The sequence below is a fragment of the Actinoplanes aureus genome (assembly GCF_015704865.1).
Classification (GTDB): domain Bacteria; phylum Actinomycetota; class Actinomycetes; order Mycobacteriales; family Micromonosporaceae; genus Actinoplanes; species Actinoplanes aureus.
The window spans coordinates 114,180-169,417 of the sequence record NZ_JADQTO010000012.1 but is presented as its reverse complement, the minus strand read 5'-3'; the positions used below and the strand labels follow the sequence as shown (position 1 = coordinate 169,417).

57 protein-coding genes (1 of these 57 only partly in view) are annotated in these 55,238 nt (G+C 70.9%); 32 read left to right on the top strand and 25 right to left on the bottom strand.

What is annotated here, in order from left to right; genetic code table 11:
* A protein-coding gene (locus tag I4J89_RS25345) for an ABC transporter permease (protein WP_196416557.1) crosses the window boundary here: on the bottom strand, nt 1-420 show its start. The gene continues 540 nt to the left of window position 1, outside the view; the window shows 420 of its 960 coding nt (coding positions 1-420); its start codon is at nt 418-420; the stop codon falls past the left edge of the window.
* Between the two features lie 72 nt (nt 421-492).
* On the bottom strand, nt 493-2,073 hold the full coding sequence (locus I4J89_RS25340) for an ABC transporter substrate-binding protein (RefSeq protein ID WP_196416556.1): 1,581 nt from the start codon (nt 2,071-2,073) through the stop codon (nt 493-495).
* Between the two features lie 227 nt (nt 2,074-2,300).
* Here I4J89_RS25340 and I4J89_RS25335 point away from each other — a divergent pair, with 227 nt between their 5' ends.
* The 4 genes from I4J89_RS25335 to I4J89_RS25320 all read left to right on the top strand — a co-directional run bounded on the left by I4J89_RS25335 (nt 2,301) and on the right by I4J89_RS25320 (nt 7,452).
* The gene (locus tag I4J89_RS25335; protein ID WP_309238477.1) at nt 2,301-3,032 is read left to right on the top strand and encodes a FadR/GntR family transcriptional regulator; all 732 of its coding nucleotides are present in this window, start codon (nt 2,301-2,303) and stop codon (nt 3,030-3,032) included.
* Between the two features lie 129 nt (nt 3,033-3,161).
* Nucleotides 3,162-3,887, top strand: a complete 726-nt coding sequence (locus I4J89_RS25330; RefSeq protein ID WP_196416554.1) for a rod shape-determining protein — start codon at nt 3,162-3,164, stop codon at nt 3,885-3,887.
* Nucleotides 3,888-3,908: 21 nt separating this feature from the next.
* Nucleotides 3,909-4,247 carry a TraR/DksA family transcriptional regulator gene (locus I4J89_RS25325; RefSeq protein ID WP_196416553.1) on the top strand — a complete coding sequence of 113 codons (339 nt, stop codon included), beginning with the start codon at nt 3,909-3,911 and terminating at the stop codon, nt 4,245-4,247.
* A 40-nt stretch (nt 4,248-4,287) separates the two neighbouring features.
* The gene (locus tag I4J89_RS25320; RefSeq protein WP_196416552.1) at nt 4,288-7,452 is read left to right on the top strand and encodes an ATP-binding protein; all 3,165 of its coding nucleotides are present in this window, start codon (nt 4,288-4,290) and stop codon (nt 7,450-7,452) included.
* A gap of 16 nt (nt 7,453-7,468) precedes the next feature.
* Here I4J89_RS25320 and I4J89_RS25315 read toward each other — a convergent pair whose 3' ends face one another.
* Nucleotides 7,469-7,909 carry a hypothetical protein gene (locus tag I4J89_RS25315; RefSeq protein ID WP_196416551.1) on the bottom strand — a complete coding sequence of 147 codons (441 nt, stop codon included), beginning with the start codon at nt 7,907-7,909 and terminating at the stop codon, nt 7,469-7,471.
* A 116-nt stretch (nt 7,910-8,025) separates the two neighbouring features.
* Here I4J89_RS25315 and I4J89_RS25310 point away from each other — a divergent pair, with 116 nt between their 5' ends.
* From I4J89_RS25310 to I4J89_RS25295, 4 genes are all read left to right on the top strand, one after another.
* Nucleotides 8,026-8,556 (top strand): DUF6653 family protein, encoded by a 531-nt coding sequence (locus I4J89_RS25310; RefSeq protein WP_196416550.1) that lies wholly within the window; start codon nt 8,026-8,028, stop codon nt 8,554-8,556.
* Nucleotide 8,557: 1 nt separating this feature from the next.
* The gene (locus I4J89_RS25305; protein WP_196416549.1) at nt 8,558-9,226 is read left to right on the top strand and encodes a hypothetical protein; all 669 of its coding nucleotides are present in this window, start codon (nt 8,558-8,560) and stop codon (nt 9,224-9,226) included.
* Entirely contained in the window at nt 9,168-10,295 is a 1,128-nt protein-coding gene (locus I4J89_RS25300; RefSeq protein WP_196416548.1) for an alpha/beta hydrolase family protein, read from the top strand. The genes I4J89_RS25305 and I4J89_RS25300 overlap by 59 nt, the downstream gene beginning before the upstream one ends.
* Before the next feature lie 392 nt (nt 10,296-10,687).
* Nucleotides 10,688-11,593, top strand: coding sequence for a thermonuclease family protein (locus tag I4J89_RS25295; protein ID WP_196416547.1), 906 nt, complete (start codon nt 10,688-10,690; stop codon nt 11,591-11,593).
* Between the two features lie 149 nt (nt 11,594-11,742).
* Here I4J89_RS25295 and I4J89_RS25290 read toward each other — a convergent pair whose 3' ends face one another.
* Nucleotides 11,743-13,290 carry a serine hydrolase domain-containing protein gene (locus I4J89_RS25290; RefSeq protein ID WP_309238476.1) on the bottom strand — a complete coding sequence of 516 codons (1,548 nt, stop codon included), beginning with the start codon at nt 13,288-13,290 and terminating at the stop codon, nt 11,743-11,745.
* 25 nt (nt 13,291-13,315) lie between these two features.
* Here I4J89_RS25290 and I4J89_RS25285 point away from each other — a divergent pair, with 25 nt between their 5' ends.
* Complete coding sequence (locus I4J89_RS25285; RefSeq protein ID WP_196416546.1) at nt 13,316-14,467, top strand: sensor histidine kinase; 1,152 nt, start codon at nt 13,316-13,318, stop codon at nt 14,465-14,467.
* Nucleotides 14,464-15,120, top strand: coding sequence for a response regulator (locus tag I4J89_RS25280; protein WP_196416545.1), 657 nt, complete (start codon nt 14,464-14,466; stop codon nt 15,118-15,120). The genes I4J89_RS25285 and I4J89_RS25280 overlap by 4 nt, the downstream gene beginning before the upstream one ends.
* A 670-nt stretch (nt 15,121-15,790) precedes the next feature.
* Here I4J89_RS25280 and I4J89_RS25275 read toward each other — a convergent pair.
* The 3 genes from I4J89_RS25275 to I4J89_RS25265 all read right to left on the bottom strand — a co-directional run bounded on the left by I4J89_RS25275 (nt 15,791) and on the right by I4J89_RS25265 (nt 17,961).
* On the bottom strand, nt 15,791-17,047 hold the full coding sequence (locus I4J89_RS25275) for an MFS transporter (protein WP_309238475.1): 1,257 nt from the start codon (nt 17,045-17,047) through the stop codon (nt 15,791-15,793).
* A gap of 72 nt (nt 17,048-17,119) precedes the next feature.
* Entirely contained in the window at nt 17,120-17,527 is a 408-nt protein-coding gene (locus I4J89_RS25270; protein WP_196416544.1) for a DUF3618 domain-containing protein, read from the bottom strand.
* Complete coding sequence (locus I4J89_RS25265; protein WP_196416543.1) at nt 17,524-17,961, bottom strand: phage holin family protein; 438 nt, start codon at nt 17,959-17,961, stop codon at nt 17,524-17,526. Before I4J89_RS25265 ends, I4J89_RS25270 begins: the two co-directional genes overlap by 4 nt.
* A 251-nt stretch (nt 17,962-18,212) precedes the next feature.
* Between I4J89_RS25265 and I4J89_RS25260 the strand changes: the two genes are divergently transcribed.
* Nucleotides 18,213-18,704 carry a CAP domain-containing protein gene (locus I4J89_RS25260; protein ID WP_230859550.1) on the top strand — a complete coding sequence of 164 codons (492 nt, stop codon included), beginning with the start codon at nt 18,213-18,215 and terminating at the stop codon, nt 18,702-18,704.
* Between the two features lie 69 nt (nt 18,705-18,773).
* Here I4J89_RS25260 and I4J89_RS25255 read toward each other — a convergent pair whose 3' ends face one another.
* On the bottom strand, nt 18,774-19,151 hold the full coding sequence (locus I4J89_RS25255; RefSeq protein WP_196416542.1) for a VOC family protein: 378 nt from the start codon (nt 19,149-19,151) through the stop codon (nt 18,774-18,776).
* Nucleotides 19,152-19,216: 65 nt separating this feature from the next.
* Between I4J89_RS25255 and I4J89_RS25250 the strand changes: the two genes are divergently transcribed.
* The 4 genes from I4J89_RS25250 to I4J89_RS25235 are packed head-to-tail and all read left to right on the top strand — an operon-like array spanning nt 19,217 to nt 21,499.
* Nucleotides 19,217-20,248, top strand: a complete 1,032-nt coding sequence (locus tag I4J89_RS25250) for an enoyl-CoA hydratase/isomerase family protein (protein ID WP_196416541.1) — start codon at nt 19,217-19,219, stop codon at nt 20,246-20,248.
* A 27-nt stretch (nt 20,249-20,275) separates the two neighbouring features.
* Nucleotides 20,276-20,620: an ArsR/SmtB family transcription factor gene (locus tag I4J89_RS25245; protein WP_196416540.1), complete on the top strand. Its 345-nt coding sequence runs from the start codon at nt 20,276-20,278 to the stop codon at nt 20,618-20,620.
* Nucleotides 20,617-21,084, top strand: a complete 468-nt coding sequence (locus tag I4J89_RS25240) for an SRPBCC family protein (protein WP_196416539.1) — start codon at nt 20,617-20,619, stop codon at nt 21,082-21,084. Before I4J89_RS25245 ends, I4J89_RS25240 begins: the two co-directional genes overlap by 4 nt.
* The gene (locus tag I4J89_RS25235; protein WP_196416538.1) at nt 21,077-21,499 is read left to right on the top strand and encodes a DUF6069 family protein; all 423 of its coding nucleotides are present in this window, start codon (nt 21,077-21,079) and stop codon (nt 21,497-21,499) included. Before I4J89_RS25240 ends, I4J89_RS25235 begins: the two co-directional genes overlap by 8 nt.
* Before the next feature lie 3 nt (nt 21,500-21,502).
* Here the strand turns inward: I4J89_RS25235 and I4J89_RS25230 are convergent, their stop codons facing one another.
* Entirely contained in the window at nt 21,503-21,910 is a 408-nt protein-coding gene (locus I4J89_RS25230) for a DUF6855 family protein (RefSeq protein WP_196416537.1), read from the bottom strand.
* A 73-nt stretch (nt 21,911-21,983) separates the two neighbouring features.
* Here I4J89_RS25230 and I4J89_RS25225 point away from each other — a divergent pair, with 73 nt between their 5' ends.
* Nucleotides 21,984-22,355 (top strand): VOC family protein, encoded by a 372-nt coding sequence (locus tag I4J89_RS25225; protein ID WP_196416536.1) that lies wholly within the window; start codon nt 21,984-21,986, stop codon nt 22,353-22,355.
* On the opposite strand, the gene I4J89_RS25220 is transcribed toward I4J89_RS25225, so the two are convergent.
* From I4J89_RS25220 to I4J89_RS25210, 3 genes are read right to left on the bottom strand one after another with little or no spacing between them, the layout of a single operon-like run.
* Entirely contained in the window at nt 22,347-23,108 is a 762-nt protein-coding gene (locus tag I4J89_RS25220; RefSeq protein WP_196416535.1) for an isocitrate lyase/PEP mutase family protein, read from the bottom strand. The two genes, I4J89_RS25225 and I4J89_RS25220, sit on opposite strands and share 9 nt — an antisense overlap.
* Nucleotides 23,098-24,510 carry a DHA2 family efflux MFS transporter permease subunit gene (locus tag I4J89_RS25215; RefSeq protein ID WP_196416534.1) on the bottom strand — a complete coding sequence of 471 codons (1,413 nt, stop codon included), beginning with the start codon at nt 24,508-24,510 and terminating at the stop codon, nt 23,098-23,100. Before I4J89_RS25215 ends, I4J89_RS25220 begins: the two co-directional genes overlap by 11 nt.
* Nucleotides 24,507-25,526 (bottom strand): sigma-70 family RNA polymerase sigma factor, encoded by a 1,020-nt coding sequence (locus I4J89_RS25210; protein ID WP_196416533.1) that lies wholly within the window; start codon nt 25,524-25,526, stop codon nt 24,507-24,509. Before I4J89_RS25210 ends, I4J89_RS25215 begins: the two co-directional genes overlap by 4 nt.
* A gap of 161 nt (nt 25,527-25,687) precedes the next feature.
* Between I4J89_RS25210 and I4J89_RS25205 the strand changes: the two genes are divergently transcribed.
* Nucleotides 25,688-27,088: an MFS transporter gene (locus I4J89_RS25205; protein ID WP_230859548.1), complete on the top strand. Its 1,401-nt coding sequence runs from the start codon at nt 25,688-25,690 to the stop codon at nt 27,086-27,088.
* 2 nt (nt 27,089-27,090) lie between these two features.
* Here I4J89_RS25205 and I4J89_RS25200 read toward each other — a convergent pair whose 3' ends face one another.
* The 3 genes from I4J89_RS25200 to I4J89_RS25190 form a co-directional block, all read right to left on the bottom strand.
* Nucleotides 27,091-27,411, bottom strand: coding sequence for an ArsR/SmtB family transcription factor (locus I4J89_RS25200; protein WP_196416531.1), 321 nt, complete (start codon nt 27,409-27,411; stop codon nt 27,091-27,093).
* Nucleotides 27,408-27,854 (bottom strand): SRPBCC family protein, encoded by a 447-nt coding sequence (locus I4J89_RS25195; protein ID WP_196416530.1) that lies wholly within the window; start codon nt 27,852-27,854, stop codon nt 27,408-27,410. Before I4J89_RS25195 ends, I4J89_RS25200 begins: the two co-directional genes overlap by 4 nt.
* 114 nt (nt 27,855-27,968) lie before the next feature.
* Nucleotides 27,969-29,072: a glycoside hydrolase family 19 protein gene (locus I4J89_RS25190; protein WP_196416529.1), complete on the bottom strand. Its 1,104-nt coding sequence runs from the start codon at nt 29,070-29,072 to the stop codon at nt 27,969-27,971.
* 266 nt (nt 29,073-29,338) lie between these two features.
* Between I4J89_RS25190 and I4J89_RS25185 the strand changes: the two genes are divergently transcribed.
* Nucleotides 29,339-31,777, top strand: coding sequence for a glycoside hydrolase family 3 N-terminal domain-containing protein (locus I4J89_RS25185; protein WP_196416528.1), 2,439 nt, complete (start codon nt 29,339-29,341; stop codon nt 31,775-31,777).
* A gap of 83 nt (nt 31,778-31,860) precedes the next feature.
* Nucleotides 31,861-32,454 carry a VOC family protein gene (locus tag I4J89_RS25180; protein ID WP_196416527.1) on the top strand — a complete coding sequence of 198 codons (594 nt, stop codon included), beginning with the start codon at nt 31,861-31,863 and terminating at the stop codon, nt 32,452-32,454.
* Nucleotides 32,455-32,463: 9 nt separating this feature from the next.
* On the opposite strand, the gene I4J89_RS25175 is transcribed toward I4J89_RS25180, so the two are convergent.
* Nucleotides 32,464-32,898, bottom strand: a complete 435-nt coding sequence (locus I4J89_RS25175) for a MarR family winged helix-turn-helix transcriptional regulator (protein WP_196416526.1) — start codon at nt 32,896-32,898, stop codon at nt 32,464-32,466.
* 102 nt (nt 32,899-33,000) lie between these two features.
* Here I4J89_RS25175 and I4J89_RS25170 point away from each other — a divergent pair, with 102 nt between their 5' ends.
* A complete protein-coding gene (locus I4J89_RS25170) occupies nt 33,001-33,429 on the top strand; it encodes a DUF6069 family protein (RefSeq protein WP_309238474.1) in 429 nt (142 codons plus the stop codon).
* A gap of 67 nt (nt 33,430-33,496) precedes the next feature.
* Here the strand turns inward: I4J89_RS25170 and I4J89_RS51595 are convergent, their stop codons facing one another.
* Both I4J89_RS51595 and uxaC read right to left on the bottom strand, forming a co-directional pair.
* Nucleotides 33,497-34,801: a mannitol dehydrogenase family protein gene (locus I4J89_RS51595; RefSeq protein WP_196416525.1), complete on the bottom strand. Its 1,305-nt coding sequence runs from the start codon at nt 34,799-34,801 to the stop codon at nt 33,497-33,499.
* The gene (uxaC, locus tag I4J89_RS25160; RefSeq protein WP_196416524.1) at nt 34,798-36,192 is read right to left on the bottom strand and encodes a glucuronate isomerase; all 1,395 of its coding nucleotides are present in this window, start codon (nt 36,190-36,192) and stop codon (nt 34,798-34,800) included. The genes I4J89_RS51595 and uxaC overlap by 4 nt, the downstream gene beginning before the upstream one ends.
* 184 nt (nt 36,193-36,376) lie before the next feature.
* Here uxaC and I4J89_RS25155 point away from each other — a divergent pair, with 184 nt between their 5' ends.
* Genes I4J89_RS25155 through I4J89_RS25125 form a run of 7 tightly spaced genes read left to right on the top strand, consistent with a single transcriptional unit; the run spans nt 36,377 to nt 43,282 of the window.
* Nucleotides 36,377-37,717, top strand: coding sequence for an ABC transporter substrate-binding protein (locus tag I4J89_RS25155; RefSeq protein WP_230859547.1), 1,341 nt, complete (start codon nt 36,377-36,379; stop codon nt 37,715-37,717).
* A gap of 12 nt (nt 37,718-37,729) precedes the next feature.
* Nucleotides 37,730-38,701 carry a carbohydrate ABC transporter permease gene (locus tag I4J89_RS25150; RefSeq protein WP_196416523.1) on the top strand — a complete coding sequence of 324 codons (972 nt, stop codon included), beginning with the start codon at nt 37,730-37,732 and terminating at the stop codon, nt 38,699-38,701.
* Nucleotides 38,698-39,582, top strand: coding sequence for a carbohydrate ABC transporter permease (locus tag I4J89_RS25145; RefSeq protein WP_196416522.1), 885 nt, complete (start codon nt 38,698-38,700; stop codon nt 39,580-39,582). The genes I4J89_RS25150 and I4J89_RS25145 overlap by 4 nt, the downstream gene beginning before the upstream one ends.
* On the top strand, nt 39,579-40,544 hold the full coding sequence (locus tag I4J89_RS25140) for a Gfo/Idh/MocA family protein (RefSeq protein ID WP_196416521.1): 966 nt from the start codon (nt 39,579-39,581) through the stop codon (nt 40,542-40,544). Before I4J89_RS25145 ends, I4J89_RS25140 begins: the two co-directional genes overlap by 4 nt.
* Nucleotides 40,545-40,557: 13 nt before the next feature.
* Entirely contained in the window at nt 40,558-41,385 is an 828-nt protein-coding gene (locus tag I4J89_RS25135) for a sugar phosphate isomerase/epimerase family protein (RefSeq protein WP_196416520.1), read from the top strand.
* Nucleotides 41,382-42,428, top strand: coding sequence for a Gfo/Idh/MocA family protein (locus tag I4J89_RS25130; RefSeq protein WP_196416519.1), 1,047 nt, complete (start codon nt 41,382-41,384; stop codon nt 42,426-42,428). Before I4J89_RS25135 ends, I4J89_RS25130 begins: the two co-directional genes overlap by 4 nt.
* Nucleotides 42,428-43,282, top strand: coding sequence for a sugar phosphate isomerase/epimerase family protein (locus tag I4J89_RS25125; RefSeq protein ID WP_196416518.1), 855 nt, complete (start codon nt 42,428-42,430; stop codon nt 43,280-43,282). The genes I4J89_RS25130 and I4J89_RS25125 overlap by 1 nt, the downstream gene beginning before the upstream one ends.
* Here the strand turns inward: I4J89_RS25125 and I4J89_RS25120 are convergent.
* Complete coding sequence (locus I4J89_RS25120) at nt 43,277-44,281, bottom strand: LacI family DNA-binding transcriptional regulator (protein ID WP_196416517.1); 1,005 nt, start codon at nt 44,279-44,281, stop codon at nt 43,277-43,279. The two genes, I4J89_RS25125 and I4J89_RS25120, sit on opposite strands and share 6 nt — an antisense overlap.
* Before the next feature lie 39 nt (nt 44,282-44,320).
* Here I4J89_RS25120 and larE point away from each other — a divergent pair, with 39 nt between their 5' ends.
* From larE to larC, 3 genes are read left to right on the top strand one after another with little or no spacing between them, the layout of a single operon-like run.
* Nucleotides 44,321-45,169 (top strand): ATP-dependent sacrificial sulfur transferase LarE, encoded by an 849-nt coding sequence (larE, locus tag I4J89_RS25115; protein ID WP_196416516.1) that lies wholly within the window; start codon nt 44,321-44,323, stop codon nt 45,167-45,169.
* Entirely contained in the window at nt 45,162-45,833 is a 672-nt protein-coding gene (gene larB, locus I4J89_RS25110; RefSeq protein ID WP_196416515.1) for a nickel pincer cofactor biosynthesis protein LarB, read from the top strand. The genes larE and larB overlap by 8 nt, the downstream gene beginning before the upstream one ends.
* Complete coding sequence (gene larC / locus I4J89_RS25105; protein ID WP_196416514.1) at nt 45,830-47,023, top strand: nickel pincer cofactor biosynthesis protein LarC; 1,194 nt, start codon at nt 45,830-45,832, stop codon at nt 47,021-47,023. The genes larB and larC overlap by 4 nt, the downstream gene beginning before the upstream one ends.
* On the opposite strand, the gene I4J89_RS25100 is transcribed toward larC, so the two are convergent.
* The 4 genes from I4J89_RS25100 to I4J89_RS25085 all read right to left on the bottom strand — a co-directional run bounded on the left by I4J89_RS25100 (nt 47,010) and on the right by I4J89_RS25085 (nt 51,666).
* On the bottom strand, nt 47,010-48,374 hold the full coding sequence (locus I4J89_RS25100; protein WP_196416513.1) for a lactate racemase domain-containing protein: 1,365 nt from the start codon (nt 48,372-48,374) through the stop codon (nt 47,010-47,012). The two genes, larC and I4J89_RS25100, sit on opposite strands and share 14 nt — an antisense overlap.
* Before the next feature lie 74 nt (nt 48,375-48,448).
* A complete protein-coding gene (locus I4J89_RS25095) occupies nt 48,449-50,329 on the bottom strand; it encodes an ATP-binding protein (RefSeq protein WP_196416512.1) in 1,881 nt (626 codons plus the stop codon).
* 186 nt (nt 50,330-50,515) lie between these two features.
* Entirely contained in the window at nt 50,516-51,016 is a 501-nt protein-coding gene (locus tag I4J89_RS25090; RefSeq protein ID WP_196416511.1) for a hypothetical protein, read from the bottom strand.
* Between the two features lie 86 nt (nt 51,017-51,102).
* Nucleotides 51,103-51,666, bottom strand: a complete 564-nt coding sequence (locus I4J89_RS25085; RefSeq protein WP_196416510.1) for an RNA polymerase sigma factor — start codon at nt 51,664-51,666, stop codon at nt 51,103-51,105.
* A 138-nt stretch (nt 51,667-51,804) separates the two neighbouring features.
* Between I4J89_RS25085 and I4J89_RS25080 the strand changes: the two genes are divergently transcribed.
* Nucleotides 51,805-52,407: a hypothetical protein gene (locus I4J89_RS25080; protein ID WP_230859546.1), complete on the top strand. Its 603-nt coding sequence runs from the start codon at nt 51,805-51,807 to the stop codon at nt 52,405-52,407.
* A 245-nt stretch (nt 52,408-52,652) separates the two neighbouring features.
* Entirely contained in the window at nt 52,653-54,284 is a 1,632-nt protein-coding gene (locus tag I4J89_RS25075; RefSeq protein WP_196416508.1) for a sensor histidine kinase, read from the top strand.
* Here the strand turns inward: I4J89_RS25075 and I4J89_RS25070 are convergent.
* Together I4J89_RS25070 and I4J89_RS25065 are read right to left on the bottom strand one after the other, a co-directional pair.
* Complete coding sequence (locus I4J89_RS25070; RefSeq protein WP_196416507.1) at nt 54,281-54,568, bottom strand: YciI family protein; 288 nt, start codon at nt 54,566-54,568, stop codon at nt 54,281-54,283. The genes I4J89_RS25075 and I4J89_RS25070 overlap by 4 nt on opposite strands.
* A 254-nt stretch (nt 54,569-54,822) precedes the next feature.
* A complete protein-coding gene (locus I4J89_RS25065; RefSeq protein WP_196416506.1) occupies nt 54,823-55,188 on the bottom strand; it encodes a cyclic-phosphate processing receiver domain-containing protein in 366 nt (121 codons plus the stop codon).
* Nucleotides 55,189-55,238 lie beyond the last annotated feature (50 nt).

Genomic DNA, 55,238 nt, shown 5'->3' with positions numbered 1-55,238 from the left:
CATCGACACCAGACGGGTGACCTGGTCCGGCCACCGATCGCGGTAGAGCGCACCGGTGATGCCGAGCGCGAGCGCGAGCACCACGGCCAGGCTCACACCGAGAGCGGTGAGCTGGAGGGTGACCGGCAGGGCGTCGCCGATGATGCCGCTGATCGGCGCGCTCAACGAGTAGGTCTGGCCCAGGTCGCCGTGCAGCAGCGCCCACAGGTAGTCGGCGTACCGGGCCAGCAGTGGCTGGTCCAGGCCGTTGGCCTGGTTGAACGCGGCGACCTGCTCGGCGGTCGCCTGGTCACCCAGCACCGAGAGGGCGGCGTCGTTCGGGGACAACGCCATGATCAGGAAGATGAACAGGATGATGCCGAGCATCAGCGGGATCAGCGCCGCCAGCCGGCGCAGGATGATGCCGAGGAACGCGTCCACCCGATGCTCCTTTCCGTGTCGGTGCACGGCCGCCCGGAGGCGGCCGCGGCACTGAGTCGCGAGGTCAACGGATCAGCCGCGCGAGGCGCCGAGGAAGTAGAGGCCGGTGGTGGCCGCGCCCTGGAAGTCCTTGAGCTTGGCCGGGTCGAAGGCGGTGATCATCTTGGCGTGCAGGACCGGGTAGAGCGGGACCTCCTCGGCGATCAGGTCGAGGGCCTGCTTCCACAGCCCGGTCTGTGCGGTGCCGGAGGTCTTCGCGGCGTCCTCGATGATCTGCGCGCACCGCTTCGCCTCGGGGGTGGTGGCCCAGCGGTGCCGGTTCTTCGTCCAGGTGTCGTTGAGGTAGAACCAGCGCAGCAGCAGGTCCACGTCCGGGCCGAAGACCGTGGGGTCGCCGCTGGCGGCGAGGACCCGGAAGCCGGCACCCGGCACGATGGTGCCGTAGACCGCCGATGACGGGTTGGTGTTGAGGGTGGCGGTCACGCCGATCGCCTTCCAGGCGTCGATCAGCACCGGGGCGCTGTCCTTGACGAACGCGGTGTCGGTGGTGACCAGCTCGAAGGAGAGGTTGGTGACGCCGGCGGCGGCGAGCAGGGACTTGGCCTTGTCCGGGTCGTAGCCGTATACGGTCGCGGCCTTCTGGTAGCCGGCGTTGCCCTCGTCGAGGTAGCTCGTCGCGGCGGTGGCGTGACCCTGCAACGCCGTGGTGATCAGCTTGTCGGTGTCGATGGCGTAGTGCAGCGCCTGCCGTACCCGCTTGTCGCTGAACGGCGCGGCGGTGCAGTTGAACATCAGGAACAGCTGGTTGAACGCCTGCTTCTCGTCCACCTTCTTGCCGCCGGACACGGCGCTGACGTCCAGGTACGGCACCGCCTCGATCGCCTGCGACGACCCGCCCTGCAGGTCGTTGAGCCGGGCCGTGTTGTCCGGTGTGGTCCGCAGCGTGACCTTCTCCACCTTGGCCGGCCGTGGCCCGTTGTAGTGCGGGTTGACGCCCATCACCACGCCGGCGGTGGCGTTGGCGCTCACCACGGTGAACGGGCCCGAGCCGATCGGCGCGGTGTCGAAGGCCTTGGCGGCCGCGGCATCCCCGGTCTTCGCCTTGGGCACGATCTTGATGACGGCGACGCGCTGCGGGAAGAGGCTGAACGGGCTGTTGAGCTTGAACTCCACCGTCCGCGGGTCCTTCGCGGTCACCGTGTCGAGGAAGGTGATGAAGCTGGCCATCAGCGACTTGCTGGCCGGATCCAGGGCCCGCTGGAACGACCACACCACGTCGTCGGCGGTGACCGGTGTGCCGTCGGAGAACTTCGCCCCGTCGCGGAGGGTGACGGTCCAGGTCAGACCGTCGCCGCCGGCGGACGGCAGCGCGCTCGCCAGCGCCGGGTACGGCTTACGGGTGATCGGGTCGAGGTCGACGAGAGCCTCGAAGACGTGCTGGTTCACCGTGGTGGCCACCGCGCTGGAGGCGTTCATCGGGTCGAAGCCGCTGGAGAGCGTGAAGGCCAGAGTCGCCTCGATGGTCTTGCCGCTCGCGCCGGAGGAGTCGCCACCCTCTCCGCACGCCCCCAGGCCGGCGGTGATCGTGGTGGCCGCGCCGAGGATGCCCGCGAAGCGCAGCAGGTTCCGGCGCGACAGACCGTTGTTATCCATCTTCTCCCCCAAGCCATCTGAAGTTCATAGGACGTCCTACGTCCGACGTAGTTCGTATGCGGTACCTTAGGAGCGTGCCTGCACACGGTCAAGAGCGCCCGGAGAGAAGCCGTCATGACAGAGCCGCAGCCCGTCCCCACCGGCCAGGATCAGCAACCTGGCCGCCGCCCGGTGGCACAACCCGCACATCGGGCACCCCGGAGGGACGAAACGATGCGGGGACCCCGGTGAGGCGGCGTACCGCGGCGGCCGCCGCCAACCCGCGGCGGCCGAGCCGGACCGACGAGGTGCAGCAGCAGATCAAGCACCTGATCCTGGAGCGCGGCCTCACCGCCGGCGATCCGATGCCCACCGAGCTGGAGCTGCTCGAGGAGATCAACGTCAGCCGCAACTCGCTGCGTGAGGCACTCAAGGCGCTGCAGGCGGTCGGCATCGTGGAGATCCGCCACGGTTTCGGCATGTACGTCGGCACCATGTCGCTGGTCTCGCTCGTCGACGAACTGACCTTCCACGGGCGGATGTCGCTCCAGGCCGGCCGCAACGACCTGCGCCACCTGGTGCAGATTCGCGAGGTCCTGGAGTCCGGGCTGATCCAGCAGGTCATCCGCGAGCGCGGCACCGGCGCGGCCGGCGACGAGCTGACCGGGGTGATGGAGCAGATGGAGGCGGAGGCCCGCGCCGGCGCCGTCAGCGCGGAGACCGACAAGCGCTTCCACGAGCTGCTGTACCAGCCTCTCGGCAACCCGCTGGTGATCCAGCTGCTGGCGGCCTTCTGGGACGTCTACCACGCACTGCACGCCGAGCTCGACGAGGCCGACGAGACGCCCGCCGAGATCGCCGCACGGCACCGGCGGGTCTACGACGCGGTGCGCGCCGGCGACGTCGAGGAGTCGATCGCCGCCCTGAACGAGCACTTCAGCGGCATCCGCCGGCGACTCAGCCGGCCGGAGGACGGCTGAGCCGGGGCTGCCGATCCAGGTTGCCGTCCACCGGCAAGAAGCCGGCCCTGTGTTCGCCGGTCATGGCCGGTGCGACCCCTCGATCAGGCGGCAATGATGGTTGACAGACCCGCACGGAAGGAGCCCACCATGCCCGCTCTCGCGGTTGACCTCGGCAGCGCCACGGTCGGCATGTGGGCGGCGCATCACGGTACGGTCAGCGGACCGTCCCACGACGCGCTCGCCTCCACCGGCCGCCCGGTACGCCGGGGCCGCGTCATCGACGTCGAGGCATGCGTCACGCTCCTGACACAGATGGCCCGCCGGTACGCGCAGCCGGTCCCCGCCTCGGACGTGGTCGTGGCCTGCCGGCCGGTGCTGACCTCCGAGTCGGAGCAGTCCCTGCTGCGTACCGTCCTCGAGGCCGCCTTCTCGCCCACCCGGCTGCTGTTCATCGACACCGTCCGTGCCGCCGCCATCGGCTCGGGCGCGACTGCCGGCGCCCTGCTGATCGCTGACATCGGCGCCGAACTCACCGAGACCGCACTACTGAGCCACGGCCGGGTCGTCGCCGCCCGGCGCGCCGAGCTCGGCACCCGCGACCTCGACCGGGGCGCCCCGGTGGAACTGCTCAGCGACGTCATCGTCCGTCACATCGAGGACCTGCACACCGAGCGCGCCGCCGCTGACCTGGCCGCGGCCAAGGCGCGAGGCCTGCTGCTGGTCGGTGACGGAGCCCTGCACCCCGCACTTTCATCGGCGTTGTCCCTGGCGTCGCGGCTACGGGTACACCGAGCCGCGGCACCGCGGACCGCCGCCCTGAACGGCGCCGGCCTGGCGGCCATGTCAGCACTGCGTCACCCGGCCCGTTCGTGAACCCTTGTCAGGAGGATGGCGATGAGCACGATCCTGCACGAACCCACTGATACCGCCGGTGCACATCTCGAACTGCTCCGCAGCATGCTCGAGGAGACCTTCGCCGTGCACACCGCCCGGCTGACCGAACTGACCGAGTACGGACGGCTGCCCGACCACGGCGGCTACGAACCCCACACCCTCGAACTGCTCACGATGTCCCACCGGCAACACGTCGCCGACGCCGCCCAGGCACTGCGCCGCATGGCCGAAGGCACCTACGGCATCTGCGAGGGGTGCCAGCACCGGATTCCGGTCGGCCGGCTGCACACCGCTCCGCACGCGACACTATGCGCACCGTGCCAGCCGCAACCCTTCTGAGGTCATCTGTGCGTTGTCCCGGTCTTCGTCGCTTTGTAGGGTGACGGTGCGGCTCCTGCCCGGCGGCGACGGGACGAGACAGGTGGAGTTCAGGATCCTCGGACCGCTCGAGGTCGCGGCCGGTGAGCGGCTGCTGGAGCTGGGCCGCCCGAAACAGCGCGCGGTCCTGGCGATCCTGCTGGTGCACGCGAACCGTACGGTGTCGCTGGAGCACCTGGTCGACGAACTGTGGGGCGAGGAACCGCCGGCGCAGGCGATGGCGTCGCTACAGGCGTACGTGTCGCACCTGCGCCGGCTGCTCGAACCGGAACGCGGGGCACGAACCCCGGCCCGGGTGCTGGTGAGCCAGGCGCCCGGCTACCGGATGCGGATCGGCGCCGACGACCTGGACGCCGCGCGGTTCGAGGCGCTCACGGCCGAGGGCCGGCGGCTGCTCGACGCCGGGCAGCCGGATCGGGGCGACGACACGCTCGGGCAGGCGCTCGCGCTGTGGCGGGGGCCGGTTCTCGCCGACTTCCCGGACGCCCCGTTCGCTCGGGCGGAACGAGCCCGGCTGGACGATCTGCGGCTGGGCGCCGCCGAGGACCGCATCGCCGCCGGCCTGGCGCTGGGCCGGCACGCCGGCATCGTCAGCGAGCTCGACCAGCTGATCGGCGCCAATCCGTACCGTGAGAGCCTGCACGGCCTGCGGATGCTCGCGCTCTACCGCGCCGGGCGCCAGGCCGAGGCGCTGGAGGCGTACCAGCGGATTCACCGCGTGCTGCGCGAGGACCTCGGGGTCGAGCCGAATCCGCGACTGGACCGGTTGCACCGGCAAATCCTCGAGCACGCGCCGGAGCTCGACCTGGCGCCGGCCATCCGCAGCGGGCCGGCGGACGCCGGCCCCCGGGACGCACCCGAGCCGGCGGACGCGCTGATCGGCCGCGCGGAGCCTCTGAAGGCACTGCGCGGCGCGCTTGCCGCCGCCGTGGACGGGCACGGCCGGCTGGTGCTCCTCACCGGCGAGCCGGGCGTCGGCAAGACCAGGCTCGCCGAGGAGCTCGGCCGGCACGCGTCTGTCACGGTCGCCTGGGGTGGTTGCGGAGAGGAGCCCGGCGCACCGCCGTTCTGGCCGTGGACGCAGGTGTTACAGCGGTTGCTCGCCGAGCTTCCCGCCGAGCTCCGGCCGGCGATGCTGGCCCCCTACCTGCCGGAACTCGGTTCGCTGCTGCCGGAACTGGCCGGGCCGCCGCCAGCGGCGCCACCGGTCGTGGACGTCGAGGTGGTGCGGTTCCGGGTCTGCCGGGCCGTGGCGACGCTGCTGTGCCGGCTCGCCGCCGAGCGGCCGCTGCTCGTGGTGATCGACGACCTGCAGTGGGCGGACGCCGGCTCCCTGCGGCTGTTGCCGGTGCTGGCCCGGGAGCTCGGCAGCGCCCGGATCCTCGTCGTCGGCACCTACCGCGAACCGGACGAGACGACGCTCGCCGCCACCCTGGCCGCCCTGGCACGCCTGCCGGCGGTGGACCGCGTCCCGCTGCGCGGTCTGACCGAGGACGACGTGCGGCAACTGATGGCCGCCCGGCTCGGCACGAAGCCCACCGAGCGGCTGGTGAACGTGGTGCACGACCGCAGCGCCGGTAACCCGTTCTTCGTCCTGGAGCTGCTGCGCCTGCTCGGCAGCGAACGGCGGCTGGCCGCGGCCGAGCAGGCCGCTGCCAGCGAGGTGCCGGCGGGCGTACGCGATGTGCTGCGCCGCCGCCTGGCCGGCCTGCCGGAACAGACCCAGGCGATCCTGCTGGTCGCCGCGGTCGCCGGCCGCGAGTTCGACCTCGACGTGCTGCGCGAGGTCTCCGGCCTGGCCGACGAGACCGTGCTCGACGCGGTCGAGGCCGCGCTGCTGTCCGGGCTGGTGAACGAGGAGGCGGCGGTGGGCCGGTTCCGGTTCGCGCACGCTCTGGTGCGCGAGACCATCTACCAGGAGCTGAGCCGGGTACGCCGGGCGCGGCTGCACGCCCGGGTGGCCGAGGCACTCGACGATCGTGGCGGTGTGCACTGGTGGCTGGCCGCGCCGGTCGTCGGCACCCGTACCGCCCTGCCGCACCTGCTGACCGCCGCCGACCAGGCGCTGGCGACGCTGGCGCACGAGGAGGCCGAACAGCACCTGACGCACGCGCTGGACCTGCTCGCCGCCGAACCGCAGTCGCCCGAACGCACCCGCTCGGAACTCGACGTACAGATGCGGCTCGGCACGTTGTCCGCCCAGCTGCACGGCGCCCAGTCGGCGTCCGGTCGCGCCGCCGTCACCCGCGCCCGCGAACTGGCCGAACAGCTGGGTGACGGCCCGGCCACCATCGCGGCCTACCGCAGCCTCTACGAAGTGGCGGTCGCCCGCGCCGAGCACACACACGCGCGGGAGCTGGCGGAGCGGATGCTCGAAGTCAGCCGGGGTACGGACAACGCGCAGGCGCACCTCGCGATGGGACGCACCCTGTGGTGCCTGGGTGAGCCGGGTGCGGCGCGCGAGCACCTGGAGCACAGCCTCGACCTGGCCCGGGACACGCCGGACGGGCCGCACGAGCTCCTGCCCGTGGAGATCACGGCGCGGCTGCAACTGGCGCCGGTTCTGGACCTGCTCGGGCATGAGGACGAGGCTGCCGCCCTGGTGGATGTCGCGATCGCGGGTACCCGTACCCATGCTCCTCTTGTCCGTGCGGGTGTGCTGACCAGTGCCGCGCTGATCAGTGCGCTACGCCGCGACGTGGCCGCGGCCGGCGCGCACGCGCGCCAGGCCCTCGACCTGGCCGGGCCGCTGCCGGCCTGGTTCAGCTACGCCGCAGCGGTACGGTCGTGGACGCTGGCCATGGAGGGTGATCCGGTCGCCGGCGCCACGACCCTGCGGGAGAACCTCGACGAGATCCGGTCACGCGGCGCCCGGCACCTGGTGGCCTGGGTGCTCGGCATGCTGGCCGAGGCCGAGTCGATGTCCGGGCACGCCGAGGAGGCGTTGCGGCTGCTGGCCGAGGCGCAGATTCTGGTGGCGCGGAGCGGGGAGCGCATGCACGAGGCGGAACTGCACCGGCTGCACGGCCGGGCGCTTCTGGCGACGGCGCCTCCGCGTACCGCCGACGCCCGTACCGCCCTGCGGCTCTCGCTGGATGTCGCCCGGCGGCAGGGCGCCGAGCTGATCGCCCGCCGGGCCGCCGCGGATCTGGAAGCGCTCGTCTGAATCGGCCTCGCGCATCTCAGACCTCGCGCGCTACCCACTTGATCGAGTCGAGGCCGGGCAACCCCGGATCCGAGGCCGTGTCGAAGCCCGCCCGGCGCAGCAGGCCCTCCGCGGCGGCGTCGCCGCCGGCGAACCCGGCCACCATCGACTCCGCGCCGCGGGCGCGGCACGTGTCGGCCAGCTCGCGCACCAGGCGGGCCCACATCGCCGGGCAGTGCTCCCCCGGTCGCGCCGCCAGCGCGCGGACCTCGAGGATCCGCGCCGACATCCGCATCGTGGCGGCGGCGGCCGTCAGGGCGGCTCCGTCGGCCGCGGTGAGGTTCCACAGCCCGGACCACCGCTCGTCGCCGGCCAGCCGTGGGGAGCGGTAGACACAGCCGCCCGCGACGAGCAGCTCGCCTGCCTGTGACCGCTCGGCCGGCTCGCCGAGCCGGCGAAACACGATCTCCGACAGCACGGCGTCATCCTCGCGGCCGCCGCTTGGCGGCCACTTGACGCGTACGCCAAGCCGCCGTCAAGACGGGTCCCGCACGCTCGTGGCATACCCGTCGAATCGCTGCCAGGAGGTCCGCGATGAGTACTCCAGCCGTCAAGGTCACCAGCGAACAGCGTGTCGCCAAAGTCTTCGGTCTCACCGGCGACAACTGGACCCGCCACGCCAATCCGGTAAGCGTCGCCACCCGCTTCGCCGTCCTGCCGCTGCTCGCGCTGTCCATCTGGAGCCGCGACTGGATCGGCTGGTGGTCCCTCGTACCGATCGTGTTGTCGCTGGTCTTCATGATGATCAACCCGCTGCTGTTCGCCAAGCCGCGATCCACCCGCAACTGGGCGTCGAGAGGCGTCTTCGGCGAACGCGTCTGGTCCGAGCGGCTCCGGGTTCCGGTGCCGGAGCAGTTCAACGCCCGCGTCCTCAACGTGACCTACGCGATCCAGCTCATCGGCGCGGCGGCACTCACCTACGGGCTGGTCCGCTACGACCTCATCGTCACCCTCACCGGCCTGGTGATCCTGCAGACCGCCAAAGCCTGGTACATCGATCGCCAGGTGCTGCTATTCGAGGACATGAAGGCCCGCCACCCCGAGTACGCGAAGTGGGAGTACTGACATGCGGCTGGCGTTCCTGCTGGGAACTCCCCTGGCGTGGGCGGTGCTGCTGCTGTTCCATCCGGCTCACGACGCCGGCGACATCTACGGCAGCCTTCGCGACCAGGCGGATCGCTGGCTGATCGTCCACCTCGGCACGCTGCTGTTCATCGGCTTGCTCGGAGCCGCCGTCTACCTGCTCCTCGACGGCCTGCGCGGGACGGCGGCGACGGTCAGCCGGGTGGCGGCCGGCGTGTTCGTCCTGTTCTACGGCGCCGGCGAAGCGATCCAGGGCATCGCCGTCGGAGTGCTCGTCCGGCACACCAACGACGCTCCGCCCGGCGAGCGGGTTGCGGCCGCTCGCGCGATCCAGGCACTGTGGGATGACCCGATATCCGACGACCTCGCCGTGACCATCGGAGCGATCGGCTGGGCGGTGGCCGTCCTGGCCGCCGCGGACGCCGTCCGCCGAGCCGGCGCCCCACTGTCGGCGACGGTGCTGCTCGCGCTCTCCTCGATCGTGCTGATGCACGCGCCACCGATCGGCCCGGCCGGCCTGCTCTGCTTCATGGCGGCGGTCGTGGTGCTGGCCCGGCACCGTCGTGACTCGTTCGAGGAAGGAGGGGTGGACCATGACATCAGCCCTGCCACCGCCGACGGGCCCGTTCGCCGTGGGCCGGACCGTTCGTGAGTGGACCGACCGATCCCGCACCGACCCGTACGCGCCGGATCCGGCCGAACCCCGGTCGCTGGTGATCTGGATCTGGTATCCGGCCCAGCCGTCGTCCGGCCCGCCCGCCGGCTACCTGCCCGGCGCCTGGCAGGCCGCCGCCGAGATGCTCGGTATCCTGGCGGCCGGGCTGACGGCGCACAGCGTCGACGGCGCGCCGCTGGCCGCCGGCCAGGCCGGCTACCCGGTCGTGCTGCTGTCGCCGAGCGGGTTCCCGCCGCTGCTGCTGTCCGGCATCGCCGAGGAACTGGCCAGCCAGGGTTTCGTCGTGGCGGGCATCAACCACACCTACGAGACGGCGGTGACGGTCTTCCCGGACGGCCGGACCGTGCCGGTGAACCCGGCCGCGATCGCCGGCGCGCTCGGACCGCAGACCGGCACGCACCCCGCGGTGTTCCAGCAGCGCGCCGACGTGTGCCGGTTCAAGGCCGCGGACCTGGCGTTCGTCGCCGATCGGCTCGCCGAACTCGATGCTGATGACATGTTCGCGGGCCGTCTCGACTTGAGCAGGTTGACGGCGGTCGGTCACTCGTTCGGTGGTGCGGCAGCGTTGCACTGGTGCCGTGAGGATCCGCGCTGCATCGCCGCGGTCAACCTGGATGGCGCGGTGTGGACCGAGGTCGGCCGGGAAGGCGTGCCCCGGCCGGTGCTGCAGGTGCTGGCGCAGCATGCCGAGTTCGAACTGGAACCCGATGACGCCGTTGCGGCCGGCATGGCACCCGACGCGGAGTGGTATGCCGCTGAGAAGGCCATCACCCTGGACGGCTGGACGACCGTCGACCGGGCCGGGAAGCCGGCGCACACCGTTGCGATCAGCGGTGCCAGTCATTTGAGCTTTATGGATGTGCCGTTCCTGCCAGTGGGGTCGGATTCGCTGGTGGTGCCCATGCTCGCCCGGACCACGATCGAGCCGGGGCGCATGCTGTCGGTCACTACGGCGCTGGTGGTCGCGTTCCTCTCTGGGGCGGACATGGCGGCCGTCCTGGGGTCGGAGGAGATCGGGAGGGTGACGACGGCGTTCCCGCCCTGATGCGGTGAGGGTGGCTCGTCTTGCCGGCAGGGTCACGCTGCGACGGGCACCGGCTCTACGCAGCCTTCGTGGTCGAGGTCCAGGGTGATCTTGTTCGGCCCACACTCAATGCTGTCTCAACGGCTTCAAGACAACACTCACGTTGGGCCGAGAAAATCCGGCCGGCGGACCCCGACCGCGAAGGCTCACTGGTCGTGGCCGGTGTGCCGTCGCCAGAAGTCGTCCGGCTCGTGGGTGGGACACCCTGGTTTGAAACGCCCCGAATGTTGGGGCCTGCCCACCGTGGACGCGATGCGGGAGCGTGCCCTCGTCGGATTTCTGGCAGCTCAGAGCACGGGGACATGGTGGACTGGGTGCCGACACTCGATTCGGCCGCACGCTGTGGGGGCGACATGTCCGAGCCTGTGCAGATCTTCTGGGCGCCAGCGGGCGCGAGCATGCCGCCGTTGGGTGATCAGCCGCTGGTCGACGTGACCGACGGCGACACACCGAACCTTCGCATGCCGGTCCGGATGCTGTCGGTGGACACCCCGGAGGTGACCGCCCACAACACCCAACGCGCCGCCGAGATCGATGACGAGTTCACGCAGCTCGCGGAGTGGATCCGCAAAGGCCAGGCGCCCATCGACACCGGGCTGGCCGAGTTCCTGCTGCCGAAACTGGACACCGGCCGGGCGGGCACCCTGCAGTTTCAGCAGGGCCAGGCGGCGTCCGCCTTCGCCAAGCAGAACATCACCAAACGCCTTGCCCGGCCCAACGGGCCGCCACGCACCATCTTCATCCGCGTGGCGGACAGCCCGTTCGACGGCAACAACCGGCTGCTCGCCTACGTCGCCCCGAACTACACCGAGAAGGAACGCCGAGAGATTCCCAAACACCTGCGGCCAACCTTCAACCTCGACCTGATCGCCTCCGGCTGGGCGGCGCCGTTCGTCATCTACCCGTCCGTCCCCAGCGCCGACGACCTGGCCCTGATGATTCAGGCCGCGGCCACCGCCCGCACCACCGGGCTCGGCATCTGGGCCGAGCCGGACGCCCTGCTCGCCTACGAGTACCGCGCCATGGAGGATCTCTTCCGGATCACCCGCACGAAGGTGCGCGACGAACCGCTGAAGGTCCACGAACGGTCCTGGCGCGAGCGGTACTGCGCGGACATGCGCAACCGGGTCCTGCACGGCCCGGAGGACTATTTCGGCATCGACCCGGAGTATCGGTTGTGGCTGTGGCCGCAGGATCTGCGCGATGCCGTCGGGCGGCTCAATCTGACTCCGTCACCCCGTTTGGTCGCCGCCGGATAGGTAGGGCGGCGGCTTGCCCCGCAGGCGTTTCATCCACCTCGGTTGGTCGCCGCTGGATAGGTGGGGCGGCGGCTTGCCCCGCAGGCGTTTCGCCCACCCCGGTTGGTCGCCGCCGGAAAGCCGCGGCGGCGGTTCGCTCCGCCGGCGGTTCACCCACCCCCGGTTGGTCGCCGCCGTTTAGCCGCGGCGGCGGCTTGCCCCACCGGCGGTTCGCCCACCCCGGTTGGTCGCCGCTGTTTAGCGGCGGCGGCTTGCTCCGCCGGTGGTTCGGCAGGTTGCCCGCGCCGCGGCGTGCACGTCCCGTACAGGCGCGCTGCAAGAACCGCAATGCATCCGACGGTGGCGATGGCGAGCAACAGCGTGAAGGCCGGGAACAGGTAGAGAGTCTGCCTCCAGGCGATGTCCTGGCCGCGGTACAGAAAACTGACCACTCGGTCCAGCGTCACCAGCAGGGTCAGCGGTAGTAGGTACGGCAGCAGGCGGGCCACGGTGGCCGGCCGGCCGAGCCGGTGGTAAGAGGCCCAGCAACGCGCGCGCCGGATCCCGCGGACGACCACCCCGGCGACGCCGACGGTCAGCAGCAGGAGCACGACGTCGATCCCGATGAGCGCCGCGGTGCCCTCCGGCGCGGGTCCGGGGCGACCCTCGATCAGGTCGATCAGGCGCGCGCCGAGGGCGGAGGCGTCGCCGTACTGGCTGCCGGCGTTGGCCATGACGGCGATGCCGTAGCCCTGCGCCGGTAGCACAGCCTGGTACGCGGTGGCGGTGATCAACCCGCCGGTGTGCTCGACGAGCGGTGCCCCGGCTGGCGTCTCACCGATGTCCCAGCCCAAACCGTAGGTCCCGTGTGCCCCGGGCCGGTGCGTCGCGGCGATGCCGGCCGGCGAGAGGATCGGTGTGTCACCGGTGGTCTGAGCGATCAGCCAAGCGGCCATGTCGCGTGCGGTGCTCAGCACGCCACCCGACCCGTTGCCGAAGTCCGGCGGCTCGGGCACGGCGACCGGCATCCCGGCGATCATCCGGTGACCGCGAACGGCGGCCGGCGCCTCGGCGGGCGTGCCGATGGTGCGGCTGTCGGTCATCCCGAGCGGTCCAAAGACGTGATGCCGCAGGTAGTCGTCGAAGCTCCGACCGTCGACCACCTCGACGAGCCGGGCGGCCACCTGATAGTTCGGGTTGTGGTACTCGTACCGGGTGCCTGGGTCGGCGGCCAGCCTGGCCGAACGCATCGCCGCGACCGTTTCGCGCAACGTGCCCGGAACGGGCCGGCTGCGCGCGCGGTTGGTGGTGTCGGACAGGCCGGAGGTCTGCTCGAGCAGCTGACGCACGGTGATCGCGCTGGCCCGCTCGTCGGCCAGTGTGAACTCCGGCAGATGGTCGCGGACCGGCGCGTCCAACCGGACCTGGCCGGCCTCGACCAGCTGCATCACGGCGAGCGCGGTGATCGACTTGCTCAGCGAGGCGATCGGCGTGACGGTGCGGTCGGTGAGGGCCATCCCGTCCGCGGTGCGCCCGAACCCGGCCGTGCGCACCACGTCGCGGCCCCGGGTGACGGCCACCGCCACCCCCGGTATCCGGGTCGCCTGCCGGTAGTCACGCACGACGGCGTCGATCGCGGCGGCGTCCACCGCGGCCACGGCGCGGGCCGGGATGACCGGAACAGCGGACAGAACAGCGAGGATCACGTTGGTCAGCACGGTCTGAGCATCGGGCGCGGGCTCGGTGTACCGCATCGGACCGTGGGCCGAGGCGGTGCGGCTGCGGCATGACTACGGTGAGGTCGTGGTGTTCGGGCGGTGGGCTCTGATCGCGGCAGACGTACCGGTCGCCGCGGCGATCATGGCCGCGGTGGTGTTGATGCGACCGGTGTCGGGCTGGTGGGTGTGGCTGCTGGCCGCACTGCTCGGGCTGCCTCTGGCGGCCCGCAGGCGCTGGCCGGTGCCCGTGCTCGCGGTGGCGCTGGCGGCCACTGCGGCGACCGTGTTGGTGGGCGTCGGCGCCGACGTGTCGGTTTATGCGGTGGCGGTCGCGCTGTACCCGGTCGTGCTGACGTCGGCACGCAACTGGCCCCTGGGCGTGGCCCTCGCCGCCGTCCTGGTTCCCGGGCTCGCCGACGCGCTAACCACAGGCCTCCCCCTGGTCCCGGCCCGCGATCATGTCGAATCGTTCAGCACCTCCCCGGTGACCGTGGCCGCCTACAGCACCGCCGTGATCGCCGGGACGTGGGCGCTGGCCTGGACAGTCCGGACCCGCCGCGGGCACGCCGCCCAGGTCGCCGAGCTGCGCACCGCCCGGGCGGTGGCCGAGGAACGGCTACGCATCGCGCGCGACGTCCACGACGTCGTCGGGCACAACCTGAGCCTGATCGCGATGAAGGCGGCGGTCGCCAACCACCTGGAGGCCGATCGGGAGGCGGCATTGCAGACGATCGAGCAGGTCAGCCGGTCCGCGCTGGACGACGTCCGTGCTGTGCTCGGCGGCCTGCGAGAAAGCGGCGACCCGGCCGGCACCGTCGACGTGGACCGGTTGGTGGAGCAGACCAGGGCGGCCGGGATCGCCGTCACTGTCGACAACGCGGACCTGTCGGGCGTGCCCGCCGGTATGCGGGTGGTGGTGCACCGGATCCTCCAGGAGGCGCTGACGAACGTTCGGCGCCACGCGCGCGCCACCCACTGCCGGATCACCGTGGCCGTAACGTCAGGAGCCCTCACCCTCACCGTGGCGGACGACGGCCCGGCCTCGGCCGGCCACCCACCCGGGCACGGCCTGCTGGGCATGCGGGAACGGGTGGCTCTGCACGGCGGCGATCTGACCGCCGGGCCCGAACCGGACGGCGGCTTCGCGGTACGCGTGGCGCTGCCGCTGCCGGCATGACCGGCCGGCCCGTCCGGGTCCTGCTCGCGGACGATGAGCCCCTGTTCCGGGGCACGGTCCGCGACCTCATCAGCGCCACTGCCGGTTTCGCCGTGGTCGCTGAGGCCGGCACCGGCCGTGAGGCGGTCACCCTCGCCGCGGCGCATCGACCGGACGTGGTGCTGATGGACGTGCGCATGCCCGATCTGGACGGCATCGCCGCCACCGAGCGGATCACCGCGGCCGACCCCGCGCCGCACGTGCTCGTGCTGACCACCTTCGACCTGGACGATCACGTCTACCGTGCGCTGCGCGCCGGGGCCGGCGGCTTCGTCCTCAAGGACATCACACCGCCCCGGTTGCTCGACGCGATCCGCACGATTGCCGCCGGCGAGGCGCTGCTCGCCCCGAGCGTGACCCGCCGGCTGATCACCGCGTCGCTGCGCCGGACCGCGCCGGGCCGCACGCTGGACGGCGTCACCCCACGCGAGCGGGAGGTGCTCACCCTGATCACTCGCGGCCGGTCCAATGCCGAGATCGAGACGACCCTGCACATCAGTCGCGGCACCCTGAAGACCCACATCGGGAGCCTGCTGACCAAACTGGCGGCTCGTGACCGGGCGCAACTGGTGATCGCCGGGTACGAGGCGGGCTTGGACGGTCAGGACCGCTGAGCCGCGTCAGCTCAACGCGGCCGGGTGAGGGCGCAGCATGCGTCGCGTCAGCTCACTGAAGCGGGTGGGGGCCGGATGGGCCGCGTCAGCTCACTGAAGCGGGTGAGGGGCGGAAGGGCCGCGTCAGCTCACTGAAGCGGGTGAGGGCCGGATGGGCCGCGTCAGCTCACTGAAGCGGGTGAGGGCCGGATGGGCCGCCTCAGCTCACTGAAGCGGGTGAGGGCCGGAAGGGCCGCGTCAGGCGGGTGGTAACGGTCCTGGTCACGCGGAGCACGAGGCCCCGGCCCGTCGGGCACCGGGAGTGGACGCACCGCGTCAGCGCCGGGCGACGACGCCGAGCCGGAGTCGCAGAGGAAGACAAGCTCCTGCCCGGGCGGCGTGAGCCGGTCACGCTGAAATCGGCATCCGCAGCCCTAGACACCAAACCCGACGCACCGCCCCAGCAGCGGGCAACGATGCCGACGCCAGTCACGCTAGAGGGCTTCCGTAGTCAGGGTCCCCAAGCGGTGATCTTGCTTGGCCCACGCTCACTGCTGTCTCAACGGCCGCCGGACAGCACCCACGTTGGGCCGGACAAGACCCTGACCGCGAAGGCTCTCTAGGGTCGGGATCCCCCAGCCACCGGGACCCCACGCGCCGCGTCAGCGGCGGGCGACGACGCCGACATCGGTCACGCTGAGGTCGAGGTCCTCAGCCCGTCGGGCGCCGGGGCCAATCCGGTCGCGCGGGAGCGGCTGCGCAACGCCCAACCGATGATGACCGGCATGATCAGGCCGGCGGTGGTGAAGATCGCGGCGAGAACCAGCCACCCGGGTGCGCCCCACGCCACCACCATCGCGGTGAGCAATGGCGGTGCGGCCATGTTGCCGAGTTGGCGGCCGGTCTGGTGGACGGCCTGATACTGCCCGTGTGCCCAGTCCTGCGCCAGGTCGAAGACCACGACGAACGTGGCACCGGCCAGCCGCAGCTCTCCCAGCACGTGCACGACGGCAGCGGCCAGCACCAGGACGACGACCAGCCACGTCGGTGCGCCGGTGGCTACGGCGAGCAGCACGCAGGAAGCGGCGAGAAGCAGGGCGCCGCGGCGGGTCGCCGGTGGGGCGTCGGCGGCGTGGTGCATGTCGCGGGCGGTCCACACCTGCAGCGTCACGCAGCCGATCGTGTTCACCAGCAGCGCCGCGGAGACCAGAGCGGCGGAGGCGTCGGTGTGCGCTATCAGCCACAGCGGCAGCGCCAAGGCGAGCATGCCGTTGAGCAGCGCGGCGAGCATGCCGTCGAGCAGGGCGAACGCGAGGAAGGGTCGATCTCGCAGCGCCACGAGGCGTGACCCGCCGGCCGGTACCGGTACTGGTACGACCGGATGCGCCCGGCTGATGATCAGCGCCGCCATCAGACAGGTGAGGGCGTTGCCGAAGACGGTGGCCAGATAGGCGGCACGGCTGTCCAGCAGCAGTGGCAAACCGGCCGCGAGCATGCCGATGGCGATGCCGGCGTTGTTGGTCGAGCGCACGAACGCCCGGGTGCGTACGCGATCGGCCGCGGGCACCGCTCCGGCGATCATCGCGCCGTTGGCGGCTCGGACCATGGCCTCGCTGACGGCTATCAGGCACGCGAGCGGGATGAACGTCCGCAGGTCGCGGACCAGCGCCAGGGCGGCCAGCGCGGCCGCCGACGTGAGCAAGGCGGTGATCTGCGCGGCGCGCGGCCCGACCCGGTCGACCAGGTATCCCATCGGGGTGGTGAGCACCATGCCGACACCGGCGGCGACGCTCAGTGCGAGAGCGAGCTGGGCCGGGGTCAAACCGACCGAGCGGGTCAGGAAGAGCGCGCTCGAGGCGAGGTATGCGCCGTTGCCGATCGTGTTGACGAGGGTGGCGAGCACGAGGACGCGCGGTGTGCCCGGTGCGGGAAGGGCTGAGCGGATCACATGCCGATCAAACAGTACGTACGTACGGTTTGCAAGGCGGCGACGGGCACACCGGCGAGGAGCGAGCCTCGATCAGGCTCGCCTGCGGCGGAACACGACGATGCCGACGACGACGGCCACGACCGCGGCGACGATCAGAGCCGGCGGCAGCGCACGGCGCGGGTTCTGCCGGACCTCGGCAACCGTCTGCTGAGTGCGGACCTTGACGTCGGCCGCGGTCACCTTCGCCTGCTCCTGCACATCGGCCGCGGTGTCTTTCGCGCGGTCCTTCGCGTCGGATACGGCGCCCATGGCGCGGTCCTTCGCGTCGGACGCGGCGCCCACGGCACGGTCCTTCGCGTCGGACGCGGCCTGCTTCGCGCGCGCCTTGACGTCGGTCTTGGCTGCCAGCGCCTCCACCGTGCTGCCCAGCTCGGCCCGGGTCTGCTCGATCTCGGTGCGCAACTGCTCCGGGTCGGCCGGGGTGTCCGAGGTACTCATGATTGGCGTCCCTCCCGGGCTGCGGTCTTGATGGTGTTCACATCGGCCTCCACGCCGGCGATGGCGTCGCTCGGCAGCGGCGGCGCGGCCGCCTTCAGCTTGCTCCGGCCGAGCAGCGCGGCGATCCCGGCCGCGACGAAGACCATGACCATCACGACCAGCACCGCCAGCCACAACGGCCAGACCAGGTCGAGTGCCACCACGGCGAGGGTCAGCAGCAGGCCCAGGCCGTAGAGGGCGAGGGCAGCGGCCGCGCCGAACAGGCCGCCGCCGACTCCGGCGCGCTTACCTTTCTCCGCCAGTTCGAGTTTCGCCAGGGTCAGTTCGTCACGTACCAGCGTCGATATCTGGGCGGCCGCCTGGCTGACCAGCTCCGCTGTCGACGCGCCGGTGGAGTCGCCACCGGTCGATGCGTTCGCCGTCACCGCGTTCACCTCCTTGGTTACGCGCTGGTGTGCCCCGGCCGGCCACGACGAAACGCCCCGGCCGGAGGAACGGCACTGTTCCCGCGGGGAAACGTTCCACCGTGGAGCCGGATGACGAATCTGCTCTACGACGTCACCCGCCCGCCGGCGGGGAGCCGGCAACCATTTCGCGACGATCACGCACCGATTCGATAATCCGGGCGGCCCGGGGCGGGCCGAACTGAACGGTGTAACCACGGAGATCTACGAAAGGGACTTTCTTGCGCAACGTTCTTCGCCGCTTCGCCCTGGCCGTCGTCCTCGCTCCGGCCGCCGTCGGCGCCGCCACGATGATCGCCAGCCCGGCGCAGGCCGCTCCGGCGAAGGTCAGCGAGACGGTCCTGCAGACCGAGATCAACCGCCTGATCAACGAGCAGCGTACGTCGCACGGCTGCGCGGCCCTGACGGTCGACGCCAAGCTGACCGCGGCGGCCCGCAGTCACAGCGCCTGGATGGCCGAGACCGGCACGTTCGCGCACACCGGCCGCTCCGGCTCAAACTTCGTGGCTCGCGCCAAGGCGGCCGGTTACGCCACGCCGTCGGCGGAGAACATCGCGTGGGGCTACCGCAGCGCCGCGCAGGTGGTGGGCGGGTGGATGAAGAGCCCGGGTCACCGCACCAACATCCTGAACTGCGCGTCCAAGACCGTCGGCGTCGGCGCGGTGTTCGCCGCCAGCGGCACCCCGTACTACACCCAGAACTTCGGTTACTGACCGACACAGCGACGCCCCAGCCGATCCCTCTGCGGCTGGGGCATCGCTGTGTCTGCTCCCCGGGTCATGTCAGCCGTTCGGCCGCGACTCGATCGCCTGCAACGCCCAGCTGTTGCCGTCCGGGTCGCGGAAGTGGACGAAGTTGCCCCACGGCTGCACATCGACCTCGCTGGCCGATACGCCGGCGTCGAGCAGCTGCTTGCGGGCGTCGTGGGCGTTGGGGACCACGACCTGGATCTCCTGTGTTCCCGGAGCCTTCTCGGTGAGGCCCTCGCCCAGCGCGATCGAGCACGCCGAACCGGGCGGCGTGAGCTGCACGAACCGCAGGCCCTCGTGTACTTGATGGTCGATGTCGGCGTTGAAGCCGATCCGCTCGTAGAACGCCTTGGCCCGGTCGACGTCGGTGACCGGTACCGGGATGAGCTCGATCTTCCACGTTGATGTCATGACCTCATCGTCCCGCCTATTGCGGCCAGATTCCGACCGCAGGTCCCGCCGAGTAGGGTCGCTGCATGATCATCCCCAGCCGCGCGGTCGTACTCACACAGGTCACCGGGCACCTCGGCACGATCACTCTGAACCGGCCAAGTGCGATAAACGCGCTCACCCCGGAGATGGTCACGATCATGCGGGAGGCGCTCGCGGAGTGGGCGGGCTCCGATCGGGTCCGGACCGTGCTGATCAGCGGAGCGGGTGAGCGCGGGCTCTGCGCGGGCGGCGACATCCGGGCCATTCACGCGGACGCGGTCTCCGGCGGGAACGGGTCGCTGGAGTTCTGGGCGGATGAGTATCGGCTGAACGCGACCATCGCGGCGTACCCGAAACCGATCGTCGCTTTCATGGACGGCCTGGTGATGGGCGGCGGCATCGGGATCTCCGCGCATGCCTCGGTGCGGGTGGTGACCGAGCGGTCGCGGCTGGCCATGCCCGAGGTGGGCATCGGCATGCACCCGGACGTGGGTGGATCGTGGCTGCTCTCGCACGCCCCGGGTGAGCTGGGCACCCACCTGGCCCTCACCGGGTCGCCGGTGGGCGCGGCCGACGGCATCGCCGCCGGGCTCGCCGACCACTACGTGCCGGCCTCGTCGCTGCCGGAGCTGGCGGAGGCGCTGACATCGCTCTCCGCCGAGGAGGCGGTCGCGGCCTTCGCCGGTACCGCGGCGCCGGGCGAGTTCGCCACGGCGCGCGGGTGGATCGACGAGTGCTACGCCGGTGACTCGGTACGCGAGATCATCGAGCGTCTCGCCGCACACCATGAGCCCGGCGCTCAGGCAGCCGCCAAGGAGATCGCCACCCGGTCGCCCACCGCGCTGACGATCACGCTGCGGTCGGTACGCAGCGCGGCCGGCCTGCCCGGCCTGGTAGCCGCGCTGGAGCAGGAGTACCGGCTGTCGGCGGCGATGCTGCGGCTGCCCGACCTGGCCGAGGGCATCCGCGCCCAGATCATCGACAAGGACCGCCGGCCGCGCTGGAACCCGGCGACCATCGACGAGGTACGCCCGGAAGTGATCGACGCCTGCTTCACTCCCCCAACATTGAACTAATAGGTTCAGTGTCGTAAGGTGAACCGCATGGTTCAGCAAGCCGCTCTGGATCGGGTCTTCGCCGCCCTGGCCGATCCCACCCGCCGCGGCATCCTGGTCCGCCTCGGCGAGAGTCCGGCCACCATCGGAGAGCTCGCCGAGCCCACCGGGATGACGCTCACCGGCATGAAGAAGCACGTCCAGGTGCTCGAAGACGCCGGCCTCGTCGTCACCGAGAAGGTCGGCCGGTCACGGCAGTGCCGCCTCGGCACCGCCCCGCTGGACGAGGCGATGGCATGGATCAGCTTCTACCAGCGGCTCTGGGCCCGTCGCCTGGACGGTCTGGACGCCTACTTCACCATGCGACCCGACGCGAAGGGACCACAGACATGACCCTCGAAATGCGGATGACCCGGCAGCTGCCCGCAACGCCGGAGGAGGTCTTCGACGCCTACACCGACGCCGAGAAGCAGAAGATCTGGTTCAGCATCCTCGACGAGACACCCGGCATCGTCGAGATCGACGTCGATCTGCGCGTCGGCGGGCAGCAGACAGCCGTGTGGGGGCCGAGCCCCGACATGCTCTTCCGGGAGACGCAGACGTTCGTCGAGATCGAGCGCCCGAACCGCCTGGTCACCGAGTCCACCGGCGTCAGCCCGGACGGCATGACCATGACGACCCGCATCGAGGTGTCCTTCGAGGCGACCGGCGACGGGACCCTGATGACCGTCGTCCAGAGCGGGTTCCCCGTACCAGAGATCCGCGACTTCTTCGTCAACGAGGTGTGGGCCGGCGCCCTCGCCCGCATCGAGGCCTTCCTCACCCGCCGGCCGGGCGTCGAGACCGCCGATGTCTAGGCTCTCCCGCCCCGCGCTGGTCGCCGCGGCCGTCGGCATCGCGGTGCTCGTCAACCTGGCCCTCTACCTGGCCGGGCGGGCGGCCGGTGGCACCTTCGTCTTCACCTCGCCGGACGGCCCGGCCGAGGTCGACGCCGTGACGGTCGCCGGGTTCAGCGCGGTGCCGCTGCTCGTCGGCCTCGCGGCGGTCGCCCTCCTGGCGCCGCGTGCGGCGTGGGCGTCCCGGGCCGCCGCCGTCATCGGTCCGGTGCTGGCGGTCGGCACCATCGCCGTGATGACGCTGCCCGCGGACTTCGACGCCATCAGCAAGACCACCCTGGCGCTGTGTCACCTGACCCTCGTCCCGATCATCCTGGTGGCCGTCGCGGCCATCGGCCGGCGCGTCGCCGCGCCGCGGCAGCGACAGCCGAGGTAGGGGTCAGGACCGGGCGCGGACGGTGTTGTTCCGCTTCTCATGGGTGAGCTCGGCCAGCCCGAGCGCTTCCAGCAGAGGCGGCAGGTACATCCCGAAGCGGCCGCGGTATCCCTTGCGCAGCCCGTACCAGCCGCCGACCGGGTTGCCCGGGTCACGGCCCCACGCCTCGACGCTTCCGGGGGCGGCGTCCTTGCCTTCGTCGGCGGCGCCCAGCGGCACCCAGTCGCCCTGTTCGCGCAGCCAGGCGTGCAGGTCGTCGACGGCACGCAGATGGTATTTCAGTGTGGTGGCGCCGACCTGGCAGACCAGGGCCGGCGGGTCGGCCGACTCGTCGCGGTACATCGTGTAGCGCGACGAGCCGGGGGCGGTGGTCAGCTGCCACGGGTCGTCCCTGGTTCCGGAACCGTGCATCAGTCCTCCTCGCGGCGCTCAGCGTAGCCCGAAATTGCTTGCACCGATCGGGGTTCCGGCATGGGGCGTGAGGGTGGGCATCACTCATCTCGGGCTGTCGGTGCTCGACCCCCAGCGCAGCATCTCCTTCTACGCGAAGTACTTCGGCTTCGATCCGGCGACCGCCCAGCGGTACCCGGACGGCACGGTCATCGTCCGTGACGGTGACGGCTTCGACCTGGCCCTGCACGCGGTCGACGTGGTGGGCGAGCCGCCGGCGTTCCTGCACTTCGGTTTCCGGCTGCCGCGCCCCGATGACGTGCGGGCGCTGCAGCGGCGGCTGGAGGCCGACCGCGTCACGATCGTCGAGCGTGACGACGAGCCGGAGTACACGGCGTTCAAATGCCTCGATCCGGACGGCCACCGGGTGGAGGTGTACTGGGAGCCGCCCGGCGGCTCACCGTGACAACCGCTCGACGGCGGTTCTCAGGTCTGCCATGGCCGTGCGATAGAAGCGGGGGCCGTAGGACACCCGGGCCACGCCCAGCTCCCGCAACGCGGCGAGATCCAGTTCGTCGCCGGTGTTGCCGTTGACCGGGCCGGGCAGTTCGGCGACCAGGGCGGCGATGTCCGCCCTGCGCCGCACGCCGATCGGGTAGACGCAGTCGGCGCCGGCCTCCCGATAGAGGCGGCCGCGCCGGATCGCCTCGGCCAGCCGGTCCGGCTCGGCTATTCCGCCGCCGGGCAGGAACGTGTCGACCCGGGCGTTGATGACGATCGGTACGCCGGCGTCGTCCGCCGCCGAGCGGATGTCGGCGAGCCGTTGCGCGTGCGCGCCGGCCTCGACCAGGCCACCCGCCCGGTGATCGGTGTCCTCCAGGTTGCAGCCGACCGCGCCGATGTCCAGCAACCGGTCCACCAGTTCCCGCGGCCGCAGCCCGTACCCCGCCTCGGCATCGACCGTGACCGGGACCGGCACCACCCGGGCGATCCGCCCGGCGGCCGCGAACATCTCCTGCCACGGTGCGCCCTCGCCGTCGGGGTAGCCGAGCATCGCCGAGACGGCGGCGCTGGCCGTGGCGACCACCGGGAAGCCGGCTTCGACCACGACCGTCGCGCTCGCCGCGTCCCAGACGTTCGGCAGTATCAGCATCTCGCCGTGGTGCAGCTCGCGAAGTCGTTGCGCACGAGCTTTCAGATCCGTCTTGTCAGCGGCCATTGCCAGCCTCCATCTCAAGAGAAACAGCTTCCGCCTCAACCGCCGGCCGCTTGCCGGGCATCCCGAGTGCGATGAGTACGCCGATGAACGCGAAGACGGCGACCGCTGCCATCGCGGCCGCGAAACCGTCACTGAACTGCCCGGGCGACGCGTAACCACCGGCCGCCGCGAAGACGGCGACCGACACGCCGACGCCGAACACCCCGCCGAGGATTCGCAGCATCATGAACGCCCCGGACGCCTGACCGATCTCGTTCGGTCGTACCGCTCCCACCACCGCCTTCTGCGCCGCCGGCATGGCCATGGTCAGTCCGGCACCGCCGAGGAGCAGCGCGGGCAGCAGTTCGAGATAGGTCGTGCCGGTGCCGGCCACCAGGGCGATCCAGCTCGCGCCGACGGCCTGCAGCAGCAAGCCGCCGACCACGAAGGTCCGCTCGCCGACCCGGTCGGCCAGCCGGCCGGCGATCGGCGCGAACACCATGAGCGTCGCGGTCCACGGCATCAGCCGCAGCCCGGCGCCGAGCGGTCCGTGGCCGCCCACGACCTGGAAGTACTGGGCGAGGAAGAACAGGGTGCCGTACAGCGAGGCGAACACCAGGAAGTTCGCCGGGTTGGCGGTGGCGAACGCCCGCAGCCGGAAGAACCGCATCGGGAGCATGGGCGCGCTCGTACGCCGCTCCCAGAGCACGAAGGCGGCCACCGAGGCGGCACCGAACCCGAGCGTGCCGAGAACCTCGCCGCTCGCCCAGCCGGCCGCGTTGCCGCGTACCAGAGCCCAGACGACGCCGAACGCGCCAAGGGTCACGAGCAGGACGCCGACGAGGTCGAACCGGTTGTTCGGGCCGAAGCTCTCGTCCACCCGCCGCGTCGTGAGCCCGATCGCGATCAGCCCGACCGGCAGGTTGAGCCAGAAGATCCACTGCCAGGCCAGTCCCTGTGCGATGACGCCGCCGATGAACGGGCCGCCGAACGTCGCCAGGCCGGTGATGCCCAGGTACAGACCCATCGCCCGGCCCCGCTGCTGCGGCGGGAAGGCCGCGCTGATCAGGGTGAGCGTCAGCGGCAGCACCATCGCGGCGCCCACCCCCTGCACCGCCCGGGACGCGATCAGGGTGCCGATGTCCGGCGACAGCGCGCAGGCCACCGACGCGACGGTGAACACCGTCAGCCCCGCGACGAGGACGCGGCGCCGGCCGAACCGGTCGCCCAGCGCCGCCCCGGTCAGCAGCAGCACCGCGAACGTGAGGTTGTAGGCGTTGACCGTCCACTCCAGGGACTCGACCGACGCCGTCAGGTCCTGCCGGATCGTGCTCAGGGCCGTCGTCACGACCAGGCTGTCCAGCGCCATCATGAAGGACGCCAGGGAGGCGAGTCCCAGCACCCAGGCCTGCCGCCGGGTCACCGGTCCTCCCCCGCGCGCAGCGACAGCGGAAGGCCGAACCTGGCGAGCAGGGAGTTGTCGGTGAACCGGGTCAGCGCGGCGATCCGCTCCCCGGCGAGGGTGAGCACGAACACGCCGTGCGCGTGCAGGATCGGCGTCCGCGGATCACGCAGGTAGCAGCCGAACGCCGGCTGGCCGTTCGCCCGGGTCGGGATCAGGTGGTACTGGCGTCCGCCGGTCAGCGCCACGGTGGCCAGGAAGTTCCGGATGTCCGCCACACCCTGGTAGGCCAGCGGCAGCGGCGGCATGGTCAGCCACGCGTCGCTGGTCAGCAGGGCCACGACCGCGTCGACGTCGCCGGATTCGAAGGCGCGGGTGAACTCGTCCACCATCCGGCGCTCCTGCGGCGAGTCCGGCAGCGGAACGCTGTCCCGGTCCGGGCCGGGCAGCACGGCGGCCAGCGCGCCGCGCGCCCGGTTCAGGGCGCTGGTCACCGCGTTCTCGGTCACGTCGAGGATGGCCGCGACCTCGGCCGCCCGGAATCCGAGCACGTCGCGCAGCACCAGAACGGCTCGTTGCCTCGGTGGCAGCTGCTGCAACGCGATCAGGAAGGCGAGCGACACCGACTCGCGCAGTTCGTAGCGGGCTTCCGGTCCGGGACGGTGGTCGGCGATCTGGTCGAGCAGCACATCGGGGTACGGCTCCAGCCAGCTGGGTTCCGCCGGGCGGCGCGACGGTTCGGGCATCGGGACCTCCGCTGGATAGGCCACCTGTTCGCGCGGGCGGCGGGCGCCGTCCCGCAACGCGTTGAGACAACGGTTCGTCGCGATCCGGTAGAGCCAGGTCCGCAGCGATGCGCGCCCCTCGTAGCCGTCGAATCCGCGCCAGGCCGCCAGCAGCGTCTCCTGCAGTACGTCCTCGGCGTCCTGGACCGAGCCGAGGATGCGGTAGCAGTGCACCTGTAGCTCGTGTCGATACGGCTCGACGAGGTCGCTGAACGCCGTACCGTCTCCGCCGGCCGGCAAGGTCTCCCGCATGGCGACTCCTTCTGTGCTGTCGTCGTCCCCTTCACAGGAACAGACACCGCTGGCGCCGCAAAGTTGTCGGTCCCCGTAGTGCAACCTCAGGGTTGCAGTAGCAGCCGCCAATGTGCAACTCTCGGGTTGCACCTTACGGGAACGACGAAGGGAATCACCTCATGGCCATCGATCCGGACTCGCCGGTGCGGCTCAGCGGCCGACAGCGGCTGACGCTTGTCGTGCTCCTCGGCGCCGGATTCATGCTGTCCGTCGACTTCTCCATCCTCAACGTGGCGCTGCCACAGATGGGCGAGGGCGTCGGCCTCGACATCGGCGACCTGCCCTGGATCGCCAGCGCCTACGCGCTGCCGGCGGCCGGCTTCACCCTGCTGTTCGGCCGGGTGGCCGACCTGTACGGCCGCCGCCGGCTGTTCCTCATCGCGATGGTCCTGCTCATCGTGGCTTCGCTGCTGGGCGGTTTCGCCACCGGTCCGGCGACCCTGCTGACCGCCCGCGTCCTGCAGGGCTTCGCCAACGCGATCGCCATCCCCGCCGCGATGGCCCTGCTCATCACCGCCGTCGCGGACGACCGGGCCCGGGCCCGGGTCCTCGGCCTCAACGGCGCGCTGCTCTCCGGCGGCTTCACCGTGGGCGCGCTGGTCGGTGGCAGCCTGGTCAGCGCGCTCGACTGGCGGTGGGCGTTCTGGATCAACGTGCCGGTGGCGGTGGCCATCGTGGCACTGACGCCGTTCGTGGTCCGCGAAAGCGCCCGCCCCACCGGCGTGCGGCTCGACGTACCCGGCGCCGTCTCGGTCACCACCGGCTTGCTCGCGCTGGTCTACGGGGTTTCCCTGCGCGACTGGAGGGCCTTCGCCGCCGGCGTGGTCCTGCTGGGCGTCTTCTGGGTCGTCGAGACCCGCGCCAAGGCACCCCTGGTGTCGCTGCGGCTGCTCAACCGCCCGACCGTCAAGTGGGGCAACTTCGGCGGCGTGGTCGCGTTCGTCATGTCCACCGGCCTGAACTTCGTCCTGACCGTCTACCTGCAGGACGTGCTCGGCCTCGCGCCGTTCACCACCGGTCTGGTGTTCGGCCTGCCCGGCCTCGCCGCGGTGTTCGCCGGGATCCTCGCCGGCCGGCTGATCGGCCGCTACGGCTACCGGCCGATCCTCGCCGCCGGTCTGCTCGTCCAGGGGCTCATGGCGGCTCCGATGCTGCTGGTCGACGACTCGACGACGAGCCTGTACGTCATCGTGCCGTCGCTGTTCCTGCTGTACTTCGGGCACGTCACCGCGATCGTCGCCTACACCGTCACGGCCACCTCCGGCCTGGCGGAATCGCAGGCCGGGCTGGCGACCGGCCTCACGTCCCTGGCCCAGCAGATCGCGGTCACGATCGGTATCCCGATCTTCGGAGCCGTCGCCGCCTCCCAGGCGGACCTGATCGCCGGGGTGCACCTGACGATGCGCGTACAGGTCATCGCCATCGTGCTGGCCGTCGCCGTGATCTGGTTCGGGCTGCGCTCGCCGTCCACGGTCGACGCGGCGCCGGCATCGGACGCCGTCGAGGCGCCCTCCCGCTGAGGTCAGGCGTCCGCCTGCTCGGCCAGGTCCTTGATCGCGGCGAGCCGCGTGTCCCACCGGCTCGCCGCGTCGGCGATCCACCGGGCGGTCTGGTCCAGGCGCTCGGTCCGAACGGTGTAGCGCATCTCCCGTCCGGCGCGCCGGCCGGTCACCAGGCCGGCGCGCTCCAGGACGCCGAGGTGTTTCACCACGGCCTGCCGGCTCACCGGCCGGTCGACGGCGAGGACGGTCGCGGTGGCGCCACCCCGGTCGGCGAGCTCGTTGAGCAACTGCCACCGGGTCGGGTCGGACAGCGCGGAGAGCACCTCCAGTTCGGCGTTCATCTCTCCGCGTACTCCTTGAGGTTGTCCACGACCTCGCGCCAGCCGCGTTCGTGGCTGTCGAAACCGGCGCTCTTCTCGCGGGCGGCCGGAATGGTCAGGGTGGCGAAGCCGGACTCGGCCACCCGCAGCCGGGTGCCGCCCTCCTCGGCCAGCAGAAAGAACTCGACAAGCGTGGAATTGCTCTCGTCGGCGATCTCGCCCGGATAGCCGGCGGCCCAGCGGTAGGCGAGGTAGCGCGGCGGATCGACCGCCACGATCCGGGTCGGGTACGTGCCGTGGTCACCGTGGTCGAGGCGCATGACGCCGCCCGGCCGCAGGTCGATCTCGGCCGGCCCACCCTGACCGAACCAGACGCCGACGTGCTCGGGCTCGGTGATCACCGCCCACACCCGCTCCACCGTGGCCTTCACGAAGACCTCTCGCTCGATCCGGTCCCTGCCCATGCGCCCATCCCATCCGGGGTTTATGCGCAACCTTACGGTTGCTCTTCGCGGCCGGTCAAGCAAAAGCCGACGGGGTACGACCTCGCGGCCGCACCCCGTCCACTCAGCGAGAGGTCAGCAGGAAAGATTGCCGCCGGGGCTCACGCCCAGAATGCCGGTGAACCGGTTGTACGCGTTCACCCGGCTCTGCACCTGGGCCGGGTTGCCACCGTTGCACTCGAGCGAGCCGTTGATGCTGCGGATGGTCTCGCCGAAGCCGCGGCTGTTGACCATGGCGTCGTGCGGGGTCATCGTGCCCGGGCCGCGCTGGGTCATCCAGTACCAGATCGCGGTCTGGTACGCGACCGACGACTCGTTCTTCACCCGGTCCGGGTTGTTCAGCAGGTCGATGCCGAGCGCGTCACCGGCCGCCTTGTAGTTGAAGTTCCAGCTCAGCTGGATCGGCCCGCGACCGTGGTACGCGCTCTGGCCGGCCGGGCACCCGTACGGCTGGCTGCGGTCACAGTAGAGCGGCCAGTTCGCCTGGTTGATCTCCTCGACGTAGACCAGCCCGCCGGACTCGTGGTTGACGTTCGCCAGGAAGGCCGCGGCCTCCTGCTTCTTGATCGTGTCGCTACCGGTGGTGGTGAACGCCGGGAACTTCTTGATCGCGTCGATCAGGCCGGCGTACGAGTAGAACGCGATCCGGTTCGGGAACATCTGGTTGAACTGCGCCTCGCTGACCGGGAACGCACCCGATCCACCACCGGGCGGCGGGGTGGTGGTGCCGCCACCGCCGGTGCAGGTGTACGGCGACCAGTACCAGGTGCTGATCACCGGGTCGTAACCCGGATTCTCGTGCGACGCCCGGTAATACTGCCCGTTGGTGTACCGGACGATCGAACCGGCCGGGTAGAACTGCCCCGCGACCCAGTTCGGGTGGTTACAGGTCGTACCGCCACCCGGGGGCGGCGTGGTGCCGCCACCGCAGGCGCCGTTGTCGGCCCACACCCCGGAGCCGCCGGTGCTGGGCGCTTCACCCTGGGTCCACCACTTGGCGGTCCAGTTGCGACCGTTGTACGAGGCACGCATGTTGCCGGTGTAGACCGCCGAGCTGCTGTAGGCGGCGACGCAGGCCTCGGCGGCGCTCGACGACGTCATGGGAAGAATCGCCGCGGCGGCACCGGCCACGGCGACGCTCACGGTGGCCAAGATTGACAAGAGCCGTTTTTTGGGCATGGCTCACCTTCCGTGCGTCTACGGACGCACTGGCACGAGGGGGACGACGAGTACATCGAGCCAACTAGATGCCATGCGGTGAAGTCAAGGTATCTGTTAATAAACTTCACGGATAAATGAAGTCAATGGCCGGTGCGCGGCGGCTCGGCGGAATCGGCGGAATCGCCCCCGGATCCGCGGGCAATCCGGTGAACAGCTCGTTTGCCGTGGGAGCGCTCCCGTGTGACGATGGCCGTCAATCCCCGTTCCGGCTCCGGAGTCCGCTCATGCGAAAGACACGTCTTCTCGCCGCGCTGATCGGCGTGGCCGTCGCGGCCGGCACCGTCGCGGCCCCCGCCCCGTCAGCCGCCGCCGCACTCCCCTACCAGGACCCGGCGCTGCCGGTCGCCGACCGGGTCACCGACCTGCTGAGCCGGATGAGCGTGGACGACAAGGTCGGCCAGATGGTCCAGGCGGAACGGGCCAAGGTCTCCCCCGCTCAGCTCACGCAGTACCGGCTGGGTTCGGTGCTGTCCGGCGGCGGCTCGGCGCCCAGCCCGAACACCCCGGCCGGCTGGGCCGACATGTACGACGCCTATCAGCGCGGCGCCCTGGCCACGCCGTTGCAGATTCCGATGATCTACGGCATCGACGCGGTGCACGGCAACAACAACGTGTACGGGTCGACGATCTTCCCGCACAACATCGGCCTCGGCGCGACCCGCGACCCCGGCCTGGTCGAGCGGATCGGCCGGGCCACCGCCGACGAGGTCACCGGCGCCGGCCTGGACTGGACCTTCGCGCCCTGTGTGTGCGTCGCGCGCGACGACCGCTGGGGACGCACCTACGAGTCGTTCGGCGAGGACCCGGCGCTGGTGAGCGCGATGACCAGCGTGATCGCCGGGTTGCAGGACGGTCCCGCCCCGGTGCTCGCCACCGCCAAGCACTACCTCGGCGACGGCGGCACCACCGGCGGCGTGGACCAGGGCAACACCGCGCTCAGCGAGGCCGAGCTTCGGGCCATCCACCTGCCGCCGTTCCGGGCCGCGATCGAGCGCGGCGCCGGATCGGTCATGATCTCGTTCAGCAGCTGGAACGGGCTCAAGCTGCACGCCCACAAGTACCTGATCACCGACGTGCTCAAGGGCGAGCTGGGCTTCACCGGCTTCACCGTGTCGGACTGGGCGGCGGTCGACCAGCTGGACGGGCGGCTCGGCTTCACCCAGGCCGAGGTGGTCACCGCCGTCAACGCCGGCCTGGACATGCTGATGGTGCCCGAGGACTGGCAGACCTTCCTCGGCTACCTGCGGGCCGCCGTCAGCGCCGGGCAGATCCCGATGTCGCGGATCGACGACGCGAACCGGCGCATCCTGACGAAGAAGTTCGAGCTGGGGCTCTTCGAGAAGCCGTACGCCGACCGCTCCTACGCCGCCACCGTCGGCAGCGCCGCACACCGGGCCCTGGCCCGTGAGGCGGTGCGCGAGTCGCAGGTGCTGCTGAAGAACCGCGGCAACGTGCTGCCGCTCGCCAAGACCGGCGGCAAGATCTTCGTGGCCGGCAAGAGCGCCGACGACATCGGCAACCAGAGCGGCGGCTGGACGCTCAGCTGGCAGGGCGCCAGCGGCAACACCGTCCCGGGTACGACGATCCTGCAGGGCATCCGCGCCGCGGCCGGCAGCGGCACCACCGTCACCTACAGCCGGGACGGCAGCGGCGTGGACGGCACCTACCGGGCGGCCGTCGCGGTGATCGGCGAGACCCCGTACGCCGAGGGCGAGGGCGACCGCCCCGGTGGGTTCGGGCTCGACAGTGCCGACCAGGCCGTGCTCACCCGGCTGCGCGCGGCCGGCGTACCGGTGATCGTGGTGCTGGTCTCCGGCCGCCCGCTCGACATCGCCGGCCAGATCGACGGATGGGACGCGCTGCTCGCCGCGTGGCTGCCCGGCAGCGAAGGCGCGGGCGTCGCGGACGTCCTCTTCGGCGACTACACGCCGACCGGCCGGCTTCCGGTGACCTGGCCCGCTTCGGCCAGCCAGGAACCCGTCAACACCGGCGACGGCAAGACCGGGCTTTTCGCGTACGGCTATGGGTTGTCCTATGCCGACCAGCCGGCCGACACCGCCGCGCCCAGCGTGCCCGGCACTCCGGTCGCGTCCGCGGTGACCGCGACCGGCGCGTCGCTGAGCTGGACCGCCTCGACCGACACCGGCGGCAGCGGGCTGGACGGCTACGACGTCTACCGCGACGGCACGCTGATCGCCTCCACCACCGGCACCGGGTACGCGGTGTCCGGTCTCACCGCGGCGACCAGGTACGTCTTCACCGTGGTCGCCCGGGACAAGGCCGGTAACCGGTCCGCGCCGTCCGCCGCCCTGACGGTGACCACCCCGGCCGGCCCGGGCGACGGCGCCGGCTGCCGGGTCGGCTGGAGCACGAACGACTGGAGCACCGGGTTCACCGGCACTGTCACGGTGACCAACACGGGATCGGCGGCGCTGAACCCGTGGACGCTGCGGTGGACCTTCACCGCCGGGCAGACCGTGACCCAGGCCTGGTCGGCGCGGGTCACCCAGTCCGGCACCACGGTCACCGCGGCCGGCGAGCCGTGGAACACCACCCTGGCGCCGGGCGCGTCGCTGAGCTTCGGCTTCAACGCCACGTCGTCCGGCGGCAACCCGCGCCCGGCCTCGTTCACCCTCAACGGCACGGCGTGCGCCGTGGCGTGACATGCACGATGCGCGGATTCCCCTCTGGCTCGTCGGGTGTGGACAGTGCCACCGTGGTCGTTGGAGCCGACAGGGAGGCAGCGATGACCGACATGAAGCTTGAGGTGGCCACCATCCCGGTCGCCGATCTCGACCGGGCGAAGGCCTTTTACGCCGGCCTCGGGTGGCGGCTGGACGCCGACTTCCGGCTCGGCGGTGGCCGCGCGATCCAGTTCACCCCACCGGGCTCGGACTGCTCGATCCACTTCAGCCCGGGCACCGCGGCGGCGCCGCCCGGCTCGGCACAGGGGCTGTATCTGATCGTGTCCGACATCGACGCCGCGCGCGAGGAGCTGACCGCCAAGGGCGTGCGGGTCAGCGCCACGTTCCACCGCACCCCGGACGGACAGGCCGACGGTCCGGCGCCCGACCGGGCCAGCTACAACTCGCTCGCCACCTTCAGCGACCCGGACGGCAACGGCTGGGTGCTGCAAGAGGTCACCGACCGGCTGCCCGGCCGCATCGATTCCGGTACGACGACGTACACGTCCGCTAACGATCTGGCGACCGCGCTGCGGCGCGCGGCGGCCGCACACGGCGAGCACGAGCAGCGCACCGGCGAGGCCGACGAGAACTGGCCCGACTGGTACGCCGCGTACCTGGTCAGCGAGCAGGCCGGCACCGAACCACCCAAGTAGTCCTTGGGTTCACGGCCGCCGCTGCTCGTCGTCGACGACCGCCGCCAGCAGGTCGCGCAGCTGACGGCGGTCGGCGTCCAGCACGTCGAAGAGTGCGGCGGCCCGCACGTGGGCCTTGCTGCCCAGCAGGTCGCGACGGCGCTGCCCCTCCTCGGTCAGCACGAGGTGCTTGACCCGCCGATCGGACGGGTCGGTGCGGCGCGTCACCAGGCCCCGGCGCTCCAGCCCGTCGACGATCCCGGTCACGTTGGAAGCGTCGCAGCTGAGCAGGTCGGCGAGGTCGCGCATCGGTGCGGGGCCGCGCAGATTGACCAGCGCGAGGGCCTGGGCGGGCGGCAGGTCGAGTTCTGCCGCGATCGCGTTGAACCCCTGCCGCAGCCGGCCCGCCACCTGGAAGACCAGGTCGGCCAGCTCGGTGGTCAGCTGGTCGGTCTCTGCGCTCATGACTCCAATGGTACGTGTCCTCGATAGTTGAGGTTCTGAAGTATCTGCTACGCTCCCTAAAAGGTTGAGGTGCTCAACATTTGACTTTCTCAAGGAGGAGTCGTGGCGGTGGTTACGAACGCGGAGCAGACGCGGCGTACGGGACGGTTCGGCAGGGCGAGGGACCGGATGCTCGTGGTCGCGGGCGCGGTGCTCGCGACTGTCCTGGTCTGGGTGATCGGCGAGCCGCTGCTCGGCCATGACCTGGTGGTGGTCTCGCCCGGCCAGCCGGCCATGGACCTCGGCCTGGCCGAGATCGCCTTCGTGGCGCTGGCGTCCAGCCTGCTCGGCTGGGCGGCACTCGCCATCCTGGAGCGGGTCACCACCCGTGCCCTCACCATCTGGACGATCGCGGCGCTCGTGGTCCTGGCGGTGTCGTTCCTGCCGTTCGCCGGCGTGGAGACGTCCGGCGGGAGCAAGGTGGTGCTGGCGCTCACGCACATCGCCGTCGCGGCGGTGCTCATCCCGGGCCTGCGGCGGTCAGCCGGCTGACAACGCCCCCAGAACACCGCAGCCGGGCCATGCTGCCTAACCGCGCCGATGCGTGCCGCACCGGCTGTCAGCCGGTGCGGCACGCTCCGCCGATCGCGGTGAGCAGGGCCTCATCGTCGGCCAGGTCGGGCGCCAGGAGCGTGATGACCTCACGGACGGACCCGGCCCGGTCCCGGTACGGCCCGGCCGCGGCGTCGTCCACCGGTGCGCCGATGCCCCGCAGGTGCTCGATCCAGGCGGCCAGGATCCGTGCGGCGCCGGCCGGTGTGCGACCGGCGGCACGTTCGGCACGGACCACCGGCAGCACACGGATGGGCAGCTTCTGCGAACCGTCGGCGGCGATCTGCGCCAGCGTGTGCCGGATGCGCGGGTTGGCGAACCGCTCCAGCAGTGCCGCCCGGTAGGTGGTGAGGTCGGCGGCGGGCAGCGGCACGTGCCGCACGGCCTCGTCCCACCACTGGTCCAGCCAGCGGCGGCAGACCGGATCGGTCACCGCTTCGGCGATGGTGTCGTGGCCGAGCGCGCTTCCGGCGTACGCCAGCAGGCTGTGCCCGCCGTTGAGCAGGAACAGCTTGCGGGTCTCATACGGGTGGACGTCGTCGGCGAACCGTGCCCCGGCGGCTTCCCAGGCCGGCCGGCCGGACGGGAACTCGCCGCCGAGCACCCATTCGGTGAACGGCTCGGTGACCACCGGCACCTGATCCGCCCAACCGGTCCGGGTGGCCACCGCCCGGACGTCGTCGGCGGTGGTCCGCGGGGTGATCCGGTCCACCATGGTCGTCACGAACGACACGTGCTCGGTGATCCAGGCCGCCAGGGCCGGCTCCACCGCCTCGGCGAGGCCGCCGATCACCTGCTCGGTCGCCGGTCCGTTGCCGGGCAGGTTGTCGCAGGACACCACGGCCAGCGAGCCGGCTCTCGCGGCGCGCCGCGCGGCCAGGCCGGCGACCAGCCGACCGGGCACGGTGAGCGGGTCCCCGCCGTGCCGGAGCGCTTCCAGGTCGGCGCGGATGCCGGGGTCGTCCAGATCGAGGTCCCCGGTCCGGTCTCGCCGGTAGGCCGCCTCGGTGACGGTCAGCGTGACCACCGCGACCTCGGGCCGGGCGAGGTAGTCGCACCAGACCGCATGGTCGGTGCCGGAATGGGCGGCCACCACCGCGCGCTGCACGGACATCTCGTCGTGCGCGGGCCCTCGGACGATCAGCGTGTACTTACCGTCCTGCCGGCGCAGCTGATCGGCGAGGTCCGGAGAGCGGCCGGTGAACGCGGCGATGCCCCATTGCTCCGCGTCCGGGGCCGCGCCGGTGTACCAGGCCTGGTGTGCCCGGAAGAAGCCGCCGAGCCCGAGGTGGACGACGCGGACCGGCCTCACAGCTTGAACACCTTTCGCGGCTGGTCGACGACCAGAGCGGTGAGCGTGTCCAGGGCCTCGTCCTCGTCCAGCCGGTGTGCCGCCACCAGGCCGGCGAGGAAGCCGGCGTCCAGGCGGCGGGACATGTCGTGGCGGGCCGGGATGGAGCAGAAGGCGCGGGTGTCGTCGATGAACCCGGACAGCCGGCTGAACCCGGCGGTCTCGGTGACCGCTTCCTGGAAGCGCCGGATCTCCGACGGGTTGTCCAGGAACCACCAGGGTGCCCCGGCGTACACCGACGGGTAAAAGCCGGCCAGCGGGGCGATCTCCCGGCTGTACACGTCCGGGTCCACGGTGAACAGCACCAGGTGGAGTCCGGGGTGGTTGCCGAAGCGCTCCAGCAGCGGCTGCAGCGCGCGGGTGTACTCGACGGCGACCGGGATGTCGTGGCCGGTGTCCGGGCCGTACCGTTGCAGGGTTTCCGGGTGGTGGTTGCGGTAGACGCCCGGGTGCAGGGTCATGACCAGGCCGTCGTCGCAGGACATGCGGGCCATCTCGTAGGTCATGTGGCGCCGGAAGGCGAGGGCTTCGGCGTCGGTGACGGCGCCGGCCAGTGCTGCCCGGTAGATGCGCTGGGCGTCGTGGAGTTCGAGTGGCTCGGCACCGGCGTCGGCGTGGCCGTGGTCGGCGGAGACCGCGCCGCGGGCGATGAAGTACTGCCGGCGCTCGGCCAGCGCGTCCAGATAGCTCGCGTAGTCGCCGGCGTCGCCGAGGCCCTTGACGGTCTCGGCCCAGCCGGGCCGGCCGATCTCCAGGTAGCGGTCGGGCCGGAAGGTGGGTGCGACGGTCGTGCTGACGTCCGGGTCGTCGCGCAGCGCCTCGTGTGCGGCGAGGTCGTCGGCGGGGTCGTCGGTGGTGGCCAGGAACTCGATGCCGAATCGCCGCAGCAGGGCCCGGGGGCGGTGGCTGGGGCGGCGCAGCTGCTCGGCGATCTGGTCGTACAGGGCGTCGGCGTTGTCCGCGCCGGGTCGCTCGGTCACCCCGAAGATCTCGGCGAGCTCGCTGTCGAACCAGTAGCGCACCGGCGTACCCCGCAGCACATGCCAGTGGCCGCACAGCAGCCGCCATGCCTGCCTGGCCCGGTCCTCCGGCAGCGGCCCCTCGGCCACGCCGAGCCGGTCGAGGCCGATGCCGGCGGTGTGCAGCAGCCGGGTGACGTAGTGGTCGGGCTGGATGAACAGGCTGGTCGGGTCCGCGAACGGCTGGTCGTCGAGCAGCAGCTTCGGGTCGACGTGCCCGTGCGGGGAGATGATCGGCAGGTCCCGGACCGCGCCGTACAGCCGGCGGGCTATCTCCCGCACGCCAGGTTCGGTGGGCAGCAGCCGGTCGGGATGCACAGTCAAGGTGGCCATAGCGGTCAGCGTCAGGGCGTCGCGGACGGCGGAGCAAGCGGTTGCCGTTTGTTGCATCGCGGCGACGGCAACATCTGGCAACTCGTTGATTAATTCGGATGCATCGACGAAACCTTCTCGTAACTCTGCATCGCCGTAACGCGGATCACACCGTACCGGCGGGCCACACCGAGGGAGAAGGACGATGGCTTTGAGAAGGATGCGCGCGGTCGTGGCGCTGGCCGGTGCGGTCACCCTGACGGCCGGGCTCGTCGCCTGCGGCGGCGGTGACGACGAGGGCGGCGGCGGCGGCGAGGGCAAGACCCTCAACGTGCTGATCGGCGCGAACACGCAGTACCCGGAGGAGTTCCAGGCCTGGCAGAAGTCGGTCAGCGACAAGTTCAAGGCGCAGACCGGTGCCACCGTCGAGTTCGAGACGTTCGCGACCGCGAACGACGAGCTGACGAAGATCCAGACGTCGGTCGTGGCGGGCAGCGGTCCCGACGTGTACGCGGTCGGCACCACGCTGACGCCGACGGCGTACTCGACCGGCGCGTTCGTGAAGCTGGGCGACGAGCAGTGGGACAAGATCGGCGGCAAGGACAAATTCGTGCCGGCGACCCTGGGCATCTCCGGACCGGACGAGCAGAACCAGGTCGGCGTCCCGTGGGTGAGCCGGCCGTTCGTCATGGTCTACAACACCGAGATTCTCAAGGCGGCCGGGATCAGCAAGCCGGCGGCCACCTGGGACGAGCTGACCCAGCACGCCAAGCAGCTGACCACGGGCGATCAGTACGGCCTGTCGGTCGGCTACAAGGACAACTTCGACCCGTGGAAGTTCGTCTGGGGCATGTCGGTGCAGGCCGGCAACCCGCTCGTCGACGGCAAGACGGCCAAGCTCACCGACCCGACCACCAAGAAGGCGTACCAGACCTACTTCGGCTGGCTCACCACCGACAAGGTGGTCAACCCGGCCGCGATCGGCTGGAGCAACTCGCAGGCGATCGCCGAGTTCGCCAAGGGCAAGACCGCCTACATGGCGCTGACCTCCGCGACCGCCGCCAAGGCCCTCGACGGCGGGGCGACCAAGGGCAAGTGGTCGTTCGCGCTGCTGCCGACCGTGCCGCCCGGCGCTACCAGCCGCCCGGCGAACGGTGTGGAGGCCGCCAGCATCCTGTCCGGCGACAACCTGCTGGTCGCCGACTACTCGAAGAACCAGGACCTGGCGTTCGAGTTCGTCAAGCTGATCACCGACCAGGAAGTGCAGCTGGAGTACTACAAGGCGGTCGGTAACCTGCCGGCGAACGCCGCGGCGCTGGACACCCTGAAGTCGGATCAGCAGCTGGCGACGGTGGCCGAGGCCGCCAAGAAGTCGGTGGCGACCCCGTTCACCGGCGCGTGGGCGGACATCCAGCTGGCCCTGACCAACGTGGTGGTGCAGTCGATCCCCGACCTGTCGAAGGGATCGGTGAGCGACGCGCAGCTCGACGCCCGGCTGGCGGACGCCCAGAAGGCCGCGCAGTCCTCTCTGGACCGGGCGAAATAGAAGCCGGCTGCCATGACTGACGACGGCACCACCACCACGCTCGCCGAGCGCGGCGAGGACACCGCGGCGGCACCCGGCCACCGGGAGCGGCGCCGCCGCGGTGTCACCGAACAGCAGCGCCCGCTCTGGATGCTGATCCCCGGTGGGCTGCTGATGACGCTGATCATCATCATCCCGCTGCTGCTGGCGGTCTACATCTCGCTGATCGACCTGGACCAGTACACGCTGCGCCGGTGGCTGGAGGCGCCGTTCATCGGCCTGGACAACTTCGTCGAGGCGTTCCAGTCCGGCCTGCCGAACTCGATCTGGATCAGCGTCTCGTTCGCGGTGCTGTCCACCGCGGCGACCGTCCCGTTCGGGATCGCCGCCGCGGTGGCCACCCAGAACGCCTACCGCGGCCGGTCCCTGGTCCGGGCGGTGTTCCTGATCCCCTATGTTCTGCCGTCCTTCGTGGTGGCCACCGTGTGGCGGACCATGCTGCAACCGGACGGCATCGTCAACAACCTGCTCGCCAAGGCGAACGTCGACGGCGGGTTGTGGCTGAGCGGGCCGAAGTCGTACTGGACGCTGATCCTGGTGGAGATCTGGGCGGCCTGGCCGTTCATCTACCTGATGGCGCTGGCCGGCCTGCAGAGCGTCGACGGCGAGGTGCACGAGGCGTCCGCCATCGACGGGGCGAACTGGTGGCCCAAGCTGACCCACGTCATCCTGCCGTACCTGCGCGGCCCGGTGCTGCTGGCCTGTCTGCTGGCCACGCTCAATCACATCAACAACTTCACGCTGCCGTTCGTCCTGTTCGGCGCGCCCGCCCCGGACGACGTCAACGTCATGCCGATGATCGTCTACGTGACCAGCTTCCAGAGCCTGCGGTTCGGTCTCAGCGCGGCGATGGCGATCGTCTCGCTGCTGATCATCGCGATTCCGCTGTTCGTCTATCTGCGCGCGCTGCGACTGGACGTGCACGAAGAGGGAGGCCGCAAATGACCGCGCCCACCCGCCGGCGGCCGGCCGCCGGCGAGGCACACCGGCTGCTGCCCCCGGCGGTCCTGTTCGCCGTCACCGTGGGCCTGTGCGCCATGGTCCTGATCCCGTTGCTGTACATCGTGCTGGCATCGCTGAACACCGACCTCGGCGTCGCCTCCGGCGAGTTCTGGCCCAGCACGTTCTCGCTGGACAGCTACACCCGCATCTGGACCACCGCGGACCTGTCCACCGGCCTGCTGAACAGCATGCTGGTGTGCACGTTCGTGGCGATCGCCTCGGCGGTGCTCGGCACCATGACCGCGTACGTGCTGGTGCGGTACACGTTCGTCGGCCGGATCACCATCCTGCGCGGGCTGGTCGGCATGCAGAGCATCCCGGGCACCCTGATGCTGCTGCCGGTGTTCGTGCTGTACTCCTCGGCCGGCAACTACCTGGGGGTCGCGGTGGTCGGCACCAGGTGGGGGCTGTTCCTGGCGTACCTGACCTTCGCCCTGCCGTTCTCCACCTGGGTGATGGTGACCTACCTGCGTGGACTGCCCCGCGAGCTGGAGGAGGCGGGCCGGATGGACGGCGCCTCCACCGTACGGATCCTGTTCCGGATCATCGTGCCGCTGAGCCTTCCGGCGATCGTGGTGTCCGGCATCTTCGCCTTCCTGCTGGGCTGGAACGACGTGCTGTTCGCGTCGGTGCTGACCCGGCCGGAGACGCAGACCGCCGCGGTGGCGCTGTCCATCTTCGGTGCCACCCAGGAGGGCGGCGCCATTCCGGTCTACTCGCAGGTGATGGCCGCCGCGCTGGTCACCGCCGCGCCGGTGGTGATCCTCTATCTGGTGTTCCAGCGCTATCTGGTCGGCGGTCTCACCGCCGGCGGGGTCAAGTGACCACCGCCGCGGTGATCGGGTGCGGTGACGTCTCGGTCGTGCACCTGGGCGCCATCGGCAAGCTCGCCGGCGTCACCCTGGTCGGTGTCTGCGACACCGACACCGACCGGGGCGCGGGCTTGCACGTTCCGCGTTTCACCGATCACCGTCGACTGCTCGATGAGGTACGCCCGGACGTCGTACACATCTGCACCCCGCACGACCAGCACACGAGCGTGGCCGTCGACTGCCTCGAGGCCGGCGTCAACGTGCTGCTCGAGAAACCGGTCGCGCACACCGTCGCCGAAGCCGACCGGCTGATCGACGCGGCCCGCCGCCACCCGCACCTCAAGGTCGGGATCTGTCTGCAGAACCGCTACAACACCGCCACTCGTACCGCCTACGACCTGCTCTCCACCGGCGGGCTCGGACCGGTCGTGGGCGGCTCGGCCACCGTCATGTGGCACCGCGACAGCGCCTACTACCAGGCCCGGCCCTGGCGCGGCCAGCGTGTCCGCAGCGGCGGCGGCGTCCTGATCAACCAGGCCGTCCACACCGTCGACCTGCTCGAATGGCTGCTCGGCGACGTCACGGGGGTGTGTGGCCAGGCCGGCCGGTACGCCCTGGACGGCATCGACGTGGAGGACACCGCGAGCATGGTTCTCGACCACGCCGGCGGCGCCCGCAGCGTCCTGTTCGCCACCGTCGCCAATGCCGTCGACTCGCCGGTGACCATCGAGATCACCACCAAGCGGGCGACGCTGCTGATCCGCGGTGACCTGACCGTCAGCCACGCCGGCGGGCGCGTCGAGACGATCGCCGAACCGGTGGTCAGCACCGGCGGCCGCGGTTACTGGGGCGCCTCGCACGAGCTGCTCATCGCCGACTTCTACCGGACGCTGCCGGATCCGGCGCCGTTCTGGATCGGGCCGCAGGAGGGCGCCCGGTCCCTGCGCCTGATCGACCAGATCTACCACCCTTGAAAGGACCGCCCGCATGTGGACCCTCTCCGGTTTCGTGGACGAGATCTCATCCGACTTCGCCGAGCAGTGCCGGGTCGCGTCCGAGCTCGGCCTCACCCACGTCGAGCTGCGCAGCGCCTGGGACGTCAACATCCTCGACCTCGAACCCGGGCAGCTGGCGTCGATGAAGAAGACGCTCGCCGGGCACGGGCTCGCGGTGTCCAGCATCGGCTCCCCGATCGGCAAGATCTACATCGACGAGCCGTTCCCCGCGCATCTGGAGCGGATGCGGCACGCCGCCGAGGTCGCGCACCTGTTCGGCGCGCCGTACATCCGGATCTTCTCGTTCTTCCTGCGGCCCGGCGCCGATCCGGCCGCGCACCGCGATGAGGTGATCGACCGGATGCGCGCGCTGGCGCGCGTCGCCGAGGAGGCGGACCTGATCCTGCTGCACGAGAACGAGAAGGAGATCTACGGCGACGTCCCGGACCGGTGCCTGGACATCGTGCGCTCGGTCGGCTCGCCGCACCTGCGGCTGGCCTGGGACCCGGCGAACTTCGTGCAGGTCGGCGTGCGCCCCTACACCGACGGGTACGCGATGTTGCGCCCGCACGTCGAGTACATCCAGATCAAGGACGCGCTCGCCGTAGACGGTTCGGTGGTGACCGCCGGGTACGGCGACGGCGAGGTGGCCGAGACGATCCGGGCACTGCACCACGACGGGTTCGACGGCTTCTTCTCCCTGGAACCGCACCTGAACATCGGCACGACGCTGGGCGGCTTCTCCGGACCGGAGGAGTTCCGCCGCGCCTGCGAGGACTTCACCGAGCTACTGAAGACCGAGGGGATCGAGTACAAGTGAGCACCGTACGCAAGATCGCTGTGGTGGGCGCCGGGGTCATCGGCCGTCACCACGGCCTGGTGATCAGCCAGCTCGCGGACCGCCTCGACCTGGTCGCGGTCGTCGACGTCCAGATCGAACGCGCCGAGGAGCTGGTGGCGCGGCGCGGCGGCCGGGCGTTCGCGTCGCTGACCGACGCCCTGGCCGCCGAACAGATCGACATCGTGGTGGTCTGCACGCCGACCGGCCGGCACGGCGAGGTGGCGATCGAGGCCCTGCAGGCCGGCAAGCACGTCATCGTCGAGAAGCCCGCGGAGATCACCGCGGCGCGCACCGACGAGATCATCGAGGCGCGGCAGAAGTCCGGGACTCTCGTGACGGTGATCTCGCAGCACCGCTTCGACCCGGCCACCGAGACCACGCTCGCCGCCATCGAACGCGGTGAACTGGGCCGGCTGACCTCGGGCATCGCCTCGATCGACTGGTGGCGCGGACAGAGCTACTACGACTCCGGCGACTGGCGCGGCACCTGGCAGCTCGACGGCGGCGGCGCCCTGATGAACCAGGGTGTGCACACCGTCGACCTGCTGATCGCCGCGCTGGGCCGGCCGGTGGAGGTGTTCGCCTACACCGGCACCCTCGCCCACGAGCGGATCGACGTGGAGGACGTGGCGGTCGGCGTGGTGCGCTTCGAATCCGGTGCGCTGGGCGTGCTGCACGCCACCACCGCCGCCTTCCCGGGGCTCAGCGCGCGCCTGCAGGTGCACGGCGACAAGGGTTCCTCGGTCATCGACAACGACCAGCTGGCCTTCTTCCAGGTCACGTCACCGGATACCGAAGCGGAGGAACGACTGATGGGTACGACCGAGAGCCGCGCCGTGCCGACCGCCGGCAGCAACCCCGGGCAGCTGTCGGACGCGCACCGGCTGCAGTACCTGAACTTCCTCGGCGCCCTGGACGGCACCGAGCCGCTGCGCGTCGACCTGGAGACCAACCGGCAGTCGATAGCGGTCATCACCGGGGCGTACGAGTCGGCGCGGACCGGACGGCCGGTGCGGCTGTGATGAACCGGATCGCCGCCAACCCCATTCCGTACTGGGCCACCGCGGGCAAGACCCGGGAGGTGTTCGAGGAGGCGTTCCGCGACTTCCAGGAGATCGGGTTCACCGCCGTGAAGGCCGACGTGCCGGACGGCATGAGCGCGTCCGCGTACGCGGACTGGATCGCCGGATACGGCCTGTCGCCGTCGCTGAGCCTGTTCAGCTCACCCTTCGACGAGACCGTGGACATGGCCGAGGAGATCGAGCGGGCCAAGCGGTTCGCCGCGGACCAGGTGGCGCTGGGCCTCGACCGTACGATGATCTCCTCCATGGCCGTGCCGGCCCGGATGGCCGAACCGGCGGTCGGCGCCGGTTTCGACGCCGGCCGTCTGACCCGCGCGATCGACAACTGCGGTGCGGTGTGCCGGGTGCTCCAGGCCGAGGGGCTGCGCCCGCTGCACCACTCGCACGTCGGCGGCGTGTTCGAGACCGAGGACGAGATCGTCCGCCTGCTCGACGACCTGGGTCCGGACGTCATCGGGTTCGGACCCGACACCGGGCACCTGCGGTGGGCCGGGATCGAGCCGGCGGCGTTCATCCGCCGCTACGCCGACCGGATCGGCGGGATCCACATCAAGGACTGCTTCGCCGACTACCTGCCGCCGAGCAGTCGCGCCGGCATGAGCTACCACCAGGTGCAGCGGACCAAACGGCTGTGGGCGGAACCCGGTCGCGGTGTGGTGGACCTCGACGCCGTCCTGGCCGCGATCCCGGACGGCTACGACGGCGACTTCATGATCGAGGTGGACGAGCCGAGCGTCGAGTCGAAACGGGAGTCACACCGCATCTCCTACGAGTGGGCCCGGCGAGCCCTATGACGGGCGCCGCCGGCTCTGGGCGGTCGACTGCCGTACGACCAGCCGCACCGGCAGCACCAGCGGCCTGCCACTGGGCTGCGCGCCCTGCGCGAGCGCGATGCAGTTGCGTACGCCGGTCATGCCCATCCGGTACAACGGCGCCGCGATGGTGGTCAGCGCGGGCTCGACCAGGTCGTCGAAGACGATGTTGTCGAACCCGACCACGCTGACCTCGTCCGGGACGGCGACGCCGAGCTTGCGCAGGCCCTTCATCACCCCGATGGCGAGGGCGTCGTTGTACGCGAGTACGGCCGTGGCGTCGGCCATCGCCACGCGCCGTGCCGCGGCCAGGCCGGCGAGCACGGTCGGTTCATTGGGACCGATCCGGCGTACGTCCAGGTCGAGCTCGGCCGCCGCGGTCAGCAACGCCCGCCACCGCATCCCGTCCGCCCAGCTGGTCTCCGGCCCGGCCACGTACGTGACGCGCTCATGGCCGAGGGCGCCGAGATGCTCCAGGGCCCGCCGGATCCCGCGCTCGCTGTCGTTCACCACGCAGCTCGCCTCCGGGATGATCCGGTTCAACAGCACCACGGGCCGCTGCTTGGCCACCATCCGCAGTGCCGAGTCGGTCATCCGGGAGCTGGCGATGACGATGCCGTCGACGTGGGCGAGCTCGCGTTCGATGGTTCGGCGCTCCTCCTCCGGGGACTCGTTGGTATGCGAGAGGATCACGTGATAGCCGGCTTCACGGGCCGCCTCGTAGGCGCCCTTGATGATCTCGCCATAGAAGGGATTCGTGACATCGGCGATGACCAGTGCGATGGCTCCGTTGACGGTCCGGGCCTCGGACTGCTGCCCGCCGGATGTGCCGGGCCGGTAGCCCAGACGCGTGGCGGCCTCGAAGACCCGCCGGGCGGTGTCGGTGTTGACCCGGCCCGGCCGGGCATAGGCCCGCGACACCGTGGATGCGGCCACGCCGGCCTCACGCGCGACGTCGTAGATGGTGGGACGCCGTCCCATGAAGGTCATGCTAGTAGTGCGACTGTCGAGAAGGGGGACATGATGGACACCCTGGCAGACTTCGCCGAGGGCGTCACGGCTCGGATGGGCGAGATTCTCGCCGGGGTCGGTCGACTCGGCGTCGCGTTCTCCGGCGGTGTGGACTCCTCGGTGCTGCTCGCGCTGGCGGCGCGGTCGCTGGGCCGCGAGCGGGTGGTGGCCGTCCTCGGAGTGTCGGCGAGCCTGGCCGCCGACGAGCGGACCGCCGCCCACGAGGTGGCCCGCCACATCGGAGTCGCGGTGGTCGAGGTGGCGACCCGCGAGGGCGATCGGCCCGAGTACCAGGCCAACGGCCCGGACCGCTGCTTCCACTGCCGCGACGAGCTGTTCACCCGCATCGACGACGAGGTGGTCGCCGCGCACCGGCTGGACGCGGTCGCGTACGGGGAGAACGCCGACGACGCCGTACGCCTGGACCGGCCCGGCTCGCGTGCCGCAACCGAGCACCGGGTGCTGCGCCCGCTGGTGGATGCCGGGCTGGACAAGGCGGCGGTACGCCGGATTGCCCGGGCCTTCGACCTGCCGTGCGCGGACAAGCCGGCGGCGCCGTGCCTGGCCTCGCGGATACCGCACTTCTCGATCGTGAGCCCGGAGAAGCTGCGCCAGATCGAGCGGGCGGAGGCGGCGCTGCGCCGGCTGGGATTCGCCGACCTGCGGGTTCGCCACCACGGCGAGGTCGCGCGGATCGAACTGTCCGGGTCCGACCTGGTCCGTGCGGTGACCGATCCGCTGCGTCAGGCCGTGCACGCGGCGGTGACCGCGGCCGGGTTCCGGTTCGCGGCCGTCGATCTCGCCGGCGTGCAGTCGGGTGCGTTCACGCTGCCGCTGGTCAGCGTGAGCCATGACTGACGCGCCGGATCTGTCGGCGTTCGCCACCCTGGACGTCGACCGGGCGAGCCGGCGCGGCTATCCCGAAGCCGTCTACTGCCAGGGCAAGACCGCCGCGCAGGTCGCGATGATCGCCGCGAACGTCCGCGAGCGGCCCGAGACGATCACCCTGTTCACCCGCGCGGATCCCGAGCACGCCGAGGCTGTCCGGAAGGAACTGCCGGACGCGTTCCACGACGGTGACGCGCGGCTGCTCGCCTGGCCGCCCACGCCCCCGCGTGCGAAGGGTGGCCTGGTCGTCGTGGTCGCCGCCGGCACCTCCGATCTGCCGGTCGCGCGGGAGGCGATGCTGACCGCCCGCTACCTGGGCCGGGCCACCGAGCTGGTGGTGGACGTCGGCGTGGCCGGTCTGCACCGGATCCTCGCCCGCCTCGACCTGCTGCGCCGCGCCCGCGTGGTGATCGTGGCGGCCGGGATGGACGGTGCGCTGCCGAGCGTCGTCGCCGGGCTGATCCCCGCCCCGGTGGTGGCGCTGCCGACCTCGGTCGGCTACGGCACGGGAATGCACGGCATCGCGGCGCTGCTGGCGATGCTCAACGCCTGCTCGCCCGGCATCGGGGTGGTCAACATCGACAACGGGTACGGCGCCGGGCACCTCGCCGCCCAGATCGCGGCACCGTCGTGACCGGAGACCTGCACTGCTGGATCGACGCCTCGGCCGGTGTGGCCGGGGACATGCTGCTCGGCGCGCTGATCGACGCGGGTGCCGACCGGGCGGCGGTGCAGCGGGCGGTCGACGCGGTCGTGCCCGGCGGGGTGCGCATCGTCGAGGCGACGGTGACGCGCGCGGGGCTGCGAGCGCGCAAGGTCGACGTCGAGGTGCTCGTGGAGGATCCGCCGCGGCGTACCTGGCGGACGATCCGCGGGCTGCTCGGCGACAACCCGCGGGCGCTCGCGGTGTTCGCCCGGCTGGCCGAGGCGGAAGCGCACGTGCACGCGGTGCCCGCCGACGACGTGCACTTCCACGAGGTCGGCGCGCTGGACGCGATCGCCGACGTGGTGGGGATCTGTGCGGCGCTCGACGACCTGGGCGTTTCCACGGTGTCCGCCGGCGAGGTGGCGGTCGGGTCGGGAGTCGCGCGTACCGCGCACGGCGAACTGCCGGTACCCGTTCCGGCCGTGGCGCAGCTGGCCCGTGGGTGGCGCGTCCGCGCGGGCGGCTCCGGCGAACTGGCCACCCCGACCGGCATGGCCGCGTTGCGGACCCTGGCGACGACCTGTGAGGACCTTCCGTCGATGCGGGTCGAGGCCGTCGGCGTGGGCGCCGGCGGGCGTGACGTCCTGGGCCGGCCCAACGTCGTACGTGTCGTGCTGGGCCGGACCGCAGTGACCGGCTCCGAGCGGGAACCGGCGGTGCTGCTCGAGGCCAATGTCGACGATCTCGATCCGCGCCTGTGGCCGGGGGTGCTCGCCCGATTGATGGACTGCGGCGCCGCCGATGCCTGGCTGGTACCGATCCTGATGAAGAAGGGCCGGCCGGCGCACACCCTCAGCGTGCTGTGCCACCCGGGGCGAGCGGCCGCGCTCCGGGAGGTGATGTTTCACCACACCAGCACCCTCGGCGTACGCGAGCAGGTTCTGACCAAGGTGCCACTCCCCCGCTCGTTCGCCGACGTGGACGTGGCGGGCAGCACCATCGCGATCAAGATCGGTCACCGGGACGGGACCATCGTGCAGGTCATGCCGGAGTTCGATCAGGTCGCCGCCGCGGCCCGCGAGCAGGGCCGGCCGGAGCGGCTCGTCCTCGAGGACGCGCTGGCTGCCGCGGTCGCCGCCGGCCTGATCGTCGGCGGCCCGATCCCTAACGAAGCCTGAAGAGGGTCTCGCCGGCCCGCGGCACGACCAGGGTGTCCGGATCGGCGGCGAACGCGGCCAGGTCGACCGAGGCCGGGTCGAGGTATCCGAGGTCGGCCGCACGGCAGACGTCCTCGGGGATCGCCGTGGCGAGGGTGACCCGCACCCGCAGCCGCTCCTGCCCGGTCACCGCGTCGAACGTGCCGGCGCCGCGCAGGTGCGTCGAATGGGCGAGCACACCCCACGGCACGTCCGCGAACCGATCCCACTGGGCGACGAAGTAGTCGCGGCAGTGATACCCGATCTCGTAGATCTCCGGATGGGTCGAGGACAGCTGGGTGACGTGCGGGGCGTACAGGACGACCTCGCCGCCGTCGGCCACCACCGGCTCGACCTTGTAGAAGCCCTTCGCGGCGGTCCAGATCTCGTCGTACATCTCGGGCACGATCGACAACACCCGCCGGACCGGGGCGTCGAGGTAGGTGACGTGGGTGGCGGCGCACACCTCAGCGGCCGATGCCCACGAGGCCCGGGTCTCACCGAACGACACCGAGTGCAGCCGGCTGGCCGTGCCCGCGTCCGGTCCGGCGGCACCGGCGGGGAGGGCGTCATCCACCGCGCCGTCCACGGCGGCGTCCGCCACCTCGGCGGTGACCACGGACAGGCCGAGCTTCTCGGCCGGGATCAGCGCGGCACCGTCGTCGATCAGCGCCCGTACCGGTGTGGTGCCGCTGGTGCCGATGATCTCCGCGGAGGTGATCAGCGCACCCAGCCAGTGCGAGACGTCGATGATCTTCTTGCCGCCGACGCCCGGGAAGAAGTACTTGTTGCCGCCGGACATGCCGACGACCTCGTGCGGCAGCACCGGGCCGAGCACCAGCGCGACGTCATGCTCCACCACCGCCCGGTTCAGCAGCACCGGCACCTCGACGCTCATCCGCCCCGCGGACAGCTCGGCGATCCGCGCGGCCGGCACGGTGCCCAGATCGGCGAACGTCTCCGGCTTCCACCACTCGTGGTTGAGCACCTCGGTGCCCGGATAGGTGTCGGCCAGGCGACCGGGTTCGTAGCCGAGGTGCTGGGCGAGCGCGTCGTCCGGCATGGGTGCGTGTGTGCCCAGAGCGACCAGCACGGTCAACCGGGTCACCCGGCCGTGCAGCGCCCCGTGCACGGCCCGCATCAGCAGCGGCAGCGGGCACGTGCGCGTGCCGTCGGGAACGAGCACGCAGACACTGCGACCGTCGAAGGGGTACGCGGTGAGCTGCTCGGTGATGAACGCGACGACCTGATGCTCGTCCAGCACGGTCGAGGCGTCACCGAGGCGGGCCGCCGACGCGGCCAAGCCGGGCGGAAGGGCACTGATCGACGTCATGGTTCGGCCTCTCCGGGAGCGCGGCCCTCAGCGTAGAACGCCGGGCCGGGTTCCGCAGACGGCCGAGACTGTGTTCAAGCCGGTGCGTACGGCTGGCCCTCGGCCGGTCCGGCCGGATCGGCTGAGACGCCGTCGTTCTTGTGTGCCTTCGCCAGGGTCTTGCCGACCGCGGCGAGGAGCTGACCGGCGGTGAACGGCTTCTCGATCACCTCGGTTCCGGGTGTGAACAGACGGTTCGGGCCGAGGATGCCGTCGATGTAGCCGGATACGTAGAGCACCGGTAGGCGGGGGTGGGTGCGGTGCAGGATCTCGGCGAGACGGGGACCTGACATGTCCGGCATGACGACGTCGGCTATCAACAGGTCACAGCCGTCGCAGGCGTGCACGGCCAGGGCGTCCGGGCCGCTGACGGCGGTCTGGACCTGATACCCGCCGGCGGCGAGTATGCGGGCGATGCTCGCGCCGAGGGCCGGTTCGTCCTCGACGATCAGGATTCGCTGGCCGTTGCCATGCGGCACCGCCGAGGCGGCGGGATTCGTGGATTCGGAGTCGTCCGGCGCCTCGGCGACCGGGAAGTACAGCCGGAACGTCGTGCCGATGCCGAGCTTGGAGCAGACGTCGATGCTGCCACCCGCGGCGGTGACGATACCGAAGACGGTGGCGAGGCCGAGTCCGGTGCCGTACCCCTTCGGCTTGGTGGTGAAGAAGGGTTCGAAGATGCGGGCCACGGTCTCCGGAGGCATCCCGGCGCCGGTATCGGTGACGAGAAGCTGAAGGTACCGCCCGCCCTTCACCGGCGGGCGCACGTCCGCCTGGTTCTCCTCGAGGTCGACGGCGTTGGCGGCGATCACCAGCGTGCCGCCCTCGGGCATCGCGTCGCGGGCGTTGACGGCGAGGTTGACGAGAATCTGCTGGATCTGGCCGGCGTCGGCGCGGATCTTCAACGGTGTGGGCGACGGCATCACCACCAGCTCGACGTGTTCGCCGAGGGTCCGCGCCAGCATGGCGTGCGCTTCGGCGATCGCGGCGTTGACGTCCATGATCTCCGGCCGGACGGCCTCGTGCCGGATGAAGCAGAGCAGCTGTGCGGTGAGTCCGGCCGCCCGTTCGGCAGCCATGCGGATGTGCGCCAGGTCGTCACGGGCTTCGGCGGAGACGTGTTCGGCGACGAAGTCGGTGTAGTTCAGGATGATGGCGAGGACATTGTTGAAGTCGTGGGCTATACCGCCGGCGAGCTGCCCCAGGCTCGCCATCCGCTGGGCCTCCCGGGCTCGTTCCGCGACCGCTCGCTGACGCGCTTCGGCAAGGACGGCGCCGATCAGCGCCAGGGCGGCGGCCACGATGCTCAGCATGATGATGTAGCGCCGGGTGGTGGCACCCACCGCTTCGAGACGGGCGAAACTGGTGTTCACTGTCGACGCGGACATCACAGCGGTGGCGTCGCAGCCGCTGGCGATCTGCGTGTAGAGCTCGATCTCCCGGCCGAGGACGAGCTCGGACGCGGCCGTGCGGTCCGCGGCGTCGCCGGTCCGGTACAGCTGCACGACCTTCCGGTCGACGGTCATGAACTCGTTGAACGCGGCCCGGACGGCGTTGATCGTCTCGGTGGCCGCGGACGGCGCGGACATTGTTTCCAAGGCGTTCAGTTCCCTGTCGAACCGCGCGGCCGCGTCGAGGAACTTCGCGCGGCTGGCTGAGGAGTCGTCGGCGGCACCGGGAACCGCGCGGATGATGTCCAGTGCGTACGCCGTCTGCCAGCCGTTGAAGTCCGCCGCCCGGAATTTCACCTGCTGCGCGGCTTGGGCCAGCTGCTGTGCCCGCTGTGCCTCGTCCGCGATCGTTTCCTGTCGGTTGGAAACGGAGTAGCCCAGCACGGCGACGGCGAGCAGCACCGCGATCGTCGCCGCGTTGATCAGTAGGCGTCGTCCGGCCGGGCGCCTCGACAGCCAGGTCATCTGATCGCACCCCGCCTTCTCGCACGACCGCTCAACCGCAAACCGCGCTGCTTTCGCCCGGCTGACCAGTCATACGGGATGTTGCCCGGCAAAACCCCGCGTTTCTTGCGCGGGACTCGACTCAGTCAGTCTCCCAAAATCTGCCGGAGGCCGCGCTGTTTTCCCTGGTCAGACAATCCCGTGCGGTCAGCTGACGACCACGACCGTGATGGTGTAGGTCTGCTCGTCCTGCGGGATGGTCACGGTGACCGTGCCCGGGCGGACGAAGCGCAGGTCCACGACGCCTGCCTCGTAGCTCTGTGACACCAGAGACCCGGGAGTCGCGTCCACCAGCCCCGGTCCGATCCCCTGCAGGCGCAGGACGCCGCCGGTGTGGAAGCACATCGACTTGACCAGGTCCAGCACGGTGTTGCGCAGGTCCAGGTCGTGCCGGACGGCGCCGAAGCAGGTGCCGGTCGGCTTGGTCGAGGTCGGTCCGGCGGTCGCCGGTCTGGGCGGCGGGGCCGGCTGTCTCGCGACGCCGGGCCCGGCACTTCGGGCCTGAGCTGACGCGCTGGGCGCGGGCGCCTCGTCGGCCTGCGCGGGTCGTGGGGACGCCGCCGGGCCGGCGCAGGCGGCCAGCGGGGCCGCCGTGATCAGGGCGAGCGCACCGGCGGCCGCGATATGGCGGAATTCGAGATGACGCATGACAGCTCTCTTTCGTCGTTCTGGCTTGTCACTCGGTTAGTCACCTCAGCACCGCCTTTTGTTCGCGTCTTCGTCAAGGTCATCATTTATCGGTGGTCGGTCAGGCGGGCGCGTAGCTGGCGCCGGGCCTCATGGATGCGCGACTTCACGGTTCCCTCCGGAATGTCGAGAAGCGCGGCGATGTCGCCGTAGCTCAGGCCCAGAACGTCGCGCAGGGCGGCCGCCTCGGAGTATTCCGGGCGCAGGCCTTCGAGGGCCCCGAGCAGGTCCAGCCGCGTAACGGCCACGATGCTGGTACGCCGGGGGTCGGGCCGGTCGGGCAGCGGTGTGCCGGCCGCCTCACCGTCGTGCCGGCGCCGGATCGCCTGGTAGGTCGACCGGGCCCGGTTGGCCGCGAGACTGTGCAACCAGGTGCGGAAGGTGGAGCGGCCGTGGAAGCCGCCGATCCCACGGGCCACCGCCCACAGCGTGTCCTGGCACGCTTCCTCGGCGTCCTGGCGGTTCGGGAGGAACCGGCCGCACAGCCGGAGCGTCTCCGGGCGCACCTCGACCAGCAGGGCGTTCAGCGCGGCACCATCCCCCGCCGACGCTTTCCGCGCGAGCGTTTCGATTTCGATTCCGTCGAATTCGCGGACCGTGGTATTCGTCATGCGGTCAGCATGCGCTCATGTCGCAAGCCCAGCGGCTTTTCGGTATGCCACGCCCCCGAATACCGGTGACCAGCAAATCCGACACCGCCGAGTCGATCGTGACCCTGCGGGTATGGCGGTCGGGTGGATCGCGTGCGGATGCGCTTCAACGGTTGGATCGCCGGTCTCGGTACGGCGAGCGGAACGCGGCTGGTGGTCGGACACTGGCCGGACTCGCCGTTCGGGCCGGTCACCGACGTCATGGTCGAACACGCGGACGGCCGCCGCGTGCTCCTCGCCGAGACCGAGGAGCTGGGCCGGTTCGTCGCCGAGACGTACTCCTTCGACCGGGTACGCGTGGTGCCGGTCTCGGTCGACAGGTCCGGGCCGGCGTGGACCGTCACGGCGGGCCCGCTCACGCTGCGCTTCATCACCGGCGGCCGCGGCCCGCTCGGCCGCCTCCTGCACGCGGTGCCGCCCGTGCTGGCGCGCCGGCTGCTGTGGGTCCGGTTGATCGACGTACCCGCCCGGCTACTGCGGGGGGTCCGTACGCACGGCAGCGCCGGCAACGGCCGCCGTGAGCGGTACGCGGTCCAGGACCTCCACCGGATCACTACGGCGACCGGCGTCCTGGACGGTGTGGATCTCGGCCGTCTCGCCGCGGTCGACCCACCGGTGCGGTTCGGGTTCGGCTCGACGCCGCGGTTCCCGGCGCTGGTGCGCGTCACCACCACGGTCGAGGTGCGCGCCAGGCGGAGGTGACGGAGAGGACGCGCCCTCTCCGTCACGTGGCCGCGCTACTCCGGGCCCTCCTGCAGCGCACTGGATGGACATCGTGGCGGATCTTCCGAAGCTGCTCGGCCGGTGATCGCCGGGTCCGAAGCAGCGGCGACCGGCAAGGCGAATCGGGCGCACGAGGGATCACCAGAGGGCATGCTGGGCGTGGGGGCCGCTCGGTTTCGGTCCGGTGTCAGGGATAGCCCCTCAGCTAGGGATGGTCCGGCAGGATGCAGGCGGGTCGGAATCCGGTCAGTTGCGGCGAGCGGATGTTCAGCGATCCGCAACGGATTCTCGCGGTCGCGTCCCACGCGTACGTGGCGATCAACGTCGCCGGCCGGGTGGTGGCGTGGAATACGGCTGCCTGCGTCACCTTCGGCTACTCCTACGACGAGGCATGCGGCGAAGATCTGGCCGAGATGATCATTCCGTTGCGGTTCCGGGCCATCCATCGGGCCGCGCTGGCCCGGCTGGCCGCCGGGTACCCCACGCACCTGCTCGATCAGCGCCTGCAACTGTGCGCCGTGCACCGCGACGGGCACGAGTTCCCGGTCGAGATGACCCTGGCCGCCACCGAGGAGCCGGCCGGACCGGTCTTTCACGCCTTCCTCCAGGACATCACCACCGCGCAGCGGGTCAGCCGGTTCACCGCGGTCGAGGCCGCCGTCTCGCGGGGCCTGGCCGAGGCCGGCAGCAGCGCCGCCGCCGCATCCAGCGTGGTCGCGGCACTGGGTGAGCAGATGGGCTGGCCGGTCACCGAGTTGTGGCAGTCCGACGACGAGCGGCAGCTGCTCACCTGCGCCGCTCGCCACCAGACCTGGCAGCGTGACCTGGCGGGCTTCGCCGTCGACGAGCTGGACGTCAGCGTCGGCCTGCCCGGCCGGGTGTACCAGCTGTCCCGGCCGGTGTGGATCGCGGATCTGGCAGCGGACACCGGCTCGTTCCGCAGTCGCGCCGCCGCCCGTGCCGGTCTGCACGTCGCCGTGGGCGTACCGATCTGCGCCACCGGGCACATCCTCGGTGTCCTGTGCGTCTACGGCGACCGGGTCGAAGACCCGGAGGAGACCCTCACCGCCCTGCTGATCGGCATCGCCGCACAGGTTGGTCAGTACCTCGAACGCCGCCGCGCCGAGGAACTCACCATCGAGCTGGCCAAGACCAAGGACGAATTCCTCGCCCTGGTCACCCACGAACTGCGCAACCCGCTCGCCGTGATCGCTACCGCGGTCGATGTTCTGCAGGAGGATCTCGAAGCTTTCACGCTCGACGAGCAACGCGACCACCTGCACGTCATCGCACGCAACGTGCAGCGGCTGAGCGTGATGGCGGAAGACCTGCTGGACCTGGCCCGGCTGGAAGCCGGACATCTCGTCCTGCAACTGACCCACACCGACCTGTCCGCGATCATCCGCGAAGCCGTGCAGGCCGCCACGCCCGCCGTCGACGAGAAGAAGCTGGCATTGATTGTCTTCCTGCCGGAGCACCTCGGGTTGCACGCCGATCCGCTACGGCTGCGCCAGGTCGCCGACAACCTGCTGTCCAACGCCGTCAAGTACACCCCGGCCGGCGGGACGATCACCGTCACCGCGGAGGCCGACGACACCCACGGCGAGATCGTCTGGACCGTCGCCGACACCGGCATCGGCATCCCCGCCGCCGACCGGCCGCACCTGTTCCGCCGCTTCTACCGCGCCTCCACGGCCATCGAACGCCGCATTCCCGGAACCGGACTCGGCCTCGTCATCACCCGCACCATCATCGAGCGCCACCACGGCACCATCACGCTCGCCGAGCCGGAGACCACAGGAACCACGTTCGTCATCAGGCTCCCCACCCACCCGCCGGACTGCCCGGACGACTAGGGCACGAGGCGCTCGAAGCCTTCGGCGGCGCGGGACGGGACGAACTCGGTGACCGCGTACTCGGCGAGGCCCTGCTGGCGGAACGGATCCGCGGAGAGCCGGCGCTCGAGATCTGCAGAAGAGACGTTTCCAGCGAGGATCACGCCGCCGACGCGGGGAACGCGACGGCCGGAGGCGATGAACACCCCGTCGGCGTACTGCTGGTCCAGCCAGGCGATGTGATCCTGAAGCGCGGCGTCGATCCGCGACAGGTCAGCGCGGTACGTCAGTATCACCACGAACATTTCATGATCGTATGTGGCGGCTGAGCAACACCGGCCACCGGTAGGTGTGTCACCGCCGGTGAAAGGTGAACCCAGATACAGCCTTGGTCGAGGTTTGCTCGCCGGTCACGCGTACCCCGAAGAAGCGAAACCGGCAGGCGGACCTCCACCCAGAGGGGGTCTGGGGTCGCTGTGTGGACGCCCAGCGGAACCTGCCGATGGGCCCGCACGACGCCTACGCCTGCACCAACACTCGTCATCGTCTGCACGTGTCCTCAGGTCGGCCCGTCGAGGTAGCCGACCTCCGCGGACTCAGCGGCGATGGCGACCCGGTAGCCCCAGCGCCGCAGAGCCCGGGCCATCCTCGCGGCGCCGGCCGGATTGGCAGAGTGGATGTTGATGAGGCCGACGTCGAACGGCCGGCCGGCGAAGGCGGCTCGTTCCAAGACCTCCACGACCGGCCAGATCGTGTCCTCCTCGCCGAGGTCATGATCGAGCCACAGTTCGTCGAGCGACCTGTCTCGGTAGTGCTCGAGGAGTCTCACACCGGCTGCGCTGGTCCGAGCCACCTCGGCGTCGCGGCCGTCGACGAACGAACGCAGATCGTCGACGAGCAGGACCCGGGCTTCGCTGGTGGACATCTCGCCATGATGCCTGAGGTCGCTGGCATCACGATCGGAGTGATTAAGCT

Bases quoted from the DNA above. Each gene is read 5' to 3' on its own strand.
- I4J89_RS25340 (WP_196416556.1), bottom strand. From the start codon at position 2,073: ATGGATAACAACGGTCTGTCGCGCCGGAACCTGCTGCGCTTCGCGGGC.
- I4J89_RS25330 (WP_196416554.1), top strand. From the start codon at position 3,162: ATGCCCGCTCTCGCGGTTGACCTCGGCAGCGCCACGGTCGGCATGTGG.
- I4J89_RS25325 (WP_196416553.1), top strand. From the start codon at position 3,909: ATGAGCACGATCCTGCACGAACCCACTGATACCGCCGGTGCACATCTC.
- I4J89_RS25310 (WP_196416550.1), top strand. From the start codon at position 8,026: ATGAGTACTCCAGCCGTCAAGGTCACCAGCGAACAGCGTGTCGCCAAA.
- I4J89_RS25305 (WP_196416549.1), top strand. From the start codon at position 8,558: ATGCGGCTGGCGTTCCTGCTGGGAACTCCCCTGGCGTGGGCGGTGCTG.
- I4J89_RS25300 (WP_196416548.1), top strand. From the start codon at position 9,168: ATGACATCAGCCCTGCCACCGCCGACGGGCCCGTTCGCCGTGGGCCGG.
- I4J89_RS25295 (WP_196416547.1), top strand. From the start codon at position 10,688: ATGTCCGAGCCTGTGCAGATCTTCTGGGCGCCAGCGGGCGCGAGCATG.
- I4J89_RS25280 (WP_196416545.1), top strand. From the start codon at position 14,464: ATGACCGGCCGGCCCGTCCGGGTCCTGCTCGCGGACGATGAGCCCCTG.
- I4J89_RS25270 (WP_196416544.1), bottom strand. From the start codon at position 17,527: ATGAGTACCTCGGACACCCCGGCCGACCCGGAGCAGTTGCGCACCGAG.
- I4J89_RS25255 (WP_196416542.1), bottom strand. From the start codon at position 19,151: ATGACATCAACGTGGAAGATCGAGCTCATCCCGGTACCGGTCACCGAC.
- I4J89_RS25250 (WP_196416541.1), top strand. From the start codon at position 19,217: ATGATCATCCCCAGCCGCGCGGTCGTACTCACACAGGTCACCGGGCAC.
- I4J89_RS25245 (WP_196416540.1), top strand. From the start codon at position 20,276: ATGGTTCAGCAAGCCGCTCTGGATCGGGTCTTCGCCGCCCTGGCCGAT.
- I4J89_RS25240 (WP_196416539.1), top strand. From the start codon at position 20,617: ATGACCCTCGAAATGCGGATGACCCGGCAGCTGCCCGCAACGCCGGAG.
- I4J89_RS25235 (WP_196416538.1), top strand. From the start codon at position 21,077: ATGTCTAGGCTCTCCCGCCCCGCGCTGGTCGCCGCGGCCGTCGGCATC.
- I4J89_RS25230 (WP_196416537.1), bottom strand. From the start codon at position 21,910: ATGCACGGTTCCGGAACCAGGGACGACCCGTGGCAGCTGACCACCGCC.
- I4J89_RS25220 (WP_196416535.1), bottom strand. From the start codon at position 23,108: ATGGCCGCTGACAAGACGGATCTGAAAGCTCGTGCGCAACGACTTCGC.
- I4J89_RS25210 (WP_196416533.1), bottom strand. From the start codon at position 25,526: ATGCGGGAGACCTTGCCGGCCGGCGGAGACGGTACGGCGTTCAGCGAC.
- I4J89_RS25205 (WP_230859548.1), top strand. From the start codon at position 25,688: ATGGCCATCGATCCGGACTCGCCGGTGCGGCTCAGCGGCCGACAGCGG.
- I4J89_RS25200 (WP_196416531.1), bottom strand. From the start codon at position 27,411: ATGAACGCCGAACTGGAGGTGCTCTCCGCGCTGTCCGACCCGACCCGG.
- I4J89_RS25195 (WP_196416530.1), bottom strand. From the start codon at position 27,854: ATGGGCAGGGACCGGATCGAGCGAGAGGTCTTCGTGAAGGCCACGGTG.
- I4J89_RS25190 (WP_196416529.1), bottom strand. From the start codon at position 29,072: ATGCCCAAAAAACGGCTCTTGTCAATCTTGGCCACCGTGAGCGTCGCC.
- I4J89_RS25185 (WP_196416528.1), top strand. From the start codon at position 29,339: ATGCGAAAGACACGTCTTCTCGCCGCGCTGATCGGCGTGGCCGTCGCG.
- I4J89_RS25180 (WP_196416527.1), top strand. From the start codon at position 31,861: ATGACCGACATGAAGCTTGAGGTGGCCACCATCCCGGTCGCCGATCTC.
- I4J89_RS25175 (WP_196416526.1), bottom strand. From the start codon at position 32,898: ATGAGCGCAGAGACCGACCAGCTGACCACCGAGCTGGCCGACCTGGTC.
- uxaC (WP_196416524.1), bottom strand. From the start codon at position 36,192: ATGGCCACCTTGACTGTGCATCCCGACCGGCTGCTGCCCACCGAACCT.
- I4J89_RS25155 (WP_230859547.1), top strand. From the start codon at position 36,377: ATGGCTTTGAGAAGGATGCGCGCGGTCGTGGCGCTGGCCGGTGCGGTC.
- I4J89_RS25150 (WP_196416523.1), top strand. From the start codon at position 37,730: ATGACTGACGACGGCACCACCACCACGCTCGCCGAGCGCGGCGAGGAC.
- I4J89_RS25145 (WP_196416522.1), top strand. From the start codon at position 38,698: ATGACCGCGCCCACCCGCCGGCGGCCGGCCGCCGGCGAGGCACACCGG.
- I4J89_RS25135 (WP_196416520.1), top strand. From the start codon at position 40,558: ATGTGGACCCTCTCCGGTTTCGTGGACGAGATCTCATCCGACTTCGCC.
- I4J89_RS25125 (WP_196416518.1), top strand. From the start codon at position 42,428: ATGAACCGGATCGCCGCCAACCCCATTCCGTACTGGGCCACCGCGGGC.
- I4J89_RS25120 (WP_196416517.1), bottom strand. From the start codon at position 44,281: ATGGGACGGCGTCCCACCATCTACGACGTCGCGCGTGAGGCCGGCGTG.
- larE (WP_196416516.1), top strand. From the start codon at position 44,321: ATGATGGACACCCTGGCAGACTTCGCCGAGGGCGTCACGGCTCGGATG.
- larB (WP_196416515.1), top strand. From the start codon at position 45,162: ATGACTGACGCGCCGGATCTGTCGGCGTTCGCCACCCTGGACGTCGAC.
- I4J89_RS25100 (WP_196416513.1), bottom strand. From the start codon at position 48,374: ATGACGTCGATCAGTGCCCTTCCGCCCGGCTTGGCCGCGTCGGCGGCC.
- I4J89_RS25095 (WP_196416512.1), bottom strand. From the start codon at position 50,329: ATGACCTGGCTGTCGAGGCGCCCGGCCGGACGACGCCTACTGATCAAC.
- I4J89_RS25090 (WP_196416511.1), bottom strand. From the start codon at position 51,016: ATGCGTCATCTCGAATTCCGCCATATCGCGGCCGCCGGTGCGCTCGCC.
- I4J89_RS25085 (WP_196416510.1), bottom strand. From the start codon at position 51,666: ATGACGAATACCACGGTCCGCGAATTCGACGGAATCGAAATCGAAACG.
- I4J89_RS25080 (WP_230859546.1), top strand. From the start codon at position 51,805: ATGCGCTTCAACGGTTGGATCGCCGGTCTCGGTACGGCGAGCGGAACG.
- I4J89_RS25075 (WP_196416508.1), top strand. From the start codon at position 52,653: ATGCAGGCGGGTCGGAATCCGGTCAGTTGCGGCGAGCGGATGTTCAGC.
- I4J89_RS25070 (WP_196416507.1), bottom strand. From the start codon at position 54,568: ATGTTCGTGGTGATACTGACGTACCGCGCTGACCTGTCGCGGATCGAC.
- I4J89_RS25065 (WP_196416506.1), bottom strand. From the start codon at position 55,188: ATGTCCACCAGCGAAGCCCGGGTCCTGCTCGTCGACGATCTGCGTTCG.